General features: G+C 65.5%; 55 protein-coding genes, 2 tRNA genes and 1 pseudogene (2 of these 58 cut by a window edge). 34 read left to right on the top strand and 24 right to left on the bottom strand.

The genetic code is table 11. From position 1 onward, the window contains the following. Positions 1–571 carry the 5' end (the start) of a M20/M25/M40 family metallo-hydrolase gene (locus tag ACMGDH_RS13505; protein ID WP_436828478.1) on the bottom strand. The gene continues 1,043 nt to the left of window position 1, outside the view, so only the first 571 of its 1,614 coding nucleotides appear in the window; the start codon lies at positions 569–571; the stop codon falls past the left edge of the window. Between the two features lie 122 nt (positions 572–693). Between ACMGDH_RS13505 and ACMGDH_RS13500 the strand changes: the two genes are divergently transcribed. Then, positions 694–780, top strand: a tRNA-Tyr gene (locus ACMGDH_RS13500). 127 nt (positions 781–907) lie between these two features. Continuing rightward, positions 908–1,051 (top strand): annotated as a pseudogene (locus tag ACMGDH_RS13495) (GIY-YIG nuclease family protein); the annotation flags it as partial. A 1-nt stretch (position 1,052) separates the two neighbouring features. On the opposite strand, the gene rdgB reads toward ACMGDH_RS13495, so the two are convergent. Together rdgB and rph are read right to left on the bottom strand one after the other, a co-directional pair. Then, positions 1,053–1,697 (bottom strand): RdgB/HAM1 family non-canonical purine NTP pyrophosphatase, encoded by a 645-nt coding sequence (gene rdgB, locus ACMGDH_RS13490; RefSeq protein WP_436828477.1) that lies wholly within the window; start codon positions 1,695–1,697, stop codon positions 1,053–1,055. Further along, positions 1,694–2,407: a ribonuclease PH gene (gene rph / locus ACMGDH_RS13485; protein WP_436828476.1), complete on the bottom strand. Its 714-nt coding sequence runs from the start codon at positions 2,405–2,407 to the stop codon at positions 1,694–1,696. The genes rdgB and rph overlap by 4 nt, the downstream gene beginning before the upstream one ends. 88 nt (positions 2,408–2,495) lie before the next feature. On the opposite strand from rph, the gene ACMGDH_RS13480 reads away from it, so the two are divergent. The 3 genes from ACMGDH_RS13480 (at position 2,496) to grpE (ending at position 4,846) form a co-directional block, all read left to right on the top strand. Next, complete coding sequence (locus tag ACMGDH_RS13480) at positions 2,496–3,029, top strand: DUF6438 domain-containing protein (RefSeq protein ID WP_436828475.1); 534 nt, start codon at positions 2,496–2,498, stop codon at positions 3,027–3,029. Positions 3,030–3,213: 184 nt separating this feature from the next. Then, entirely contained in the window at positions 3,214–4,254 is a 1,041-nt protein-coding gene (gene hrcA, locus ACMGDH_RS13475) for a heat-inducible transcriptional repressor HrcA (RefSeq protein WP_436828474.1), read from the top strand. 22 nt (positions 4,255–4,276) lie between these two features. Further along, on the top strand, positions 4,277–4,846 hold the full coding sequence (grpE, locus tag ACMGDH_RS13470) for a nucleotide exchange factor GrpE (RefSeq protein WP_436828473.1): 570 nt from the start codon (positions 4,277–4,279) through the stop codon (positions 4,844–4,846). Between the two features lie 172 nt (positions 4,847–5,018). On the opposite strand, the gene ACMGDH_RS13465 is transcribed toward grpE, so the two are convergent. From ACMGDH_RS13465 to ACMGDH_RS13455, 3 genes are read right to left on the bottom strand one after another with little or no spacing between them, the layout of a single operon-like run. Continuing rightward, positions 5,019–6,530 carry a PepSY-associated TM helix domain-containing protein gene (locus tag ACMGDH_RS13465; protein WP_436828472.1) on the bottom strand — a complete coding sequence of 504 codons (1,512 nt, stop codon included), beginning with the start codon at positions 6,528–6,530 and terminating at the stop codon, positions 5,019–5,021. Continuing rightward, complete coding sequence (locus ACMGDH_RS13460) at positions 6,527–7,084, bottom strand: hypothetical protein (RefSeq protein WP_436828471.1); 558 nt, start codon at positions 7,082–7,084, stop codon at positions 6,527–6,529. The genes ACMGDH_RS13465 and ACMGDH_RS13460 overlap by 4 nt, the downstream gene beginning before the upstream one ends. Next, positions 7,084–9,201, bottom strand: a complete 2,118-nt coding sequence (locus tag ACMGDH_RS13455) for a TonB-dependent siderophore receptor (protein WP_436828470.1) — start codon at positions 9,199–9,201, stop codon at positions 7,084–7,086. Before ACMGDH_RS13455 ends, ACMGDH_RS13460 begins: the two co-directional genes overlap by 1 nt. Positions 9,202–9,334: 133 nt before the next feature. Between ACMGDH_RS13455 and ACMGDH_RS13450 the strand changes: the two genes are divergently transcribed. Together ACMGDH_RS13450 and ACMGDH_RS13445 are read left to right on the top strand one after the other, a co-directional pair. After that, positions 9,335–12,085, top strand: a complete 2,751-nt coding sequence (locus tag ACMGDH_RS13450) for a [protein-PII] uridylyltransferase (RefSeq protein WP_436828469.1) — start codon at positions 9,335–9,337, stop codon at positions 12,083–12,085. A gap of 13 nt (positions 12,086–12,098) precedes the next feature. Continuing rightward, a complete protein-coding gene (locus ACMGDH_RS13445; protein ID WP_436828468.1) occupies positions 12,099–12,482 on the top strand; it encodes a VOC family protein in 384 nt (127 codons plus the stop codon). Positions 12,483–12,511: 29 nt separating this feature from the next. Here the strand turns inward: ACMGDH_RS13445 and ACMGDH_RS13440 are convergent, their stop codons facing one another. The 4 genes from ACMGDH_RS13440 to thrS are packed head-to-tail and all read right to left on the bottom strand — an operon-like array spanning position 12,512 to position 16,420. Further along, complete coding sequence (locus tag ACMGDH_RS13440) at positions 12,512–13,384, bottom strand: glycoside hydrolase family 16 protein (RefSeq protein ID WP_436828467.1); 873 nt, start codon at positions 13,382–13,384, stop codon at positions 12,512–12,514. Beyond that, positions 13,381–13,914: a translation initiation factor IF-3 gene (gene infC, locus ACMGDH_RS13435; RefSeq protein WP_436828466.1), complete on the bottom strand. Its 534-nt coding sequence runs from the start codon at positions 13,912–13,914 to the stop codon at positions 13,381–13,383. The genes ACMGDH_RS13440 and infC overlap by 4 nt, the downstream gene beginning before the upstream one ends. 53 nt (positions 13,915–13,967) lie before the next feature. Next, positions 13,968–14,432 (bottom strand): acetyltransferase, encoded by a 465-nt coding sequence (locus ACMGDH_RS13430; RefSeq protein ID WP_436828465.1) that lies wholly within the window; start codon positions 14,430–14,432, stop codon positions 13,968–13,970. After that, positions 14,429–16,420, bottom strand: a complete 1,992-nt coding sequence (gene thrS, locus ACMGDH_RS13425) for a threonine--tRNA ligase (RefSeq protein WP_436828636.1) — start codon at positions 16,418–16,420, stop codon at positions 14,429–14,431. Before thrS ends, ACMGDH_RS13430 begins: the two co-directional genes overlap by 4 nt. Positions 16,421–16,782: 362 nt before the next feature. On the opposite strand from thrS, the gene ACMGDH_RS13420 reads away from it, so the two are divergent. Genes ACMGDH_RS13420 through ACMGDH_RS13405 form a run of 4 tightly spaced genes read left to right on the top strand, consistent with a single transcriptional unit; the run spans position 16,783 to position 18,079 of the window. Continuing rightward, positions 16,783–16,956 carry a hypothetical protein gene (locus ACMGDH_RS13420; protein ID WP_436828464.1) on the top strand — a complete coding sequence of 58 codons (174 nt, stop codon included), beginning with the start codon at positions 16,783–16,785 and terminating at the stop codon, positions 16,954–16,956. Between the two features lie 3 nt (positions 16,957–16,959). Beyond that, positions 16,960–17,223, top strand: coding sequence for a translation initiation factor IF-1 (gene infA, locus ACMGDH_RS13415; protein ID WP_436828463.1), 264 nt, complete (start codon positions 16,960–16,962; stop codon positions 17,221–17,223). After that, positions 17,220–17,516, top strand: a complete 297-nt coding sequence (locus tag ACMGDH_RS13410) for a hypothetical protein (RefSeq protein ID WP_436828462.1) — start codon at positions 17,220–17,222, stop codon at positions 17,514–17,516. Before infA ends, ACMGDH_RS13410 begins: the two co-directional genes overlap by 4 nt. Next, the gene (locus ACMGDH_RS13405) at positions 17,513–18,079 is read left to right on the top strand and encodes a hypothetical protein (RefSeq protein ID WP_436828461.1); all 567 of its coding nucleotides are present in this window, start codon (positions 17,513–17,515) and stop codon (positions 18,077–18,079) included. The genes ACMGDH_RS13410 and ACMGDH_RS13405 overlap by 4 nt, the downstream gene beginning before the upstream one ends. On the opposite strand, the gene ACMGDH_RS13400 is transcribed toward ACMGDH_RS13405, so the two are convergent. Then, complete coding sequence (locus ACMGDH_RS13400) at positions 18,048–18,866, bottom strand: LD-carboxypeptidase (protein ID WP_436828460.1); 819 nt, start codon at positions 18,864–18,866, stop codon at positions 18,048–18,050. The genes ACMGDH_RS13405 and ACMGDH_RS13400 overlap by 32 nt on opposite strands. Positions 18,867–18,959: 93 nt before the next feature. Between ACMGDH_RS13400 and ACMGDH_RS13395 the strand changes: the two genes are divergently transcribed. The 4 genes from ACMGDH_RS13395 to ACMGDH_RS13380 all read left to right on the top strand — a co-directional run bounded on the left by ACMGDH_RS13395 (position 18,960) and on the right by ACMGDH_RS13380 (position 22,258). After that, positions 18,960–20,357 (top strand): UDP-N-acetylmuramate--L-alanine ligase, encoded by a 1,398-nt coding sequence (locus tag ACMGDH_RS13395; protein ID WP_436828459.1) that lies wholly within the window; start codon positions 18,960–18,962, stop codon positions 20,355–20,357. 379 nt (positions 20,358–20,736) lie between these two features. Beyond that, positions 20,737–21,153, top strand: coding sequence for a hypothetical protein (locus ACMGDH_RS13390; RefSeq protein ID WP_436828458.1), 417 nt, complete (start codon positions 20,737–20,739; stop codon positions 21,151–21,153). After that, positions 21,150–21,359, top strand: coding sequence for a helix-turn-helix transcriptional regulator (locus ACMGDH_RS13385; RefSeq protein WP_436828457.1), 210 nt, complete (start codon positions 21,150–21,152; stop codon positions 21,357–21,359). The genes ACMGDH_RS13390 and ACMGDH_RS13385 overlap by 4 nt, the downstream gene beginning before the upstream one ends. Continuing rightward, complete coding sequence (locus ACMGDH_RS13380) at positions 21,356–22,258, top strand: alpha/beta fold hydrolase (RefSeq protein WP_436828456.1); 903 nt, start codon at positions 21,356–21,358, stop codon at positions 22,256–22,258. The genes ACMGDH_RS13385 and ACMGDH_RS13380 overlap by 4 nt, the downstream gene beginning before the upstream one ends. 62 nt (positions 22,259–22,320) lie before the next feature. Here ACMGDH_RS13380 and ACMGDH_RS13375 read toward each other — a convergent pair whose 3' ends face one another. Then, positions 22,321–23,268, bottom strand: coding sequence for a DUF2171 domain-containing protein (locus ACMGDH_RS13375; protein WP_436828455.1), 948 nt, complete (start codon positions 23,266–23,268; stop codon positions 22,321–22,323). 222 nt (positions 23,269–23,490) lie between these two features. Here ACMGDH_RS13375 and ACMGDH_RS13370 point away from each other — a divergent pair. Next, positions 23,491–23,566 (top strand) — tRNA-Ala (locus ACMGDH_RS13370). Positions 23,567–23,657: 91 nt separating this feature from the next. Beyond that, a complete protein-coding gene (locus tag ACMGDH_RS13365) occupies positions 23,658–25,172 on the top strand; it encodes a DUF6538 domain-containing protein (RefSeq protein WP_436828454.1) in 1,515 nt (504 codons plus the stop codon). Between the two features lie 53 nt (positions 25,173–25,225). On the opposite strand, the gene ACMGDH_RS13360 is transcribed toward ACMGDH_RS13365, so the two are convergent. Together ACMGDH_RS13360 and ACMGDH_RS13355 are read right to left on the bottom strand one after the other, a co-directional pair. Continuing rightward, entirely contained in the window at positions 25,226–26,641 is a 1,416-nt protein-coding gene (locus ACMGDH_RS13360) for a hypothetical protein (RefSeq protein ID WP_436828453.1), read from the bottom strand. Positions 26,642–26,716: 75 nt separating this feature from the next. Continuing rightward, positions 26,717–26,962 carry a helix-turn-helix domain-containing protein gene (locus ACMGDH_RS13355; protein ID WP_436828452.1) on the bottom strand — a complete coding sequence of 82 codons (246 nt, stop codon included), beginning with the start codon at positions 26,960–26,962 and terminating at the stop codon, positions 26,717–26,719. A 76-nt stretch (positions 26,963–27,038) separates the two neighbouring features. On the opposite strand from ACMGDH_RS13355, the gene ACMGDH_RS13350 reads away from it, so the two are divergent. Both ACMGDH_RS13350 and ACMGDH_RS13345 read left to right on the top strand, forming a co-directional pair. After that, entirely contained in the window at positions 27,039–27,323 is a 285-nt protein-coding gene (locus ACMGDH_RS13350; protein WP_436828451.1) for a hypothetical protein, read from the top strand. 107 nt (positions 27,324–27,430) lie between these two features. Further along, positions 27,431–27,940, top strand: a complete 510-nt coding sequence (locus ACMGDH_RS13345) for a hypothetical protein (protein ID WP_436828450.1) — start codon at positions 27,431–27,433, stop codon at positions 27,938–27,940. A 157-nt stretch (positions 27,941–28,097) separates the two neighbouring features. On the opposite strand, the gene ACMGDH_RS13340 is transcribed toward ACMGDH_RS13345, so the two are convergent. After that, positions 28,098–28,760, bottom strand: a complete 663-nt coding sequence (locus tag ACMGDH_RS13340; RefSeq protein ID WP_436828449.1) for a hypothetical protein — start codon at positions 28,758–28,760, stop codon at positions 28,098–28,100. 407 nt (positions 28,761–29,167) lie between these two features. Then, positions 29,168–29,755: a recombinase family protein gene (locus ACMGDH_RS13335; protein WP_436828448.1), complete on the bottom strand. Its 588-nt coding sequence runs from the start codon at positions 29,753–29,755 to the stop codon at positions 29,168–29,170. Positions 29,756–30,095: 340 nt separating this feature from the next. Between ACMGDH_RS13335 and ACMGDH_RS13330 the strand changes: the two genes are divergently transcribed. From ACMGDH_RS13330 to ACMGDH_RS13315, 4 genes are read left to right on the top strand one after another with little or no spacing between them, the layout of a single operon-like run. Continuing rightward, positions 30,096–31,595: a type I restriction-modification system subunit M gene (locus ACMGDH_RS13330; RefSeq protein ID WP_436828447.1), complete on the top strand. Its 1,500-nt coding sequence runs from the start codon at positions 30,096–30,098 to the stop codon at positions 31,593–31,595. Next, entirely contained in the window at positions 31,585–32,808 is a 1,224-nt protein-coding gene (locus ACMGDH_RS13325; RefSeq protein ID WP_436828446.1) for a restriction endonuclease subunit S, read from the top strand. Before ACMGDH_RS13330 ends, ACMGDH_RS13325 begins: the two co-directional genes overlap by 11 nt. After that, on the top strand, positions 32,805–35,849 hold the full coding sequence (locus tag ACMGDH_RS13320) for a type I restriction endonuclease subunit R (RefSeq protein WP_436828445.1): 3,045 nt from the start codon (positions 32,805–32,807) through the stop codon (positions 35,847–35,849). The genes ACMGDH_RS13325 and ACMGDH_RS13320 overlap by 4 nt, the downstream gene beginning before the upstream one ends. Continuing rightward, positions 35,849–36,589: a M48 family metallopeptidase gene (locus ACMGDH_RS13315; RefSeq protein WP_436828444.1), complete on the top strand. Its 741-nt coding sequence runs from the start codon at positions 35,849–35,851 to the stop codon at positions 36,587–36,589. The genes ACMGDH_RS13320 and ACMGDH_RS13315 overlap by 1 nt, the downstream gene beginning before the upstream one ends. Positions 36,590–36,982: 393 nt before the next feature. Here ACMGDH_RS13315 and ACMGDH_RS13310 read toward each other — a convergent pair whose 3' ends face one another. Both ACMGDH_RS13310 and ACMGDH_RS13305 read right to left on the bottom strand, forming a co-directional pair. Beyond that, on the bottom strand, positions 36,983–37,933 hold the full coding sequence (locus ACMGDH_RS13310; protein ID WP_436828443.1) for a DUF3011 domain-containing protein: 951 nt from the start codon (positions 37,931–37,933) through the stop codon (positions 36,983–36,985). A 329-nt stretch (positions 37,934–38,262) separates the two neighbouring features. Next, positions 38,263–38,658, bottom strand: coding sequence for a hypothetical protein (locus ACMGDH_RS13305; RefSeq protein WP_436828442.1), 396 nt, complete (start codon positions 38,656–38,658; stop codon positions 38,263–38,265). A gap of 142 nt (positions 38,659–38,800) precedes the next feature. On the opposite strand from ACMGDH_RS13305, the gene ACMGDH_RS13300 reads away from it, so the two are divergent. The 8 genes from ACMGDH_RS13300 to ACMGDH_RS13265 all read left to right on the top strand — a co-directional run bounded on the left by ACMGDH_RS13300 (position 38,801) and on the right by ACMGDH_RS13265 (position 48,293). Beyond that, entirely contained in the window at positions 38,801–39,517 is a 717-nt protein-coding gene (locus tag ACMGDH_RS13300) for a response regulator (RefSeq protein ID WP_436828441.1), read from the top strand. Continuing rightward, complete coding sequence (locus ACMGDH_RS13295; protein WP_436828440.1) at positions 39,514–40,848, top strand: ATP-binding protein; 1,335 nt, start codon at positions 39,514–39,516, stop codon at positions 40,846–40,848. Before ACMGDH_RS13300 ends, ACMGDH_RS13295 begins: the two co-directional genes overlap by 4 nt. Positions 40,849–41,039: 191 nt before the next feature. After that, positions 41,040–42,161, top strand: a complete 1,122-nt coding sequence (locus ACMGDH_RS13290) for a Gfo/Idh/MocA family protein (protein ID WP_436828439.1) — start codon at positions 41,040–41,042, stop codon at positions 42,159–42,161. Further along, a complete protein-coding gene (locus ACMGDH_RS13285) occupies positions 42,158–44,425 on the top strand; it encodes a glycoside hydrolase family 3 N-terminal domain-containing protein (RefSeq protein ID WP_436828438.1) in 2,268 nt (755 codons plus the stop codon). The genes ACMGDH_RS13290 and ACMGDH_RS13285 overlap by 4 nt, the downstream gene beginning before the upstream one ends. Further along, positions 44,422–45,768, top strand: a complete 1,347-nt coding sequence (locus ACMGDH_RS13280; RefSeq protein WP_436828437.1) for a GntT/GntP/DsdX family permease — start codon at positions 44,422–44,424, stop codon at positions 45,766–45,768. Before ACMGDH_RS13285 ends, ACMGDH_RS13280 begins: the two co-directional genes overlap by 4 nt. Positions 45,769–45,778: 10 nt before the next feature. Next, positions 45,779–46,789 carry an SMP-30/gluconolactonase/LRE family protein gene (locus ACMGDH_RS13275; protein ID WP_436828436.1) on the top strand — a complete coding sequence of 337 codons (1,011 nt, stop codon included), beginning with the start codon at positions 45,779–45,781 and terminating at the stop codon, positions 46,787–46,789. 29 nt (positions 46,790–46,818) lie between these two features. Further along, positions 46,819–47,565: an NUDIX hydrolase gene (locus tag ACMGDH_RS13270; protein WP_436828435.1), complete on the top strand. Its 747-nt coding sequence runs from the start codon at positions 46,819–46,821 to the stop codon at positions 47,563–47,565. Then, positions 47,562–48,293 carry an extensin-like domain-containing protein gene (locus tag ACMGDH_RS13265; RefSeq protein ID WP_436828434.1) on the top strand — a complete coding sequence of 244 codons (732 nt, stop codon included), beginning with the start codon at positions 47,562–47,564 and terminating at the stop codon, positions 48,291–48,293. Before ACMGDH_RS13270 ends, ACMGDH_RS13265 begins: the two co-directional genes overlap by 4 nt. A 33-nt stretch (positions 48,294–48,326) precedes the next feature. Here ACMGDH_RS13265 and ACMGDH_RS13260 read toward each other — a convergent pair whose 3' ends face one another. Then, a complete protein-coding gene (locus tag ACMGDH_RS13260) occupies positions 48,327–48,878 on the bottom strand; it encodes a hypothetical protein (protein ID WP_436828433.1) in 552 nt (183 codons plus the stop codon). A gap of 398 nt (positions 48,879–49,276) precedes the next feature. Here ACMGDH_RS13260 and ACMGDH_RS13255 point away from each other — a divergent pair, with 398 nt between their 5' ends. Together ACMGDH_RS13255 and ACMGDH_RS13250 are read left to right on the top strand one after the other, a co-directional pair. Next, positions 49,277–49,855 (top strand): CHAP domain-containing protein, encoded by a 579-nt coding sequence (locus ACMGDH_RS13255; RefSeq protein ID WP_436828432.1) that lies wholly within the window; start codon positions 49,277–49,279, stop codon positions 49,853–49,855. Positions 49,856–49,885: 30 nt separating this feature from the next. Continuing rightward, positions 49,886–50,368: a GNAT family N-acetyltransferase gene (locus ACMGDH_RS13250; RefSeq protein ID WP_436828431.1), complete on the top strand. Its 483-nt coding sequence runs from the start codon at positions 49,886–49,888 to the stop codon at positions 50,366–50,368. A 9-nt stretch (positions 50,369–50,377) separates the two neighbouring features. Here ACMGDH_RS13250 and msrB read toward each other — a convergent pair whose 3' ends face one another. From msrB to ACMGDH_RS13225, 5 genes are read right to left on the bottom strand one after another with little or no spacing between them, the layout of a single operon-like run. Continuing rightward, the gene (gene msrB / locus ACMGDH_RS13245) at positions 50,378–50,857 is read right to left on the bottom strand and encodes a peptide-methionine (R)-S-oxide reductase MsrB (RefSeq protein ID WP_436828430.1); all 480 of its coding nucleotides are present in this window, start codon (positions 50,855–50,857) and stop codon (positions 50,378–50,380) included. A gap of 16 nt (positions 50,858–50,873) precedes the next feature. After that, complete coding sequence (locus ACMGDH_RS13240; protein WP_436828429.1) at positions 50,874–51,368, bottom strand: MgtC/SapB family protein; 495 nt, start codon at positions 51,366–51,368, stop codon at positions 50,874–50,876. A 45-nt stretch (positions 51,369–51,413) separates the two neighbouring features. Then, complete coding sequence (locus ACMGDH_RS13235; protein ID WP_436828428.1) at positions 51,414–52,649, bottom strand: cytochrome P450; 1,236 nt, start codon at positions 52,647–52,649, stop codon at positions 51,414–51,416. A gap of 56 nt (positions 52,650–52,705) precedes the next feature. Next, positions 52,706–53,932, bottom strand: a complete 1,227-nt coding sequence (locus tag ACMGDH_RS13230) for an ABC transporter permease (protein ID WP_436828427.1) — start codon at positions 53,930–53,932, stop codon at positions 52,706–52,708. After that, a complete protein-coding gene (locus ACMGDH_RS13225; RefSeq protein WP_436828426.1) occupies positions 53,929–54,846 on the bottom strand; it encodes an ABC transporter ATP-binding protein in 918 nt (305 codons plus the stop codon). The genes ACMGDH_RS13230 and ACMGDH_RS13225 overlap by 4 nt, the downstream gene beginning before the upstream one ends. 40 nt (positions 54,847–54,886) lie before the next feature. Here ACMGDH_RS13225 and queG point away from each other — a divergent pair, with 40 nt between their 5' ends. After that, positions 54,887–55,254, top strand: partial view of a tRNA epoxyqueuosine(34) reductase QueG gene (gene queG / locus ACMGDH_RS13220; protein ID WP_436828425.1) — the beginning only. 688 nt of this gene lie beyond the right edge of the window; the window shows 368 of its 1,056 coding nt (coding positions 1–368); the start codon lies at positions 54,887–54,889; its stop codon lies off the right edge, out of view.

Below are 55,254 nucleotides of genomic sequence, written 5' to 3'. Positions count from 1 at the left end.
CGGTCGCCTCGGGATCGTATTTGGGCTGCTCATAGGTGTCGAACTTGGCGAGCTCCTCGTTGGTCCAGCGCTTGAACGGCGCCTCGCCGGGCTCGGAGCCTTCGTCGGGCAGGGTGACGAGCACGATCTTGCCGGAGAGCTTGCCGCGCCAGCGCGCGAAATGCTCTTCCTTGCTCATCGGCGCGACGGCGATGGGTGCGCTGATCCTGCCGGGCGTGGCCGGGGTCCAGGCGATCGGGATCGACGTGAGCTGGATCGGGCGCGGGCTCACCATCCGCGCGGTGGCGCGCTCGATCCACCAGCCGCGGCCGAAATCGAAGCCTTCCTTGCGGACGGCGGCGAGGCCCCATTTACGAAACTCGTTGGCCGTCCAGTCCTCGGCCTTGCGCATGCCCGGCGAATTGGTGAGCCGCGGGCCGATCCCGTCGGTGAGCTGCTGTGCGGTCTGCACCACCTGCGAGCGATTGAGCCCCTCGTCGAGGATGCGGGCGACTTCGGCCCGGTCGACGGTCTGGGCGGTGAGCGGGGAGGCGGCGACGGCAATGGCGGCGATTGCTGCAAGGGGACGCATGGGGCTCCTGCGGAAGGAAAAAGGTTGCGCGGACGCTATGCGGCGCGAGAGGTGCGCGCAAGGCGTTGACAGCACGTCCCGGGATCGGCATTGGACCGCCCTCGCTTCGCAAGCGGCCCCATGGACAGGTGGCCGAGTGGTTAAAGGCAGCAGACTGTAAATCTGCCCGGGTTTCCCGTACGCTGGTTCGAATCCAGCCCTGTCCACCAGCCTTCGCTCCTGGCGGAGCTACGGCTGGCAAGCCGTAGATTTAGCGAAGGAGGGCCGGTACCAAGCTTACTGCAGGTGCCGGAGCTTCCACCGCCATGAGCGACCTCAGTTGAGGCGCACAACGCTGGCCGCTCGACGCACACCGCCAAGTACAAGCCTTGGCAGGTGATTTCATTTCACTACTTCGACCAAGCCGAAACTGCGGCCGCATTCGAGCGCTATCTCAAGAGCGGATCGGGCCGTGCTTTTGCGAGCAAGCGTCTGCGATAGCTCAGAACACCGCCGCCACGAGCTGGCGGAAGGCATCCGCGCGGTGGCTCATCGCGTGCTTGGCTTCCGGATCCATCTCGCCGAAGGTCTGATCGTGGCCGAGCGGCAGGAACATCGGGTCGTAGCCGAAGCCGCGCTCGCCGCGGGGCGGCCAGACGAGCGTGCCGTCGACCCGGCCTTCGAACCATTCGACATGGCCGTCGGGCCAGGCGAGCGCGAGCGCGCAGACGAAATGCGCATCGCGCGGCGTCTCGGGTCCCTTGGCGGTGAGATTGTCCTCGACGAGGCGCATCGCGAAGCCGAAATCCTTCGTCTCCCCGGCCCAGCGGGCCGAAAAGATGCCGGGATCGCCGCCCAGCGCCTCGACGCACAACCCTGAATCGTCCGCGAGCGCGGGCAGGCCGGACAGGTCCGCCGCCTGAAGCGCCTTCAATTCGGCGTTGGCGACGAAGGTCGTGCCCGTCTCGTCGGGCTCGGGCAGGTCGAGCTCGGCCGCCGAGACCGGCTCGACGCCATAGGGGCCGAGCAGCGCGCGGATTTCGCGGACCTTGCCGGCATTGTGGCTGGCGATCACCAGCTTGCCGGGCTTCAGCTTGCGGATCGCCTGCGGGGCGTCGCCGCCGATGCCTTCGTTGGGATCTGTCATTGCACCGCCTTCAACTGGGCGGCGAAGATCTGGTTGCATCCGATGCGTGCGAGGCGGAGCAGGCGGAGCAGCCCTTCCTCGTCGTAACAGGCGCCTTCGGCAGTCGCCTGCGCCTCGGCGATCTTGCCATCGGAGAGCAGGACGAAGTTGCCGTCGGCATCGGCGGCCGAATCCTCGTCATAATCGAGGTCGAGCACCGGATTGCCCTGATAGATACCGCACGAAACCGCGGCGACCTGCTGCTGGATCGGGTCCTTTTCGAGCAGGCCGGCGGCGAGCAGCTTGTTGGTGGCGATGCGCAGCGCCACCCAGGCGCCCGAGATCGCGGCGGTGCGCGTGCCGCCGTCGGCCTGGATCACGTCGCAGTCGAGCGTGATCTGGCGCTCGCCGAGCAGCTTGAGATCGGTCACGGCGCGCAAGCTGCGGCCGATCAGCCGCTGGATCTCCTGGGTGCGGCCCGATTGCTTGCCCTTGGCGGCTTCGCGCTGGCCGCGGGTGTGCGTCGCGCGCGGGAGCATGCCGTATTCGGCAGTGACCCAGCCTTCGCCCTTGCCGCGCAGCCAGGGCGGAATCCGCTCCTCGATGCTGGCAGTGACCAGCACGCGCGTATCGCCGAAGCCGATCAGCACCGAACCCTCCGCATGGCGCGTGAAATTGGGCTCGATCGAGATGGCGCGCATCTCGTCGGGGGCGCGGCCGGATGGGCGCATGCTTCGATCTCCTGCAAGGTTTGGCACGGCCACGTAGACGCTGGCGCGCAAACGCGCCAGTATCGGCGCGCGATCTTTGGAGGGCAGGATGGCGAAGACGCACTGGATGGCGCTGGGGATTGCGGCGGTTGCGCTGGCGGGATGTATTCCCGCCTCGCGTACGGGCGTGGACACAAGCAGCCATCCAGCGGCCGCCGCCATAGCCCCAGAGAGTATCACCTATGAGACGGGGCCATGCTTCGGGCAATGTCCGGTCTATAAGGTCATGGTCACTTCCGATGGAAAGGGAATTTTCACTGGAGTCCGTAACACGGAGGTCATCGGCGAGCGCAAATTCACGGTGACAGTGGCGCAGTATCTGGCATTTCGGGATGTGCTCCTGCCCTTTCTTCCCGACTGGGCCCGCCGCGAATATCGGCCTGGCACGCCACTATGTGAGCAGGCCGCGACCGATATGCCGAGCGTTGCTGTCGATCGCTCGGTACAGATGCGGACATTGATGATGTCGCACCTCTATTTCTACTTCGGCTGCGACATGGAGAAAAACCGGCCGATGGCCGAGGCGCTGGGCAATGCGCCGAACGCGTTGCCCATCCAGAATCTGATCGGCGAGCATCCGTAACTCGTAGCAAAGCATCCCGTCACCCCGGCCTTGTGCCGGGGTCCACCGTGCCGCATCGATTGCCCTCTCACCTCTTGCCCATGACCCGACTCCCGGTGGACCCCGGAACAAGTCCGGGGTGACGGAGCAGGTGCAGCGGCGATAGGCCGTTGAGGCAGACGGGTTCTGTGCCTAAATCATTCCCATGAACACGCCCCCGGTCCATGAGCTTACCGATCGCGCGCGCGACGTGTTCCGGATCGTGGTCGAATCCTATCTCGACAATGGCGCCCCCGTGGGCTCGCGGACGATCTCGAAGATTTCCGGCCTCAACCTATCGCCCGCATCGATCCGCAACGTGATGCAGGACCTGGAGGAGCTGGGGCTGCTCGCGGCGCCGCACACCAGCGCGGGGCGGATGCCGACCGAAACCGGGCTCCGCCTGTTCGTCGACGGGATGATGCACGCGATGGAGCCCTCGGCCGAGGAGCGCGCCGCGATCGAGGCGCGCGCCGGCCAGACCGGGCCGGTCGAGGAAGCGCTGGCCAACACCACCGCGGCGCTCTCAGGCCTTTCGGCGTGCGCCGGGCTGGTGCTGGTGCCCAAGCACGAGCCGGTGCTGCGCCAGTTCAGCTTCGTCCCCCTGAACCATGATCGCGCGCTCGCAGTGCTGGTGGGCGAGGACGGATCGGTCCAGAACCGCGTCGTCCACATCCCCGGCGGGATCGATCCGGCATCGCTCCAGCAGGCGTCCAACTATGTGAGCGCGATGCTGCACGGCCTGACGCTGGCCGAGGCGCGCGCGCGGATCGAGCGCGACCTGAACCAGCAGCGCGCGGCTATCGATGCGGCGGCGGCGACCTTGGTCGAACGCGGGCTGGCGGTGTGGAGCGAGGACGGCGATCGTCCGGTGCTGATCGTGCGCGGCCAGGCGCGGCTGATCGACACGAGCGCCACCGAGGACCTCGACCGCGTCCGCCAGCTGCTCGACGAGCTCGAAGGCAAGGAGGAGATCGCGCGGCTGCTCGACAGCGCGCGCGAAGGCGAGGCGACGCGCATCTTCATCGGATCGGAGAACAAGCTCTTCGCGTTGTCCGGTTCGTCGGTGATCGCCAAGCCTGTGCGCGCGCTCGACGGGCGCGTGGTGGGCGTGGTGGGCGTGATCGGCCCTACCCGGTTGAACTATGCCCGCGTCGTGCCCATGGTGGATTTCACGGCGGCCACGCTGGCCCGATTGCTGGCCTGAGCCGAAAAACGAACAGGGAATTATGTCGAACGAAACGAACAGGAACGAAGCCGCGGACGTGACGGAAGCGGGAGAAGATCTGCGGCACGAGACGGCCGAGGGCGCGCCCGAGGTGGCCGAGCACGACCGCGTCGCCGAACTCGAGGCACAGCTTTCCGAGGCGAAGGCCGCGGTGCTCTATGCCCAGGCCGAGACGCAGAACGTCCGCCGCCGCGCCGAGAAGGAAGCAGCCGACGCGCGCACCTATGCCGCCACGGGTTTCGCGCGCGACATCCTCTCGGTGGCTGACAATCTCTCCCGCGCGCTGGCGGCGATCCCGGCCGAGCTGCGTGAGGACGAGAAGCTCAAGGGGCTGGTGACCGGGCTCGATGCGACCGGCCGCGAGCTCGAGTCGGTCTTCGCGCGCCACGGCATTTCGAAGATCGCCGCGACCGGCGAAGCGCTCGATCCCAACCGTCACCAGGCGATGATGGAGATTCCCACTGCCGACGCCGAGCCCGGCACGGTCGTGCAAGAGATCCAGACGGGATACATGATCAAGGATCGGCTGCTGCGTCCGGCGCTGGTCGGCGTGGCAAAGAAGCCGGACTGAGCGAACTAAATCCTCCCCCGCCAGGGGGAGGTGTCATGCGGAGCATGACGGAGGGGGCGGATGCCAGAACATAGCGGCGGGCTTCCTCCCCCTCCGTCGCCTTCGGCGCCACCTCCCCCTGGCGGGGGAGGATTGATTCAGGAAAAGCCGGGGCACCCAGCCCCGGCTTTTTTCATTCGGCAGGCAGTCCCGCCGCGACCGGGGCCTGCGCCGGTGCGTCCGGCCGTGCGCGGAGCAGGGCCGGCGCGTCGATCGCCAGGATCAGCAGTCCGCTCGCCGCGAGCGCGAGGTTGATCGCGACTGCATCGGGGAGGGGGCTAGCGGCGAGGACCGCATGCCCCATGGAAGTGAGAATCAACATCGCGCCGAGCCCGATCCGCAATGCACGCGGATCGATTCGGGCCGGCCAGATCATCGCGGCGACCGCGGCGACGCCGAGCCCTGCCCAGAAGGCGAGCGCCAGCGGCATTTCGTGCCCGCCGAGGGCGCGCAGCCAATAGGCCGCGACGAAGAGGATCGGCACGCCCCACACCGTCACGCTCCACAGCGCCTCCAGCCGTGGGCTCGCCGCGCCCCTGCGCCGCCGCTTCTGGAGCCAGATCGACATGCCGGTGCCAGTGACGACGCTCATAGCCAGCCCGATCGCGATATAGGCGAGCTCGACTGCCAGCCCTCCGAAGCTGCCGAAGTGCAGCCCATAGGTCGAAGCCGCGACCTGCCGGCCGACGCTGCCCTGCGACAGGCCGGTGATGCCGGTGAAGCTGCCCGCGGCGTCGAACATGTAATTCTCGCCATAGATCAGCCGGCGCGGGTGCGCGGCGATGATCTGGACGTGCTGGCTGCGCGTCAGCGGCTCGTGGACGACGACATAGGTCGGGCGCAGCTCGGGGAAGCGCGTCGCCATCGTCGCAAGCGCCGCGGCGACGTTCGGGGCCGGGGCAGGGCGTGGATCGGGCGTGGGTTCGGGCATGTCGCCGGTGAAGATCGGCGCATAGGTCCGCTCCAGGTCGCCCCCGTGATAGGCGTTCGAGATCAGCGTGAAGCCCACTGAGCCCAGCCCGATGAACGCCCCGGTGAGCGCGATCGCCAGCGCGAAGGGCAGCGTCCACACCCCCAGCCTGTTGTGCCAATCGGCCTGGGCGAGCTGGCGTCCGCCGCGCGCGCGCAGCCGGAAGGCGTCGCGGAAGATGCGCGGGTGCGCGACGATGCCGGTGATCGTCAGCGTGGCGAGCATGACGCCGAAGATGCCGACGACGATCAGCCCCAATATCTGCGGCAAGTGCAGATAGATGTGGAGGTTGGTGACGAACTCGGTCCAGGCATGCGCCTCGGGCGCCGCGATCGCGCCCTGGCCGTCGATATAGGCCGCGCCGGTATCGGTGGTGACGACGGTGCGGGGGAGCCCATCGGTGGGCATGTGGACATAGAGGTGCGTGGTCTTGGGCTTGCCCGCCTCGCTCGCGAGCACGGCTTCGAGTCCGCGCTGCACGGCGGCGGGCGCGATCGTGGGAGTCTCCACTGCCCGCGGCTCCTCCCAGCGCTGCCAGCGCTCGTGAACCACGACGAGCATCCCGGAGACGCACAGGATGTAGATCAGCGCTCCCGCGAGCAGCCCGATCGAGGCGTGTCCCGAGAGCGCACGTTGCACCAGCGTAGGGCCGGGAGCGGAAGCATCGGTCTTCATAGCGGCCACCATAGAATCGCGCCGAGCAAGGCGCAGACGAGCGCGGGTGCGATCATGCGGAGCGGGCCGCGGCGCGTGATCTGGATGCTGGCGAGGATCGTCCAGACGATCGGCTGCCCCAGGAGCGCAACCACGATCGTATCCGCTTCGGCCCAGCCGGCACGCCGCGCCGCCGCCTGCGCGCCAAAGGCGAACAGCTGCGCCGCGGCGAAGCCGACCGGCACCACCAGCGCGAACACTGCCAGCCGGCGCCAGAGGTCCGAAGCCTGGAAACGCCAGGTCTCGGTGGTGAGCGGTTCGCGCCCAGCGGCGGCGCGCCCTGCGGGCGCAGTCACGACCGCACGGGCGAGCAGCAGGCCGGCTATCAGCGTGGCGACGAGCCATGCCACGGCGATGCCCCACGCGCCCGCAACCGCGGCGGAGGCGATGGTTCCCAGGACGAGCGCGGCCCAGGCGGAGGCGGCGAGCACCGGCTTGCGCCGGCCCCAGCTCGCGCGAAGCATGCCGACGCCGGCTGCGGACAGGGCAATGCCCAGGGAGAGGAGCGGCTCCATCAGAAACGCCATCCCAGCGTGGCGCTGATCGTGCGAGGCGCGCCGTAGAAACCCTGCTCCCAATAAAGGCTGGTGATGTATTTCACGTCGGTGAGGTTGCGCAGATTCGCAGTCAAAGACCAGTGGTCGTCGAGCTCGAAGCGCGCCATCAGATCGACCAGCGCATATTGTTTCTGCTCGGTGATCACCGGCTCGCCCGCGATAACCAGCGGCTGCTCGCGCCAGGTGCGGCTCTGATACTGGACCGCGGCGCCGACCTTGAGCTGCTCGAGCGCAGGGGGCGAATAGACGATGTTGAGGCGCCCGGTGTTGCGCGGCACATAGTTGCGGACCTCGTCGCCTTCGGGGTCTTCGATCCGCATCAGCGTATACCCGCCGCTGACTTGCAAGCCGGGCGCGACCTGCCCGCCGATGTCTAGCTCGATGCCTTCGGATGTCGCGTCGATCTGGCGGTAGATCTGCTGGCCGATGCCGGTGTCGAAATAGGCGCTCTCGGCGATGTTGCGCGAGCGTGCGCGGAACAGCGCGGCGCTGGCGTTGAGCTTGCCGCCGAACCACTCGCCCTTGATGCCCGCTTCGAGGTTGTCCCCCTCGATCGGCGGGAGCACCTGCAAGTCCTCGCCGATTTCGTTCTGCGGATTGAAGATCGTCGCGAAGCTCGCATAGGCGCTGATCGAAGGCGTCAAGTCGACGGTCGCGCCTATGAACGGCAGCCCACGGGTCCAGCCATATTCGCGGGGCGCGCCATAGGATTGGCCGTGGCTGGTGATGTGGGTGATGTTGCCGCCGACCATCAGCTTGACGCCGTCGGCGGGATCGATGCGGAACAGGCCATAGGCGGTCTCGCGCTTCACCCTGAAATCCGCGCGCAGCTCGAAATCGGGGAAGTTCGGATAGGGGAAGCTTCCGTCGTACGCGCTGTTGCCCGGCAGCGGCAAACCGATCTGGTCGGTCGCGTAGGACGAATATTGCTGCACGTCGCTGACGCCGTAGTTGGCCCCGAGGACCAGCTGGTGGCTGCGCCCGAAGAGCTCGAACGGTCCGGACACATAGGCATCGACCGTCAGCTCGCGCGTCGGGCCCTGGAAAGCGCCGGGATAGCTGACCAGCAGGTCGCCCGCTGCGGGATCCGGATTGTAGACATAGAAGAGCTCCTCGTCCTCGGTGATCACGCGGCGCAGCACGCTGAGCTTGCCGGTCCAGCCGCTGCCGAAATCATGCGTCAGATCGCCGAAGATCTGCTGGTCGCGGATGTCCCAGCGCGACCATTCGGCCGATGTATTGGCGGAGCGCGGGAGGTTCGTCGAGTTGCCGGCGGAATCGTACAGCGGCAGCGCGCCCCACATGCCGCCGTCGGAATTGTTCTGCTGGTGCTGATAGCCCAGGCTGAGCACCGTCGCCGGGCCCAGGTCGGCCTCGATCACGCCATAGCCGATCACGCGCTCGACATGATAGCGATCGAGATAGCTGTCCTTGTCCTCATAGGCGCCGACGACCCGCATGCGGATCGCGCCGTTCGCGGTCAGCGGCACGCTGACATCGGCATCGCCGCGGATCTGGTCGAACGAGCCGTAGAGCAGGCTCGCCGAGGCGGCGAACTCGCGGCCGGGGCGCTTGCGGACGAAGTTGATCGTCGCCGAAGGGTTGCCGGTGGAGGATAGCAGGCCGGCGGCGCCGCGCAGCACTTCGACCCGGTCGTAGGTGGCGGTGTCGAGCGAGCCGTTCTGCAGGCCGAAGGCGAAGGGGAGACCGACGCCGTCGACCTGGAAATTGGTGATGTCGAAGCCGCGCGCCGAATAATAGGTGCGATCGGTCTCGGCTTGCTGGACGTTGATGCCCGTCGTGGTGGCCAGCAGGGTGTTCACGTCGCGCAGCGCGAAATCGTCGATCTGAGTGCGCGTGATCACGCTCACCGATTGGGGCGTCTCGCGAATGCTGAGCGGCAGCCGGCTCGACGTGCGGTTGGTGCCGGAGGTGTAGCTGTCGGTGCCTTCGCTCGCTTCTTCGCGAGTCCCGGTGACGACCACATCGTCGCGCTGCTGCGGAGCGTCTTCCGGATCGTTGAGACCCTCCGGGTTGCTGACTGCCGCGAGAAGAAGAAGCGAAATCGGAACCACTGCATACTCCCTTTGCGCGGTCCCTTAAGACCGAGCGAGTGATAATGCAAACGATTCGCATTAGTATGCATGTCGATAGAGAGGGTTCGAAGTACGCCTAGCGTTACGGAGCGTGGCCGCTTATCTCGGGGCCATGTCCACGCGCTTCGATTCCGTGCCGCATCGCCGGCAGATCATCGACCGCCGGGCGGTGGCGGAACGGCTCGCAGGCCTGAAGGCGGCGGACGCGGGCGCGCTGCGGCGCGCGGCGACCATCGAGCTCAAGTCGGTGCTCGATGCCGGCCGTGCCGAGATCGCACGCCGGCTGGCCGAGCATCCGTCGCGCGGGCACGAGACGGCGGCGGCGGGCGCGTTCCTGATCGATCAGCTGCTGCGGCTGCTGTGGGACTTCACGATCGAGCGGCTCCATCCCAATCACAATCCCACCGCGGCCGAGCGAATGGTGTTGATCGCCGTCGGTGGCTACGGCCGCGGCGAGATGGCGCCGCATTCGGACATCGACATCGGTTTCCTCACGCCGTGGAAGGTCACGAGCTGGTGCGAGCAGGTGATCGAATCGATCCTCTATTCGCTGTGGGACATGCAGCTGAAAGTGGGGCATTCGTCGCGCTCGCTCGACGAAATGGTGCGCCAGGCCAAGGCCGATGTGACGGTATGCACCGCGCTGATCGAGGCGCGCTACGTGTGGGGCGACACGGACCTTTACGAAGAGGCGGCGCGCCGCTTCAGGGCCGAGGTGCAAGGCGACAGCGCGCGCAGCTTCATCACCCAGAAGCTCGCCGAGCGCGAGGCGCGGCACAAAAGGATGGGCGACAGCCGCTATGTGGTCGAGCCCAATGTCAAGGAAGGCAAGGGCGGGCTACGCGACCTCCACACGCTCTTCTGGATCGGCAAGTTCGCCTATCACGTCCGTGAGCCTGCCGAGCTGGTGGGGGCGGGGCTGCTCACCACGCAGGAATATCGCCAGTTCCGACGGGCCGAGAATTTCCTTTGGGCGGTGCGCTGCCACCTCCACCTGATCACCGGCCGCGCTGAGGACCGGCTGACCTTCGACGTCCAGCGCGAGATCGCCGAGCGGATGCGCTATGCCGACCGGCCGGGCAAGTCGAAGGTCGAGCGTTTCATGCACTTCTACTTCCTTCAGGCGAAGGTAGTGGGTGACCTGACGGGCGTGTTCCTGGCGCACCTCGACGAGAAGTTCGCCGCCCGCGGTGCCCGCTTCGGCCTGCCCAAGCTGTTCCGTTCTCCCCGCAAGCTCAAAGGCTTCGTGCTCGAGCGCGGCCGCCTGGCGCTCCCACGCGACGACTTCTTCCGCGAAGATCCCGTCCGGCTGATCGAGATATTCCAGCTCGCCGACCTGCACGGCCTGGAGATCCACCCGCTCGCGATGCGCGCGGCTGCGCGCGACGCCAAGCTGGTGGACGATGTTCGCAGCGATCCGCGCGCCAACGCGCTGTTCCTGGAGGTGCTGACGAGCCCGCGGACGCCCGAGCTGGTGCTGCGCTGGATGAACGAGGCCGGCGTGTTCGGCCGCTTCGTTCCCGATTTCGGCCGCGTCGTCGCGCAGATGCAGTTCGACATGTATCATCATTATACGGTCGACGAGCATTCGATCCGCGCGATCGGGCTGCTGAACGAGATCGAGAAGGGCGAGCTCAAGGAAGACCATCCGCTCGCCACGGGTGTTTTCAAGCAGATCGCCTCGCGGCGCGCGCTCTATGTCGCCGTGCTGCTTCATGACATCGCCAAGGGCCGCGGCGGCGATCATTCGGTGCTGGGCGCGCAGGTGGCCGAGCGGCTGTGCCCGCGGCTTGGCCTGACGCCGGCCGAGACCGAGACGGTCGCCTGGCTGGTGCGCTGGCATTTGCTGATGTCCGCCACGGCGTTCAAGCGCGACCTGGCCGACTTCAAGACGATCCTCGATTTCGCCGGCCATGTCCAAAGCGCCGAGCGGCTGCGCATGCTGCTGGTGCTGACGATCGTCGACATCCGCGCGGTGGGCCCAGGCGTGTGGAACAGCTGGAAGCGCCAGCTGCTCGGCGATCTGTTCGACGCGGCCGAGGAAGTGCTGCGGCTGGGGCACAAGCAGAAGGGCCGCAACGAGCGGATCGCCGCCAAGCAGGCGGCGCTCGCAGAAATCCTGCGCTGGCCCGAGCCGCGGATGACGGTGCTGATGAAGCGGCTGCCGGAGCCCTATTGGATCGCCGAGCCGCTCGACGTGCTCGAGCGCAATGCCCGGCTGATCGACGCGGCGGGGGATTCGCAGCTGTCGATCGAGGCGCAGGTCTATCCCGAGCGCGGCGCGACGCTGGTGACGGTCTATGCCTCGGATCATCCAGGGCTATTCTACCGCATTGCGGGCGCGATCCATGTCGCCGGGGGCAACATCATCGATGCGCGGATCCACACGACGCGCGACGGCATGGCGCTCGACAATTTCCTGGTGCAGGACCCGCTTGGCCGCCCGTTCGACGAAGAGAATCGGCTGGTGCGGCTCAAGACCTGCATCGCGGATGCGCTCGCCAACCGCGCCAAGCTTCAGGATCGACTCAAGGCCCGGCCCGCGCCGCGGCTGCGCTCGGACGCCTTTGCGATCGAGCCCAACGTGTTCATCGACAACAACGCATCGAACCGCTTCACGGTGATCGAAGTTCACGCTCGCGACCGGCCGGCGCTGCTCTACCATCTGGCGAACGCGCTGTTCCAATCGAAGGTGACGATCCATTCGGCGCATGTCGCGACTTATGGTGAGCGCGCGGTGGACACCTTCTACCTGACCGATCTGATCGGTGATAAGATCGAGTCAGCGGCGCGATTGAAGACGATCGAGCGCCGTTTGCTCGACGCTGCGGCAGGAGAGGGCACGACCGCCCAGGCCGCCTGAAAAGGGGATGCGCATGCCGGTGATCGGATTGGGCGGGTTCTTCTTCCGCGCACAGGATCCCGAAGGGCTGACTGCCTGGTACCGCGAGACGCTGGGCGTGGGCGGCGGGTGCGGCACGGACGAACAGGGCCAGTCGAGCGACTGGTTCTGGTATCCGGAGCCGGGGCCAGTGGTGTTCGCGCCGTTCAAGGCGAGCACCGACTATTTCGCCGCGGACAAGCAGATGATGCTCAACTTCCGCGTCCGCGACCTCGACGGGTTGCTCGAGCAGCTCAATGCCCTGGGCATCGAGATCACCACCAAGCCCGAATGGGATACGCCCGAAACCGGCCGCTTCGCTCGCATCCACGATCCCGAGGGCAATCCGATCGAGCTTTGGGAGCCGCCGGCGGCTTAGAGTCGGTTTCAGCGAAGCTGAAACCGACTCTAGCGCTTCTGCCAGACCCGCACGTAATCGACTTCCATCCGAGAGGGGAAGGCGGCGGGGTCGATGCCCATCTGGCCGCCCCAGCCGCCGACGGCGACGTTGAGGATCAGATATTCGGGCGTGCCGAAGGGCCAGGTCTCGCGGTTGCCCTTCTTGTCGTTGTCGAAACGCATGTACGCACGGCCGTCGACGCCGATCAGGATGCGGTCCTCGTTCCAATCGAGCTGATAGTCGTGGAAGCCGGTGCAGGCGTCCGGCAGCATGACGTTCGACCCCTTCTGGGTCTTGGCGACATGGTTATAGGCCTTGGTGTGAACATTGCCGTGGACGCGGCCGGGGTCCCAGCCGACATGCTCCATGATGTCGATCTCGCCCATCATCGGCCAGCCGTCGCGGCCATCGGAGGCGAGCATCCAGATCGCCGGCCAGATGCCGCGCCCGCAGGCGAGCTTGGCGCGGACTTCGATGAAGCCGTATTTCCAGTCGGCCAGCCCTTGGGTGACGAGCTTGGCCGAGGCATAGTCCTGCCCGCCGAAATCGGGCTTGTCGGCAAGGCGCTCCTTGCGCGCCTCGATCACCAGCTTGCCGCCTTCGACCCGGGCGTTCTCGCGGCGGTCGGCGGCGTAATATTGGAGCTCGTTGTTGTACCAGCCTTCCTTGTTGCGGCTGGTGTCGTAGCGCCACTTCTTCGGATCGGGGGCGCCGGGTCTGTCGAACTCGTCGGACCAGACCAGCTTGAAATCCGCGGGCCGCGCGAGCTGTTCGCTGGTGCCGGCGGTGATCGGCGGATTGTGGACGGTCTGTGCGGCGGCACCCGCCGGCACAAGGGCGGCGAGGGCGGCCGCAGAGAGCAACCCCCGCCCCAGCCTCATTTGGGCGAGATCACCATCAGCATCTGACGGCCTTCCATGCGGGGATAGCTTTCGATCTTCGCGATCTCCGCGGTATCGTCCTGCACGCGCTTGAGCAGGTTCATGCCGAGCTGACCGTGCGAAAGCTCGCGGCCGCGGAAGCGCAGGGTGATCTTCACCTTGTCGCCCTCGCCCAGGAATTTGTGGATCGCCTTCATCTTCGTATCATAATCATGATCGTCGATGTTCGGACGCATCTTGATCTCCTTGATCTCCTGCGTCTTCTGGGTCTTCCGGGCCTGATTGGCCTTCTTCTGCGCCTCGTACTTGAATTTGCCGACGTCGAGGAACTTGGCGACGGGCGGATCGGCGTTGGGCGACACTTCGACGAGGTCGAGCCCGAGTTCGCGCGCCTGGTCCATCGCCTCGCGCGTGTACATCACGCCGAGATTCTCGCCTTCATGGTCGATGACGCGGACCTTGGGCGACTGAATGAATTCATTGAACCGCGGACCATTCATCGGCGGTGGCGCCAGGGGGCGCCGGGTCATGGGAGGACGTATAAGACTAGCTCCTGTTGTGGTTGTGCCTTCGAATATAGGCTTCAGCGCGAAGATTTGGAAGCGGCAGAGGTTCCGGCGTAGCGCAAATGGACGAGCGGGTAGGGCCGGCCGTCCGGATCGGTGTCCGATCGGCCGGTTCGAACGAAGCCGCGCGCCTCGTAGAAAGGCAGCGCATTGTCCGCCTGCTCGCTGGCATCGACCCGCGCGCCCGGCGCGAGGGAGAGCGCATGCTCGACGAGGCGCGTGCCGATTCCCCGGCCATGGACCGCCGGGTCGACGAAGAGCGCGTCGATCATGTCGCCGTCCATGACCAGAAAGCCATGCGGCACGTCCGCATCATCGGTCGCGAGCCAGAGCTCGGCATTGGGCAGGAACCGTTCCGACACCAGCACATCGATCTCGGCGCGATGCTCGGGGGTCAGGAAGCCGTGCGTCGCATCGACCGCCGCGCGCCAGATCTCCAGCGCGCGGGGCAGATCGGCGGAAGTGCCGCGCCGGATCCTCACTTGAGGTCGGGCGGAGTCGCCTCGGCCGCCAGCTTCGCCACTGCCTCCTCGAGGCTCAACATCTGCTGCCCCTGCGAGCCCAGCACACGGAGTGCGACGGTGCCTTCGTCGGCCTCGCGCTTGCCCACCACGAGCAGGTTCGGGACCTTGGCGACCGAATGCTCGCGGACCTTGTAGTTGATCTTCTCGTTGCGAAGATCGGTCTCGACGCGGATGCCGGCGGCACGCAGCTTGTCGGTGACCTGCTTCGCATAATCGTCGGCGTCCGAGACGATCGTCGCCACCACTGCCTGGGTCGGCGCGAGCCACGCGGGCAGCTTGCCGGCGAAATGCTCGATCAGGATGCCGATGAAGCGCTCGTAGCTGCCGAAGATCGCGCGGTGGAGCATCACCGGACGGTGCCGCTCGCCGTCCTCGCCTACATAGCTTGCGTCGAGCCGCTCGGGCAGCACGCGGTCCGACTGGATCGTGCCGACCTGCCACGTCCGGCCGATCGCGTCGGTGAGGTGCCACTCCAGCTTGGGCGCATAGAAGGCGCCTTCGCCGGGGAGTTCTTCCCAACCATATTCCTCGGTCGCCATGCCTGCACGGACCACGGCGTCGCGCAGCTCCGCCTCGGCCTGGTCCCACATCTCCTCGGTGCCGAAGCGATTGTCGGGGCGCAGCGCGAGCTTGATCGAGTATTTGAACCCGAAATCTTTGTAGATGCGGTCGGCGAGCTTGCAGAAGGCCTGCACCTCGTCGACGATCTGATCCTCGCGGCAGAAGATGTGCGCGTCGTCCTGCGTGAACTGGCGGACCCGCATCAGCCCGTGGAGCGCGCCGTGCGGCTCGTTGCGGTGGCAGCAGCCGTTTTCGTACAGGCGCAGCGGCAGATCGCGGTACGACTTGATCCCCTGGCGGAAGATCAGCACGTGCGCCGGGCAGTTCATCGGCTTTAGCGCCATCCACTCGGCGGCATCGGAGACGATCGGACCCTCGTCGTCGACATTGGGCACTTCGTCGGGGATGACGAACATGTTCTCGCGATACTTGCCCCAGTGGCCGGACTGTTCCCACTGGCGCGCGTCCATCACCTGCGGGGTCTTGACCTCGGCATAGCCCGCGGCGTCGATCGCGCGGCGCATATAGGCCTCCAGCGCGCGCCAGATGACGAAGCCATTCGGGTGCCAAAAGACCGAGCCGTGCGCTTCCTGCTGGAGATGGAACAGGTCCATCTCCTGCCCCAGCTTGCGGTGATCGCGCTTGGCAGCTTCCTCCAGCCGGTGAAGATGCTCGTCGAGCTGCTTCTTGTTGAGCCAGCCGGTGCCGTAGATGCGGCTGAGCATCGCGTTCTTCTGGTCGCCGCGCCAATAGGCGCCCGAGACGCGCGTCAGCTTGAACGCGTTGGGATCGACCTTGCCGGTCGAGGCGAGGTGCGGGCCGCGGCACATGTCGAGCCAGGCGTCGTCGCCCTTGCCGGCGCGGTACACCGTCAGCTCTTCGTCCTCCGGAAGCTCGGCTGCCCATTCGGCCTTGAAGGTCTCGCCCTGCGCCTTCCAGCGCTGGATGAGCTGCTCGCGGGTCCAGACCTCGCGGATCAGCGGCTCGTCGCGCGCGATGATCTTGCGCATCTCGGCTTCGATCGCCGGCAGGTCCTCCTCGGTGAAGGGCCGGTCCTTGGGCGCGAAATCGTAATAGAAGCCGTCGTCGGTCGCCGGGCCGAAGGTGATCTGCGTGCCGGGAAAGAGGTTCTGCACCGCCTCTGCAAGGATGTGCGCATAGTCGTGACGGACGAGCTCGAGTGCGTCCTTCTCGTCCTTCGAGGTAACCAGCGCGAGGTTCGCGTCGCCTTCGAACGGGCGCATGATGTCCCGCACCTCGCCGTCGACGCGCGCGGCCATCGCGGCCTTGGCGAGACCCGGACCGATCGCCGCGGCGATGTCCGCCGGGGTAGTCCCCGGGGCTACCTCACGGACGGAACCGTCGGGCAGCGTTATGCGGAACATCTCGGACACGGGTGTGGACTTTCAACAAAGGGTTGATTCTGGGAGCGCGGCTTATGCCCGCGCCTCCGCAATATAGGCAAGCCGGGTCGCGATTGCCCCTCGTCTATAAGTGAAGGGAGTCGCGCTTTATCTTTTCACTTTGATCCAGCCCGCCCAGCCCCGCAACGGAGGCTGCCGCCGCATGGTCTTGCAGATGAAATCCAACATTGGAAGCGGCTTCTGCCCGCCTATTTGCCCGGACGAGGGTTCCCTTTCGGGCGTCGGGCCCCCATATCGGAGCAATCGCTGGCAGAATACCCGTCCGTAGGCGCCAGCGGCTGAGAGACTCGTGCTCCCGCTTACAGTTGCAGGGAGCAGACCTCATGGACCTCAACTATCTTCTATCCCGACAGCAGATATCGCTGATGCGCGCCGACGCGGCGGCCAGCCCCGAAGCGCGCGTGGCGCACCGCAGCCTTGCCCAATGCTATGCGGACCGCATTCGGACCGTACAGGCGGGCATCGGCCTGCCGCGCCTCGCGCTAGCGGAGGGCTGAGGCTTGGCGAAGGAAGCACTGCTCACTTTCGACGGCATGATCGAGGAACTGCTCCCGGACGGGCGCTTCCGCGTCCGGCTGGAAAACGATCACCGGATCATCGTCTATACCGCGGGCAAGATGCGCAAGTACCGCATCCGGACGCTGGTGGGCGATCGGGTCCAGGTGGAAATGTCACCCTATGACATGGACAAGGGCCGGCTGGTCTACCGTGAGCGCGTGGCCGGCATGGCTCCGGGTGCGCGCAGAGGAGGAAACAGGCGATGAGCGACGAGCAACCCGCCGATGCGACCGAGCAGGCGCAGGATCGACCGCAGCGCAAGCTGTTCCGCAACAAGTTCAACGTGCCGCGGCTGTCGCCCGAAAGCGCCGAGCGGCAGGGGCGCGTGACGCTGCTCGCCTGGCAGATGCTGGGCGGACGCGACGGCGCGATGGCCTTCCTCAACAATCATGATGATACCCTTGGCGGGCGCCCGCTCGACCTCGCCGTTGCCAGCGCGGCGGGATGCGAGGCCGTGGAGCAGGCCATTGCCGCACGATCGACCTCAGCCGAGGGGTGAGCGGAGGCCTGACGCGGGCGCATGCCACGCTCGATCGTGGCGCACGCTTTCTTAGCGCAGGGCTCAGGCCGCAGCAGGACGCGGCACCAGCGGCGATCGCGGGCCGATATCGGGCGAAGGTGATCGGCAACGGGCTGCGCGAGCTCGACCGTTTCCTCAACCTGCTGCTGGACGAGGCGTCGCTCCGCATCGGCTTTCCCGCCCGGCCCGGGCAGCGCAACACCGCCAACAAGCTCCGCCAGTTCCGCATTGCGACGGGTGTCGATCGCGAGGGGGACCTGGAGCGGCTCCACGCGCTCGGCCGCTCGCGCGACTGCCTGTTCTACAGCGGTGGAATCGTCACGCGCGGCGACTTTCGCAGCGGGCCGAGCATGACCGCCGGCTGGAGCGGACCGGATCTTGCGAAAGGGCTGCGGCGCTTCGGCGTGGGCGAGGAACTGGAAGTGACCGCGGCCGATTTGGCTGGAATCTGCGCCTTCTACGAGGCGCTCGCGGCCGAAGTCGTGGCCGGTTCGGCCATGCCGCGCACGCTCACGCCACGCCGAAAGGCACCACCCGGTTGAGCTTGACGTGGCCCACCTCGGCGCGGCCGAGATAGGGCACACCCATGTCGCGGCACCAGCGCGTGACGATCTGCTCGTCGGTCTCGCCGAAATCCACATCATTGACGGGTACATCCGAGACGGCGCCGAGGCGGATGCCGGCGATGCCCTTGAGCTGAGCCGCGTGCGCGACCTGGAACATCATCCGGTCGACCCGGTAGAGCGCTTCGGACACTTCCTCGATGATGAGGACATGATCGGTGAGGTCGGGCAGCCATTTGGTGCCGATCAGCGCGCTCAGGATCGAGAGGTTGAAGGCGACGGCGGGGCGCCCGTCGGCAAGGCTCGGCTCGAGCGCGCGCCGGTCCCGGTCGATCAGCCAGCCGAGCGCCCAGCCCACATCTTCGCCCGTATCCTCGCGGCCGAGCCCGCTCGCCATCGAGGCATGGACCGGATGGCCGATCCGCCGCGCGTAGAGCGCACCGAGCAGGAAGCCCATGTCCGAGAAGCCCATATAGGTCTTGCGGTGCGCGGCGGGGCCGAGCTGGGGCATCACCTGATCGAGGATGCGGTTCGAGCCATAGCCGCCGCGCGCGAACCAGATCGCGTCGAAGGCGGGATCGTTGGCGAATTCGAGAAAGGCGGCGGCGCGAACCTCGTCCGAGCCCGCGAAATGGCCGGCGACCTCGTAACATTGCGAGTGGAAGACGATGTCGTGCTGGGGATAGGTGAGCGCCATGAACGCGGCCATGCGCAGCGAGGATTCCTTGCTGACCGACCGGCCCGGTGCCACGACTCCGATGCGCATCCACTAACCCCCGACACTATGCGGCGCGAAACCTGCGCGAGCGAACGGGCAATGCCTTGCCCCACCCGCGGAATCCGCCGATAGCGCGCAGCGATGCACCACGGCAAACCTTACTTCTTCGTAGGCATAGGCGGATCGGGCATGATGCCGCTCGCGATGATCCTGGCAGGGCAGGGCGCCACCGTCGCCGGATCGGACCGCAGCCTGGATCAGGCCAAGCTGCCTGCGAAGTTCGACTATCTTGCGCGCCGCGGCGTCGCGTTGTTTCCGCAGGACGGCAGCGGGATAATTTCGCCCGAGCAGATCGTGGTCGCATCGGCCGCAGTCGAGGCGAGCGTGCCCGATATCGTCGCGGCCGAAGCCGTGGGCGCCGAGCGGATGACGCGCGCCGAGCTGCTGGCGAAACTGTTCAACGCCGCGCCGCTCTCGATAGGAGTGGCGGGGACCAGCGGCAAATCGACCGTCACCGGGATGATTGGCTGGATGCTCCACGCGTGCGGTCGCGATCCCACGGTGATGAACGGCGCGGTGATGAAGAATTTCGCCACGCCCGACGCGCCCTTCGCCAGCGCGCTGGTGGGCGAGGGCGAGGCGTTCGTGAGCGAAGTCGACGAGAGCGACGGCTCGATCGCGCTCTATTGGCCCAGGGTGGCGGTGCTCAACAACGTCAGCCTCGATCACAAGTCGATGGAGGAGCTGCGCGACCTGTTCGGCGGGTTCATCGCCAAGGCGGGAACTGCGGTGGTCAATCGCGACAATGGCGAAGGCGCGGCGCTGGCGATGGCGCTGCCGCCGGAGCGGCTGCTGACCTTTGCGATTGAGGGCGAAGCGGATCTGGTCGCGCGCGACCTGGAGGAACAGCGTTTCGGCGTATCGTTCGATCTGAGCGAGAAGGGCGCGGCTCCGGTGCGGGTGACGTTGCAGGTGCCGGGGCGGCACAATGTCTCCAATGCGCTTGCGGCGATCGGCGCGGTACGGGCCGCGGGCGTGCCGCTGGGAGAGGCAGTGCGCGCGATCGAGGGATTCGCAGGGCTCAAGCGGCGCTTCGAGCTGGTGGGGGAGGCGGGCGGCGTCGCCGTGATCGACGATTTCGGGCACAACCCCGACAAGATCGCCGCGACGCTCGACACGCTGCACGCCTTTCCCGGGCGGCTGCTGCTGCTGTTCCAGCCGCACGGATACGGCCCGCTCAAGGTGATGCGGCACGAGCTGGTGGCGATGTTCGCCGGCAAGCTCGGCGCGGACGATCTGCTGGTGCTCCCGGATCCGGTCTATCACGGCGGCACGGTGGCACGTGAGGTGACGAGCGCAGATATCGTGGCCGATGTGGCCGCCACCGGGCATCATGCACTCCACATTCCCGATCGGGCTTCCGCGGCGGCGCATCTGGTGGCGGAGGCGCGCGCCGGCGACCGGATCGTGGTGATGGGCGCACGCGACGACACGCTGAGCCTGCTCGCTGCTGACATGGTGGGACAGTTGGCACGCTGAACGCGCGCGATTTGCATGGACACATAGCAGCAACGTGGCATGATCGCCGTCCCCGGAGGGGCCTTGTCCGGGAACAGGAGGCGAGCATGCATGTCCTGCAGCTGTTGGGGTGCGTACGCGGCAAGCATCTGCGCAGCCGACGCAAAGCCTGGTATGACGGTAGTAGCTGGCGGTCTCGCTGCGTGGGATGCGGTACGCCGATGATCCGCAACGCGGGCACCTGGCAGCTCGACCCCGATCCCATCAGCCCACCCGAACAATCCTGACCCGAACCCCGACGACGCGGCTGCCGGGCTCGCTTTCGGAATGACAAGCTAAGTTGACATCCTTGCGCCTGATGATGTAAAGTCCGCTTGTCTTATTCGAAAGGAAGCTTGACATGGCGCGCAGCAATCCGGCGCAACGGCGTTATATCCGACGCTTCATGCCGCTCATGGCGGGATACATCCTTATCCTATTTGCGGCGAACAGGGTCGCGGACACACGGCATGTCGACGGCGCGGCGCTCGCACTGCTTTCGCTCCTGCCGACACTGCCGCTGCTCGGCGTGATCCTGGTGATGGGCCTCTACCTGCGCGAAGAGGCGGACGAATATCTTCGCAACCGACTGGTCGTTGCTATGTTGGGAGGCACCGGCCTGCTGCTCGCGGCCGCCACCATATGGGGTTTCCTCGAGAACAGCGGCTTGGTGGGGCATCCGCCGACCTTTTTGGCCTTTCCTTTCTGGTGCGGCGCCATGGGCATAGCCCATTGCGTGATGGCGCTGCGCGACCGGCTCGCCGGAGGCGGACGATGAACAACCGTTTGCGCGTGCTGCGCGCCGAGCGTGCCTGGAGCCAGCAGGATCTGGCCGAACGGCTCGAGGTCTCGCGCCAGAGCGTCAACGCGATCGAGACGGGGCGCTACGATCCGTCGCTGCCGCTCGCCTTCAAGATCGCCGACGTGTTCGGCCTCGCGATCGAAGAGATATTCCTCAACCCGTCCAAGGAGAAGGCGCAATGATCCGCCGCCTGCTGTTCGCGCTGGCCGCTACTGCCGGCATCCCCGCCATCCTGGGCCCGCAGCCGGCGCGAGCCGCACAGGCGCCCGCATCGCGCAGCCAGATGGAGCATATTTCGGTCGAGGTGATCGGGAAGGGCACGCCGGTGATCCTGATTCCCGGCCTCTCTTCTCCGCGCGAGGTGTGGGCGGGCGTCGTGCCCGATCTCGCCGGCAAGCACCGCGTCTATCTGGTGCAGGTCAACGGCTTCGGCGGCGACCAACCGCGTGCCAATCTGAAGCCGGGAGTGATCGAGGGCGTCGTGGAGGACATCCACCGGCTGATCATGGCGGAGAAGATCGAGAAGGCAGCGGTGGTCGGCCATTCGATGGGCGGCCTCGCCGGGCTGATGCTTGCCAAGGCGCATCCGGAGGATGTGGGCCGGCTGATGGTCGTGGATGCCCTGCCCTATGTGGGCGTGATCTTCGCACCGGGTGCGACGGTGGCGGCGATCGAGCCGACCGCGGCCGCGATGCGCGACCAGATGGCGGGCGCGTTCGGCAAGCCCGGCAACCCTGCGAGCGCAGCCGGCATCGCCGCGACTCAGGCGATAACCTCAGGCGCGCAGGCACAGGTCGCCAAGTGGATCCTTGCCGCCGACCCGCGCGTCTCGGCCCAGGCCTTCTATGAGGACGCGACTATCGATCTTCGCCCCGATATGGCGGCGATCGCCACGCCGATAACGCTCGTCTATCCGTGGAGTGCGCGGCTGCCCAAGGTCCGGGCCGAGCCCTTCTATCGCGGCGAATATTCCAAGGCGCCCAACGTCCGCTTCATCGACGTGGGCGATAGCGGGCATTTCGTGATGCTCGACCAGCCGGCGGAGTTCGCCAAAGCCCTGACGGCGTTTCTCGCGAACTGAAAGAAGAGGGCCCGGGAACGACCCCGGGCCCAGTTCCGCCACCATCTGCTTATTGCTCCGGCTCAATAGGTGCCGGAGAAACTCCGGTTGAGATTGTGTTCGCTCGACCAGTCCTGCCGATCCCGATCGCCGGTCTCGTTGCGGGCTTCGCCGAAAAAGGCGCCCGAGCGCTCCTCGTCGCGCCAATGCGCCTTGGCCTCGTCGGCGGTCTTGCGGAGCTTCACCTTGTCGTCGACCGAATCGATCCAGCGCGAAGGGATCGAGTGGTGGTGGCCGCCGGCATCGGTATCGCTCTTGGTGAGGATGATCCGGTCGCCACGGACCTTGTCGACCGTGCCGACATGGCTTCCGTCCGAACCCAGCACCTCCATATGCTCGGTCACGCGGCGCAGGCAATCGCGCTGGGATCGGCGGTCGGTGCGCCAGGTTTCGAATTCGTTATGGAAGCGCTGCGCGTTCTCGCGGCGGTATTCGTCATAGTCGCGGTCGAGCTCGGCAATGCGCTGGCGTCGCCAGCTGGTATAATGATCGTCGCGGCCACCGGCATCGCGCCAGCGCTCCTGCCGGCCCATGCGTTCGTCGTAGCGCTGATCCCGCTCGCGGCGGCGCTCGGCCTCCTCGTCGCCGAACCACGAGCGGACCTCGTCGCCAGCGCGTTCCAGGAAGCCGCGATCCTCGTCGTAGCGGCTGCCGTAGCCGCGGTCGCTGCTGCGTTGATACCGGTCGCGGTCCCAGGCGCCGCGATCCCAGTCGCGGCCGCGATACTCGTTACGTGGATAATCGCTGCTGGGATAGTCGCTGCGCGCGCGCCAGTCGTCGCGATAGTTGCGCCCGCGCCGGCCGTAGCCGTAGCGGCCGCGGTCCGGGCCAAGCTCGCCGGCGGCGGCGTACTCGCGCGCGCTCGAATAAGTGTAGTCGCGGCCCGACCCGTAATCCTCGGTAAAGTCGGGCGCGTTGCCGCCACGATAATAATCGTCGCCCTGGCCCCAGCGCGTGGTGCGGTCGTCCATCATCCTCTCTCCTGATCGTGTGGTATCTGGCGAGCGAGCGCACGAAAACGGCGCTCCCGCCTCACGCGGGATTCAGCGAGCGAAGGGGGAAGAGAGTTCCGAAAATTCGTCGCATTTGCGGCACTTCCGGCGCGGCCGCGGACAGGACGGGACCGACGAGTCAAGCCGGTTGCATCGCGCATCGCGTGTCGCTAAGGGGTGCGCCACCCGGGGACGGGCGGCGGGGCTGTAGCTCAGATGGGAGAGCGCTGCAATCGCACTGCAGAGGTCAGGGGTTCGATTCCCCTCAGCTCCACCAGCCGCCTCAAGCGTTTGAAAAAGCGCTAAAACCACGGAAAACCTAGGCTTTTTACAAGCGACTGTTACATTTGTAATAGGACGCGGGAGCCATGTGTACGTACCTCACCAAGCGCGGATCGACCTACTATTTCCGCCGTGTCATCCCCGCCGAATTGCGCCCTGCATTGGGCGGCAAAGCGGAGTTCATGCTGTCGCTCCGGACCAAGGATCGCGAGCAGGCTAAGCGGCTCATCCCTGACAAGACCAAGGAGACCGACCGGCTTCTAGACGAGGCAGGGCGGCGCGGTGCTCCAATCGAAATCTCCCGGCCAACTGGCGGGCCGCCTATCAGCGAGTTCCAGATCGAGCAGGGCGAGTGGGCGGCTCAGGATGAGGCAGAGCGCCAAGCCAGATGGGAAGCCCGCGAACCATTGCGGAGACGGCTTCTCGCTGCCTTTGAGCGATCCACCATGGAAATCTCCCGAGAGGAAGCCGCGATGCGCGACCTACTGCGGGACGTGCAGTTCGAATTGACCGTCGAGCAGGAGCGCCGCCTTGCGAGGCGCGTGGAGCGTGCTGAGGACCGCCGAGGCATCCGCGCACCAGAGCGGGCAGAAGATGCTTCCCTGGTGCCCGAGAACGCCACACAGGGCATCATGCTGGATGCCAAGATCATTGATCTATGGGCAGCGGAGCGGAAGCCCGCATCCAAGACGATCCAAATGCACCGCTCGGATGCCCGTTGGTTGTTGGATCGTATCGGCCGGAAGCCCGTCGATCAGATCACCCGAGGCGACATTTTGGCCTTCAAGGCGAAGCTGATCGAGGAAGGCCAGACCGCGACCAACATCAAGAACAAGCTAAGCCGGGTGCGCACGCTGCTGCAATATGCGGCGGACAATGGCCATGCGGCAGCCAACGTAGCGGCAGGGGTATCGATCAAAGACCCCGATGCAGGGAAGAAGAAGCGTCTGCCGCTGAGCCTCGCTGCGCTCAACGCGATCTTCGCCAGTCCGGTGTTTGCCCATGGAGAGCGGCCCGCGCAGGGGCGGGGCGAAGCTGCTTATTGGATGCCGCTGCTCGCGATCTTCACCGGGGCGCGGCTGGAGGAGCTAGGACAGCTTCGCCCTGATGACGTGTCGGAGCAGTCATACCCCGACCCAGAAGGGCAGACCCAGATCGCTTGGTTCATTCGGATCACGGCCGAAGCGGGGAAGCTCAAGAACGTCGCGAGTGAGCGACTGGTGCCGGTGCATCCCGAGTTAGAGCGGCTGGGTTTCCTCGATTACGCCAAGGCGATGCAGAAGCAGAGAGTGGAGCGTCTATTCCCCGCGTTGACCAAAGGCCCACACGGGAACTTCACTCACCGTTGGGGCCAGTGGTTTGGCGTGTACCTGCGGAAAGATTGTGGCGTGACCGATAGACGCATGACCTTCCACTCCTTCCGTCATGCGTTCATTGACTATGCCCGCCGGCCAGACATCCCCGAGGCTGTGCAGCGCAGGCTGGTTGGCCATGGGGGGCAGGACGTGCACGATGACTATGGCGAGGGGTACGGCCTGCATTGGCTAGTCGAGGGCGTTAAGCTCTACAAAGTTCCGGGACTTTGCCTGCCTCCTGCCTAGTGGGCATCTACTTTCGGCTCAATAACTCTAAACGCTACGCTAAGGCGGAGCGGTCAAGTCCGTAGCGCCAACTCCGGCGCGTCGGGGTCGAGGCTTGGCGGTTCGCGTAGAGTTTCTTCTGCTTCAGTGTAGAGTTGATCGGGATCGGTAAGCAGAAGCGTACGCGAGATTAGGGGAGGGAGATCATCCCTCGTCACGACTACAACTCCAGATTTGCGAGCATCTTCGAGTTCGCCGCGGACTTCCTCACGGGTCTTGGTCGTGACCATCACCGGTAACACGCGTAGGTGTTGGTTGTTGGAAAGCTGCAACCCTTTCCTAACGGCCTCTGAGCGTTGGACAAGGAGCGCGAGCTTGTGTTCCGCTTTCAAGACACCGGTCGTGCACTCAATAACGGCAAAATGACCCCTCGGCGTCGTAACCAACAGGTCGGGCGCTTCTGACATGCGAGCGTTCGCTCCGAGATGCGCTGGGCTGAACCCCAGTATCCAAAGCAACCAAGACACACTGAACTCCAGATCACGTGCCTGCTTTCCGGAGTTTTCGAGAAATGACTGCAGCGTTTGTAAACCCGGATCGCTAAGTTCGAACGCGGCTCGGCGAGGGTTTTGGCTATGGGAAGGGTCGTGGAACCACCAGTGGTGGTAGGTGGTCCCGCTGTAGGAGGCAAACGCCTGCATTACCGCTGCGGCGGGCACGTCCAATTCAGTGTAGCCAACCTCTCGCGCGGTGTCCGATGTCCAGTGCAGGTCGTTTCCGGGGATGCGACCGCGCGCGATCACTTTCCCTGCGGACAGGATGCGGTAGCCTAGGCTGGCTTTCGCATGATCCAGTCCCGGTGCCAGGCTTATGCCAAACCGCGCTTTCTCTCCCTCGACTGCAGATGCGGCGTCGATGGCGGCAACTTCGAACGCCATTATCTCAAAAAGCGAGGCAGGGTCTGGCAGTGTGGGTATCCCTAGAGTTCCCAATAGGTCGGCCATACCGTCGAAAGGTTGTTCGGTAGCCCGCAACTCCCAGTCAAAGGGAGTATGAGAATGGTACCCGTACTGGTCGCTGCCACGGATTTGCAGCAGGCTGACGCGTATTTGCCGTTCGACACCATCTGGATGGAGTGGAAGATAGGACGCAGCATATCCGCCGCCAAACTGTTGAGGAAATAGCAGCCGTTCCCCTCCTGCGACTAGCGCTCCGCTTAGAACGTCCTGCACCCGCTGTCGGGCCTCACTGGGTCCTCCCGCCAGTAGCTCGGCTCCGGCAATTATGTTGTCAGTGCGAACTTGGAATGGTTTCACTCCGACACCGGAGAAGTTGTAATTGATCCGGCCTCGGAACAGGTGCCAACTTTCGTCCCTGCGGAACGCTAAATAGCTCAGCGTCGGCTTCATATGAGGCTCGAAAGCACTGATCGCATCGAAGAACGCCGCTGCCTCAGGCGGTGGTGCTAGCTTGCTCTCATCTTCAGCCATTGCCTCTCCACCTCGACAATCCCGAAGCCCCGCACCTTTCTGGCGTGCGGCTCCCCCGACTAGCCACAGCCTATGCTATAGTCCGGCCTCGCGTAACAGGTCTGCTGCTGAGCCGTTGAGTGCGGCCGCGATCCTAAGCACGTTTAGAAGCGTGACGTTCCGCTCGCCGCGCTCGATCTTTCCCATGTGAGAGCGATCGATACCCGACGCATCCGCGAGGGCTTCCTGAGAGAGCCCGCGCGCCTTCCTCGCCGTGCGCACAGCTTCACCCAGCCGCTTAAGCTGGCCATCGGTATCCTGCTGTCCAGAGACGCGCGCCACGCACCAGCGGTCGCCTCACGCGCTCACACGTTCCACGGTATTTACGACCCAAAACATTCGTGCGAGGGATGTCGCCATGATCCTACTTTCTCTCGCCTTCGCAATTGCCCAGCAAGACCAAGAAGCATCCATGGAGGCGTGGAAAGCCTGCGCGGTTTCCGCCTCTGCTCGATTGTTGGAAGACGGTGCTGAGTGGAAGACTGCCGCCTACGGGGCACTCGACCAGTGCAAGAAGTACGAGGACGCCTTCGCGCGGCTATCCGGTGTCACGAAGGTGGATGTCGAAGTCGCAAAGGCTCGCGTGGCGATGGCGATGCGGTCGGCGGACGCCAATCGAAGCTACCGCGGCGACGCGCGCTAGCAGTGGCGGCAGGCTACCTACGGCTTAGCATCAAACGGTATTGGCCAACCCGCCCACTCTAGCGCTGCGCGGAGTTGTGGAAACTCAGCGAGGGCGCTGCATACTCCGTGGTAGTTGAGCTTGGCCAAATCAGGCTCTCGGTACCCATCGGGGAAGATTATTTCCAAGCGACCGGTCGGCCATCGTTTGGCGACAAGCCCCTCGAACTCTCCCTCCAAATGTTCGCCCGCCTGCTCGCGCCGCTTGCGCTCAAGCAGATCAAGGTGCCCGTCCATACTGCGCTGCGCCTTTGGCGAGGCCCCGGCCTTCATTCGCTCAAAGTTCTCCTCGCCTCGGTCGAGGTGGCAGGCGTAGCAGGACCGATCCCGCACGCGCTTCTTGAAGTTCCCGCATCTGCCGCAGGGGCGCTCCAGATCGATGTAGAACGCGATCCCGTCGAGGAAGGCGGCGAACCTCTGGCGGTTCGCCACGCGCGCTCTGAGGGCCTCCAGAAAGGCAGTATCGGCATGGCACAGTCGCCGTTGCTGCGCGTCCAACTTGTCGGCGCGGGGTTGCCGGTGGTGAAGTGTGAAGTACGGATTAGATTGTGGGCCGACGCGCCGGGTCATGCGAGTTGAGATGCTCCAGATGAATAATTCGCCCCATGGGTGAACCCCGCCCCTGGTGGGCAGGCGATTGGCGAGATACGGGGTTGGATGCGGCGGGCGACCACCGCGATTTGTGCACATCGTGCAATACAGAGAACTCTGTGGGTCCTCCTGCATGATGCCTCGTTCAAGAGTGTGCCAGCAGCACATTCCGCAGAGCATCGATTGAAACAGCCGAGCCATTCCCGCGAACGCGCCTCCTGCCAGCGGCCGTTTGGTCCTGCTGTGCGACAAGATCGCCGATGGTCACAGTGCCATTGTCGTGGAATGTGATTTCGCCCCGGAAGGTCCAGCCGGTCCCGCTTTGGCGAAAGCGCAGCCTTAGCCGCTTCCGGATTTCCGTCAGGCTCCTGCACTTGGATATGTCGGTGGCGTTCCCGAGCTCATAGCATAGTGATTGCAGCCTCGTTATCAGGACGGGGTCATTGAAACGCCGCTTGATGCGGTGTTCAGAAATGGGCCGACTGTACCAGTTAGACGCCAGCGCGGCGACCTGTGCAGCGCTAAGCTCTAGGCTCTCAGGCCGTTGCAGCCAGTATCTCACCACGTCGCGTTCTACCGTCTCAACCAAGGTGTTGGGGTCAAATACGTAGAGCTTGCCCATCCCGCCCAATTTCTTGCCAGCGAGGTTGGGAAATGCCTGCTGTGCCTCGGCCGCAAACATCGCGATCCGCTGCCGCAGTTCAGCTAGTTCAGTCGCACTGTTCGTAAGCGCGTACGACTGGTTGGGTAGTGTGTCAGGCAGAGCGTCAACAATGCTGGCGCACTCGTTGCCTAAGTCGAAGGCCATGCAATCAGGCCCGGATTTCCTGTGGCTGGCCCTTCAGATACTCGAGCCTGCCCTTTAAGTTTTTCAAACAGTTCTCCCTTCTGAGATGTCAAAATCGGCGGATACATGCAGTCATGCACCCGTCTCGTAGTTGTTACGATGTTATGGAGTGCCAGCGACACGGTACTCTAACCGCCGCTGGCTTATATCGCGCAGCCCTCTGGCCACCGTGCTGCCTCCAACCGCCCCACCGGGCTGTCTGCTTGGCTGACGGCGCGCATGGCTCCGTGCAGTCGCCCCAAGCAGCGAGGCTATTTTTCACCACCCCTGGCACCAGACGGGAGGTTCTGCCTCCGCCGTGGCGACGCACCAGCAAGCGATCGGCGGCGCAACTACGAACGGCTCCGCACCATGTCAAGCCGGGGTGGTCAACGCTCGGCGCAATACCGCTTCACGGTCGCCGCGCTCACCTTGAAATGCTTGGCCGTGGTGCTGATGCTCGCGCTATTCGCCTTGCGCCACGCGGCTATCTCGTCACCGCCCTTCACCGGCTTCCGGCCCAAGCCGTGCTTGCCCTTGTGCGTTTTGCCGGTTTCCGCCAGCGCCTTCCGGGCCGCTGCCCTGCCGCTTTCCGTGCGTTCCCGGATGCGGCTGCGCTCCATGTCGGCAACCTGCGCCAGCACGGCTAAGATAATTTCACCAACGCCCTTGGCGATGGGACCGATGCCGCGCACGTCAACCGTCACGCCCCGGTTAATTAGATCGCGCACGGTTGCCTGTACGTCCAAGGCATCGCGTCCAAGGCGATCTATCGCATTGACGCACACGGTATCGCCGCTGCGCACTTGCTCCAGTAGCTTTGAGAACTGCGGGCGGCTGGCGGCCATGGTCGCGCCGCTAATCCCTTCGTCGGCAAACTCACGGTCGAACGGTTTGCCGCCCTGCATCGCGGCCCGCTGAGCTTCGATGCTCTGGTCGCCGGTGGATACGCGGTAATAGGCAATGCGGTGCGACATGTGGGCTCCTTGGCTCAAAAGATAGGGTGGCGTATGTGATTGGCTCATAAGGTGGCCAATAACGCCCGTCAATCTATCCTGTGAGCCTAGCTGTTAGCTTATAACTTTTGATCTATATGTGTTTGGCGGAACCCGGCCGAGGGGGAAATGGCGTGCGCAATTGTCAGAGTTGCCATCGCGCATGGCCGGATCGAACTCAAGTCGTCGAGTGCGGAGCCGACGGAGGGGGCATCGGGCAACGACCCTGCAAGTTGCAACCAGCGTTGATCGCGGAGGAGCACCTCCCTAGAACGCCTCCGCCCCGCCTCATTAGGTGCTTGGGTTAGAGCGACGGGGTACAATGGCGAAGCTTAGCCAGGCGGAACTGGAACGGCATCTTTGGGGCGCGGCGGACATTCTGCGTGGAACGGTCGATGCCGGGGATTACAAGCAATATATCTTCGGGCTCCTGTTCTATAAGCGGCTGTGTGACGTATGGGATGAGGAGTTCGAGGCATTGCTCGCCGAGACCGGCGACCGCGAGGAAGCGGCGGAGCCGGATGAGCACCGCTTTCATATTCCGGCAGAGCATCGCTGGGACGAGGTGCGCAAGCACGCCACACATATCGGTCAGCGGCTAAACAACGCACTTTCGAACATCGAAGATCACAACCTACGGCTGCGCGGCGTGTTCGGCGATGTGGACTTCGCCAATCAGGATCGCTTCTCCGACGCCCTGCTCGAAAAGCTTCTCGCGCATTTCGAGAAGCACCGGCTGCGCAACGCCGATGTGTCTGCGGACATGCTCGGCGACGCCTATCTCTACCTCATCAAGATGTTCGCGGAGGGTGCGGGCAAGAAGGGCGGCGAGTTCTATACGCCGCGCTCCATCGTTCGGCTCATGGTGGAAATCGTCGAGCCGCGCCCCGGCATGTCTATCTATGATCCGACCTGCGGCTCGGCGGGTATGTTGCTGGAGGCGGTCCAGTTTCTGAAGGACCGAGGCGAGAACGCGCGCAGCCTCTCGCTCTATGGGCAGGAGAAAAACTTCGCGACTTGGGGTATCGCCGAGATCAACCTGTTCCTGCACGACGTGGACGATGCCTTCATCGCCAAGGGCGACGTGATCCTTTCCCCAAAGCGCTATGACACCAAGGCGAAAGAGTTCGTCGAAGGCGTCGGTGCTTATGATCGCGTGCTCGCCAACCCGCCCTTCTCCGAGAAGGTGTGGGGCTATGACGTATGGCAGAACGGCGACCCGTTCGGGCGCGACGAATATGGCTGCCCGCCCAAGGGCTACGGCGATCTTGCCTTTGTTCAGCACATGCTCGCTAGCCTCAAGGATGACGGGGTGCTCGCGGTGGTGGTGCCGCATGGCGTGTTGTTCCGTGGTGGCGCCGAGGGACGTATCCGGCAGGCCATGCTGGAGGCCGACGTGATTGAGGCGGTGGTGGGGCTGGCCCCTAACCTATTCTATGGAGCAGGCATCCCTGCCGCGCTGCTGATCTGCCGCAAGAGGAAGCCCGCCGATCGGCGCGACAAGGTGCTGATCGTCAACGGCGACGCTACTTACACGCCCGGCAAGGCGCAGAACTTCCTAACCGACGATCACATCCGCACACTGGTCGATGCCGTCCACGGCTTTGCCGACATCGACAAGCTGGCCCGCGTGGTGTCGCGGGAAGAGATTGCCGTCAACGCTTACAACCTCAACATCAGCCGCTATGTCCAGACCGGCGCGGATGCCGAGGCAGTCGATGTCGCGGCGGAAGTCGCCAAGCTGCGAGACCTGATCGCCGAGCGCAACGAGGCGGAAGCCGTGATGTTCGGCCATCTGCGGAGGCTCGGCTATGTGGAGTGAGTTGCCGAAGGGGTGGTCGCGAACAACTCTAGGCGAAATCACTACCGTAAAAGCGAGGATCGGCTGGAGGGGGCTGTCGGCAAGCGAATATACCGAAGATGGTCCTTTTCTGATCGCTGGGAAGCATATCCGGTCAGGTGTGATTGATTGGGCCGCGTGTGACCATCTTTCCACCTATCGCTACGATGAGTCGCCCGAAATACAGATGCAGGCGGGCGACGTGATTTTCTCGAAAGATGGGTCAATAGGTAATCCCGCGCTGATCGAAAATCTGCCTGGCCCGGCAACGATCAACGGCACCATGATGATGATCCGTTCGCATACTGAGCATCTTGAGCCAAGCTATCTTTACCAAGTAGTATGCGGCGCAGACTTCCACCGAATGGTTCGCGAGAAGCTGTCTGGCAGCTCAATCCCGCACATCTTTCAGAGGGACATCGTTCACTTTCCGGTGACCCTCCCGCCGCTCGACGAGCAGCGGCGGATCGCCGAGGTGCTGCGGTCGGTGGATGAAGCGATTGCGGCTAACTCTGCCTTGCTTGATGGTGTCAAAGCGACGAAGCAGGGCACAATGGAGGCTGTTCTGTCAGGCGGCTTCGCTGAAGTCCGCTTGGAAACCTTGCTTGCCGACACGCGCTATCCGATGCGTAGCGGTCCATTCGGCAGCGCGCTGTTGAAGTCTGAACTGCAACCCGAGGGCATCCCGTTCTTGGGTATCGACAACGTGCATGTCGAGCGGTTCGTGCCAGTCTATAGGCGCTTCGTCTCCGATGACAAATACCGCGAGCTTGCGCGCTATACCGTCTATCCGGGCGATGTGATGGTCACGATAATGGGTACGGTCGGGCGTTGTTGCGTTGTCCCGCCCGATGTCGGTACGGCGATCTCGTCGAAGCATGTCTGGACGCTCACTCTTGATCAAGATCGATACTCACCGGCCTTGTTGGCGTGGCAGTTCAATCACTCGCCCGCCGTGCTGGGACAGCTTCAAGGATCGGCACAGGGCGGCATTATGAGGGCGATCAGTTCCGGCACGTTGCGCGACCTGCTGGTGCCCTTGCCTTCGCCTGACGAGGTGCAGACGATCGAAGGCTTGCTGTTGTCGTTCAATAATCAGATTGCCGCCCTTGAGGCCGAACTGGAAGCCGCCAAGGCCTTGAAGGCCGCCCTTATGTCTGACCTTCTTTCCGGTCGCGTGCGGGTGCCCGAATGAGCGAGTATCGCCTTGCCGAGAAGCCCGCGCTCGATGCGCTGGTCGCCATGGGCTGGCAGGCGCTGTCGCCCGCCTCGGCTCAAGCGATGCGGGTGGAAGAGAACCGGGTCATCCTGAAACCCGTGCTGATCGCGGCGCTGCGCGACCTCAACGGCATTGGTGAGGCCGACGCCGAGGCGATCTACAATGACCTCGCTACCCTATCCGAAAACGAAGACTGGCAGCGCAAGCTGCGCGGCGGCTATTCCCGCCGCCTGATCGCCGAGAACCGTGATAGCCCGGTCACGTTGATCGACTTCAAGTATCCCAGCCGCAACCAGTTCCACGTCACCCGTCAGTTCCGCGTCGCCGCCCAGCGCCCGCGCGTGGCCGATCTGGTGCTGTTCGTGAACGGCATCCCGCTGGTGGTGATCGAGGCCAAGTCGCCACTGAAAGGCACCGCGACGGGCGACGAAGCCTACGAACAGATCAGGCAGTATGAGCGAGACATCCCGCGTCTCTTCTATCCCAACGCCTTCAACATCATCACCGACGGGATGAAGACCGAATATGGCGCGGTTGGTGCTAAAACCCAGTTCTACGCCCCCTGGCGTGATGCGTGGCCGCGCGCTGCCGCCGACTTCACGGATGATTTGTCGAGAGACTTGTGGTGCCTGTGCGAGCCGTCACGTCTGCTTGATCTGCTTGCGCATTTCATGGTGTTCGAGGTGGACCCGGAAACGGGCCGCAAGATCAAGAAGGTCTGCCGCTATCAGCAGTTCCGCGCGGTCAACAAGGCGGTGCAACGGGTTGCAACGGGCGAGCACCGCAACGGGCTGATCTGGCACACGCAGGGCAGCGGCAAGAGCCTGACGATGGTGTTCCTCGCGCTCAAGCTGAAAACCCATCTGACGCTTGACGCGCCGACGCTGGCGAACCCGAACATTTTGGTGCTGACCGACCGGATCGACCTGGACAACCAGATCAGCAGTACGTTCGTTGCCTGCGGCCTGCCCAACCCGACGCAGTGCGGATCGGTGGCGGCGCTGCGTGATGCGGTGAGCCGGGGCGGTAACGGGCAAATCCTCCTCTCCACCATCTTCAAGTTTGCCGGATCGCGGGAGCCGATCCCCAATTCCGCCAACTGGATCGTGCTGGTCGATGAGTGCCACCGCACGCAGGAAAAGGATCTGGGTGCATATCTGCAAGCCACGCTGCCCGACGCGCACTTCTACGGCTTCACCGGCACCCCGATCAAATCGACGGACAAGGACACCTACGCCCGGTTTAGCGTCGCGGGTGAAGGCTATCTCGATAAATACGGCATCGACGACGCGGTGCGCGATGGCGCGACTGTCCCGATCCTCTACGAAGGCCGCAAGACCGCTTGGGCGATCAACGAGGCCGAGATCGACATCCTATTCGATCGTTGGTTCGTCGATCTGCCCGATGAGAAGCGGGAGGCGTTGAAGCGCAAGGGGCTTACCGTCGCCACGCTGGCCAAGCATCCAGAGCGCATCCGCCTGATCGCCTTAGACATCTGGGAGCACTTCAAGCAGGTGTGCCAGCCGGATGGCTTCAAAGCGCAGATTGTCGCGGTCGATCGCGAAGCAGTGATCCTCTATCGCGCCGCACTGTCCGCCGCCATCGCCGCCGATCTGGAGCGGGGAGGGACGGACGCCGATGCTGCTGCCGCGCAAGCGGACGCTATGATCGCCTGTGTCTATTCGTCCAGTCAGGAGGACAACAAGCCCTCCGAGATAGCCGAGGTGCAGGCACTGCGCGACGAGCTGGAGGCCTATTATCTGGACGCGGAGGGCGAGAAAGACGCCAAGCGGCTGTTCAAGGAAGCGGGAAAAGACCCGCAGTTCCTGATTGTCTGCGACAAGCTGCTGACCGGGTTCGACGCGCCCATCGAGCACGTCATGTATCTCGACAAGCCGCTCAAGGAGCACAATCTGCTCCAGGCCATCGCGCGGACCAACCGCACCTGTTCGATCAAGCTGGCGAACGGTGCGGAGATCGAGAAACCCAATGGCCGGATAGTCGATTACATTGGCGTCACCAATCATCTCGACGACGCGTTGAAGTCCTACCGCGCCGATGATGTCGAAAACGCAATGCGCGACATCGCGGTGCTGCGGAACGATCTCAAGGAAGCCCATGCCCGCTACCGTGCGCAGAAGCGCGCAATGGGGCTGGAAGGCATGGACGAGAAGGCCGCTGCCTATGCGGCAGCCGCGATTGCCGCCGATGGCCGGGAGGACGAGTGGTTCGACCTCCAGCGGCTCACCCGCATATTCATCAAGGTCTATGGTGACTTGTCACCCGATCCTGCGATCCTGGACTTCACCGGCGAAGTGAAATGGGCGGCTGCGTTCTTGCGCCTTGCCACGCAGGCCATCGCCAAGGACGAAAGCCTCGATCACCGCAGCTATACCGGCAAGATCAGGGACATGCTTGAAACGCACGTCCATGTGACCGGGCTGTCCACCACCATCCGCCTGCGCAACATCACCGATCCGAACTTCGCGGACGATTTCGAGACCGAGGAGCGGTCGGACGAGGAGTTGCAGGAAGCGTTCGTGCGCAAGTCCGCCGAGCTGCGCCGGGTGACCCGCGAACTGGTGGACAAGAACCCGGCGCAATATGGCCGCTTCTCCGAACGGGTTCTGGAGATCATCCGCCGGTTCGAGGCCGGGCAGATCGCCGCCGCCGATGGCTTGGCGGATTTCGAGGGGCTGACCGGCGACATTCAGGCGGAGCAAGGCGCACACTCCGAATTGGGCATGGACGAGAACGCTTTCTCCATCCTGCGCATCATGGAGACGATCGCGCCCGCCACCGAGCACGACACCTTGCAAGCCGCTGCGATGGCGATTGGCGCAGTCTATGCTGAAGCCGCCGCGACCCAGCCCGCCTTCGCGCACATGGAGGCGTATCTGCGCAGCTTGCGGCAACAGGTGCGGCGCATCCTGACTGAGCATGGCATCGGCGAGACCAAAATCATCCGCGAGAAGGTCGAGGAGTTCGCGATCCACGCCTATGGTGGCGGGGCCTGATGCCGGTTCTCCAGATCGGTCGGGCTGAGATCGCCTATGAACTGCGGCGCAGCGCTACGGCTGCAGAGCGTCGCATCACGGTGACGCCGAACCATGTCGAGGTAATGGCGCTTACCACCGACGGTGATGACGAAATCGCCGGGTTTCTAGACCGCAAGCGGCAATGGCTGTTCAACACCATGCGAGACATGGAGCGCATCGCCGCCAGCCGCCACGCCGTGCCCCGGTTCATGACCGGCTCGAAAATACCCTATCGTGGCCGCAACATGCCCCTGACTGTGCGGCGTAGCGATGGTGAGCGGATGGAAGTCACCTACCGTAATGGCTTCATCGTCGATCTGCCTTGCTGGGCTGGTGTGGATACCGATGACCTAGTGGCCCGTGAACTTAAGCTATGGTTGAAGCAACGGGCGCGGCGCGATGTTAGGGCGATGGCTTCCGAGCTTGCCGCACGCGCCGCCCTCATGCCAAGGTCCGTTCGCGTTGCCGATTTCGCGAATGGGTGGGGTTCTTGCGGTCCAGAGGGCAATGTCCTCGTGAACTGGCAGTTGATCTTCGCGCCAAAGAAGGTGTTGGAATACGTCGTCGCCCATGAGTTTTCTCATCTTAGACACCGCTCGCACGGGCCAGAGTTCTGGGCCTTCCTCGGCACGCTTTATCCCGGATGGGAACAGGCCGCGGCATGGCTGGATAGGCACCAATCTGCCTTGTCCGGCGACTTTCTGACGGGAGTGGTTTGAGGGTTTTCCTGTAGCAAGCCGCTTGCTGATCGTGTGGCTTCTGTTACATTTGCGTGTGCCAAGCGGTAACAGGCGCTCAGAAAAATCCCTTATTTTCCAGTGGTTAGGCAATGGCGGGGACATTCCCCTCAGCTCCACCAACCGCCGTGAAGTTTCGTCTCTTGGCCATAAATGGGCCATAAGATCTGCGGCAGTTTCAAGCGGTCTCTGGCGGACCCCTTGAGGACATGTCCTCAAAGTCGTTGCCTTCATTTGGACAACGTGGGCAAGCGGACAGCGCCGGACCGGCTGTTCGGTCTGAAGCGCCGCAGGGCCACCTCTTCGTTTGCCAATCCTTTCACCAACCCGCACCTCCGCCGTCTTAACTACCAATCTTGTGCGGACGCGATGGGCTCAACTCGTGAAATCGAGCTGGACCACCCTGGATGGCGTTGCGCGACAATAGATTGGAACTGCCCGCTCGCCATCGGGATAGGTCGCCGTCAACTCGGCTCCAAAGCGCCATCCCCCATTCCCGGGTTCGATGCTCGTCAGCCGATCATAGCGCAGCCGCGTGCCACCCGTCGCGCCGATCTGACGCGCGGCTTCGAACAGGCAGGTCTGCATTGAAGGCCTTGCACCCGCCTGAAGAGACGAAAGATCGGCTGAGACCGCCGCGGGCGGCCCGGGCGGGTAGCTCGGCGGCGTGCCCGGCGTGCTCGTTCCAGTGGCCACGTTAGGCTTTTTGTTCCGGCTAGCAAGCAATGCGACCAAGCCGGCGGCAACCACTACGCCGCCGATGATCAGCCCGGTGCTCGGGCCCTTGTCCGCGTCAGGGCGATCGTGGCCCCAATCATTGCCATATCCATAGGCAAAGGTGCCCCGGCAGTTACGGGATACCCAGATCGAACGGCGATCATACCCCCAGCTTCGCCCTTGCGTGCACGTGCCGCCGCTACGCGTGAGGAGCACGACACGGTTCTCGGTCCGGGCGTTGCATCGCTTGGTGCGGTTGTTGCGCGATTCACAGCTGATCCGTCCGGCATAGCCGCGGTTCTGCCCATAGCCGGGGTTGGGCCTGGGCGGCTGGATCTCCGGGCGCCCAGGTATGGGCCGGGGCAACGGTACAGGGCGATCGGGAATAGGGCTTGGCAACGGGACAGGTCGGACCTCTGGGGCCGGTCGGGTCTGCGCCATCAGAGGTGTGATGCTCTGCCCGATCATTGCCGTCGACAGAATGAATATCCCGAACGTGCGTCTCATGCGCATTTCCCTCCCCGGCGACCGGTCTCTTGATCGTTTCGAGGTCAATGTACGTTGAATAACGCGGCCCTGCAGCATGAATCGACCAAAGATGAATTTCATGCTTCGGTAGCGTGTCGGCTAGGCGCTCGAGCAGCGCCATTTTTCCTTTTTATAACGTCATGAAGATATTCATGTGCTGCCGTTGGAATTTGGGCGAATAGCTACCATTCCACCACGGGGCGCGGCGTCATTTACGCGATCTGCTTGAGTAACGATCCGGATGCATCACCCGTCGACGACAAAGGACGGGATGTCTATCTGCTTCGCACGGTCGAACCCTAAGCCGACCGACGCGTCCAACTAATGAAAGGAGACGCCGTGAGCACCTCCGTTGCGAACGGCTTCACCAGCCGCCCGATTTTCCTGAGTTCGAATCTTCCGAAACCCCCTCACGAGGGTGCGGCGTCGGTGCGTTCGTGCTCGCGCGCCTGACCCGCGACGAGCCGCGGGGCCGCGGCGCCGGCCAGCGCGGGACGCACCGCGTCGCGCTCGCCTTCGGGCACCGGTGCGGTTGGATCCGGGCGGAACGCCTCCGGGGCTCGATCGTCGAACCCGGGATGCTCGTCGCCCATCAGGTCGCTGGGAGGATGTTCGCCGGAGCCGAACGAACCATCGCCCGCGCCGCGCCGCCGACCGAGGAGGACAGCGCCTATCGCTGCAGCGATCGCGCCGAGCGAAAGGGTGCCGAGCGCCACTGCCTTGCCGTCGAGCCGCCGGCCCTTGTTCGCGGCCTTGGCGGTCGAGCGGCTGGAGCGCTTGCGGGTGCGCGTATTGCTGGCTGCCATCGTCTGTTCCCCGGAAGGCTAGGTGGTTTCCGGTTCAACGGGCGGAGGCAAGCGGTGTTCCGGGCTGTTGGTGGGAGAAACCGTTGGGGCGCGGAAACATACGGGCAGCAAATGGCGGGCATGTCTGGCATATTAGGAACAGATGTTGACCCCGACCCAGAGCGATTCGGCGACGCTGCTCGTCGTTGACGACGACCATGACATCCGCGTGCTGCTCGCCAACAGCCTTGGCGCGCGCGGCTATCATGTCGAGACTGCCGCGAGCGCGCAGGAGATGGACGAGGTGCTCGCGCGCACCAACGTCGATCTCGTCATCCTCGACGTGATGATGCCCGGGGAGGACGGGCTTTCGGCATGCCGCCGCATCGCGCGGCCCGGCGGCCCCGAGATCGTCATGCTCAGCGCGCTCGGTGAGGAACAGGACCGCATCCTGGGGCTGGAGGTCGGCGCCAGCCATTATCTCCCCAAGCCGTGCAGCCCGCGCGAGATACTGGCGACGGTCCGCGCCGCGCTGCGCAAGCGCGGAGCGCAGGCGCCGAGTTCGGGCGACGTCTATACGTTCGACGGCTGGCGGATCGACCTGGGCAGCCATGAGCTGTTCGACCCGCAGGGCGTGCTCGTGGGGCTGACCGACGGCGAGTTCGCAGTGCTGCGCGTCTTCATCGAGCGGCCCCGGCGCGTGCTTTCGCGCGAGGCGCTGCTCGCCGCCGCCCGCGGACCCGATTCGGACGCCTATGACCGCGCGATCGACGTGCAGGTGAGCCGGCTGCGCCGCAAGCTGCGCGCGAGCGGCGACGAGATCATCCGCACCGTGCGCAACGAAGGCTATCTGTTCGTGCCGCGAGTCGTGCGCGCATGAAGCTACCCGCGGGGGCGGCGCGTGCGCCGCTGTTCGTGCGGGTGTTCGTGCTGATGCTCGTATGCGTGGCGGTGATCCAGTTCATGAACCTGGCGCTGCTGATCGCAGCCCAGGCGCCCTCCGCCAAGCTCTACACCGTCGGCCAGATCGCCGACGCCATGGCGCAGGGGCACGACCCCCATGACGTCTTCACCGTCAGGAAGCGCGACTCGGTCCATCCCGCGCCCTGGACACCGCGCGCCGAGCGTATCGAGCTTGCGATCGCGACCGCGATGGGAGTCGCGCCCGACCGCGTCGAGATCAGCTTCCCGACGCCGTTCCTGCAGCCCGAGCAGCACTATGACCGTGCGAGCGTACCCCGCCCATTTCCGCCGGTGAACCGCGAAGCGGCGCGCGACGTGGTGGTGATGGGTGATTTCTCGGCGGCGCTCCGGCTTGCCGACGGCAGCTGGATCAAGGTCAAGTCGACGAACAGCTTCGAGCCGTGGCGCTGGTTCGTGCTGATATGGCTGGTGGTGTCGGTGATCGCGGTCGCGCCGTTCGCCTGGATGCTCGCACGGCGCTTCGGCCGGCCGATCCGGGCATTTGCCGAAGCGGCCGAGCGGCTGGGGCGCGATCCCAAGGCGGCGCCGCTCGATATCGGCGGACCCGGCGAGATCGCCGAAGCCGCGGCGGCTTTCAACCAGATGCAGGCGCGGCTCAATCGATATGTGGACGATCGCACCACCGTGATCGCCGCGATCGCGCACGATCTGCGCACGCCGCTGATGCGGCTGAGCCTGCGGCTGGAGAACGTCCCCGATTCGGTACGCGCGGCGTGCGAGGCGGATGTAGGCGAGATGCAGGCGATGATTTCGGCCGCGGTATCCTATGTCCGCGACACCAGCCGGCTCGAGGTGCGGCGCGCGCTCGACCTTCGCTCGCTCGCCGAGAATGTCGTCGACGAAGCCAGCGACCGCGGCAAGGCAGTGACGCTGCTGCCGGGCGAGCCGCTGGTGATCGAGGGGCACCCGGTGGCACTCAAGACCCTGCTCGACAATTTGATCGGCAATGCGATCAAATATGCGCGCGGCGCGGAAGTGTCGCTCTACCGGCGCGACGGGTTTGCAGTGATCGAAGTGGCCGACCGCGGGCCCGGGATGCCGCCCGAGGATCTGGAGCGCGCCTTCGAGCCCTTCTTCCGCGGCGAGCGTTCGCGCAATCGCAAGACCGGCGGTTTCGGGCTGGGATTGGCGAGCGCGCGGGCAGTGGCGCGCGCGCACGGCGGAGACGTGACGCTGGAGAACCGCCCCGAAGGCGGGCTGCTCGCACGGGTGGTGCTGCCGCTATAGGGCGGATCGCACAGGTGTCATCTTCGACTTTAGGCGTAGCTTCCGCTGGGGAACGCGTTCGTGCATAGTCGCGCACTGCCACCGGTGCGCTGGTCTTTGCAGTGCTTCGGATTGGAGCGGGCGGCGGCGCAGGGGCAACCCTCGCGCGACGGCGGTCCGCCTCGGGTTGCATCGTTGAGAGGGAGCGCCTGATGGATTGGGATGAGCGGACTCGCCGCGAGGTTCTACGCGGCATCGGTGCAGGTGTGGTGGCGAGCGCGATGCTGCCGAGTGCGGCCTGCGCGCAAGGGGAACCCCGGCGCAAGCTCGGCTACGCGATCGTCGGATTGGGCAGCTACGCCACCCGCCAGATCATGCCGCGGCTCAAGGATTGCGAGTTCGCCAAGCTGGCGGCGCTGGTAAGCGGGACGCCCGAGAAGCTCGAGCGCTACGGCGCGGAATACGGCATCCCCAAGACGCACCGCTACAGCTACGCAAATTACGACAGCATTCGCGACAATCCGGACATCGACATCGTCTATGTCGTGCTGCCCAATTCGATGCATGCCGAATATTCGATCCGGGCGAGCCAGGCGGGCAAGCATGTGCTGTGCGAGAAGCCGATGGCGATCTCCGCCGCCGAGTGCGAAGCGATGATCGCTGCGGCGAAGAAGGCGGGCAAGAAGCTGATGATCGGCTATCGCAGCCGCTTCCAGACGCACAACATCCAGGCGATCGAGCTGGTGCGGAGCGGTTTCATTGGTCAGCCCAAGCTGATCACCGCCGAGCATGGCTTCAACATCCAGCCCAACCAGTGGCGGCTCGACCGGCCGCTCTCGGGCGGCGGATCGCTGATGGACATCGGCATCTACAGCCTCAACGCCGCGCGCTATCTTTCGGGCGAGGAGCCGATCGAGATCAGCGCGATGGAATCGACCGACAAGAGCGATCCGCGCTTCAAGACGGCCGAGGACCGGATCGACTGGCAGATGCGCTTCCCGTCCGGACTGATCGCCAATTGCGTGTCGAGCTACAGCTCGGGGCACAATGCCTATCGCGTGACCGGCACCAAGGGCTGGGTGGGTCTGGAGCCCGCCACTTCCTATGAAGGCCAGAAGATGTGGGTGCGCACGAACGGCCAGACCAGCGAGCGCACGCCGCCGACGCTGCCCAAGAACCAGTTCGTGGGGCAGCTCGACCATTTCGCCGAATGCGCGATGACCGGGCGTGAGCCGATCGTCAACGGCGAGGAGGGGCTTCGGGACATGCAGGTGATCGAGGCGATCTACCGTTCGGCGCGAGAAGGGCGTGTGATCCGGCTGACCCGCGCGTGAAGCTCGATCGGCGGCAAGTGCTGACGGCGGGGGCGCTGCTCGCCGCGCATGGCTGGGTGCCCATGGCGAGGGCGGCGGGCCGGAGCGATCACAGCCAGCGGATCAAGGCGCTGATCGGCAAGATGACGCTCCGCGAGAAGCTGGGACAGATGACTCAGCTTCCCGGCGGTCGGCAGAAGGCGCTCAACTCGCGGCTGGACAAGGCGATGCTCGATCGCGTGCGGCGCGGCGAGATCGGATCGATGCTCCACGTCGCGGGCGCCGCGACGCTCAGACGGGTCCAGCGCATCGCGGTGGAGGAATCGCGGCTCGGCATTCCGCTGCTCTTCGCGATGGATGTTATCCACGGATATCGCACGATCTTTCCTGTGCCGCTCGCGCTTGCGGCGAGCTGGGATGTTGCGCTGGCCGAGGAGGCCGCACGTGTCGCAGCGGAGGAGAGCTGGGCCGCGGGGCTGCACTGGACCTTCACGCCGATGGTCGACGTCGCACGCGACTCGCGCTGGGGCCGGGTGGTCGAAGGCGCGGGGGAGGACCCTTATCTCGTGTCGCGCATGGCCGAAGCGCAGGTGCGCGGCTTCCAGACCGACAATCTGGCAGACGGCGTTCGGGTGATGGCGTGCGCCAAGCATTTCGCCGGCTATGGCGCAGCAGTCGGCGGGCGCGATTATGACAGCGCTGACCTGTCCGAGCGGACGCTTCACGAAGTCTATCTGCCGCCCTTCGCCGCTGCGCAGCGGGCGGGCGTCGGCAGCATGATGACGGCGTTCAACGACCTTGGCGGCGTGCCGATGACTGCGAACGCCGGGCTGGTGCGCGGATTGCTGCGCGAAAGCTGGAGCTATCAGGGGCTCGTCGTCAGCGACTGGAATGCGATTCGGGAGCTGATCAACCATGGAGTCGCGGCGGATGGCGTCGAGGCCGCGGCGCTGGCGCTGCGCGCGGGGGTCGACATGGACATGGCGAGCGGAACCTATGCCGATCACCTGGGCAGGGCCGTCGAGCGCGATTCCGGGCTGCTGCCGCTGGTCGATCAGGCGGTCGAACGGGTCCTCGCGGCCAAGGCGGCGCTCGGGCTGTTCGACAAACCCTATGGCTTTGGCGGGAAAGGCGACGATATCACGCCGGAGCGCCGGGCTGCGGCGCGCCGGGCGGCGCAGCGCTCGATCGTGCTGCTGCGGAACGACGGCAATCTGCTGCCGCTGGCCCCTGACAAGCGGTTGACGCTGATTGGCGCGCTGGCCGACGATGATTCCTCGCCGCTCGGATCGTGGCGCGGGCGCGGCGATGCCAAGGACAGCGTCACGCTGCGCAAGGCGCTGCCCCAGGCCGAGTTCGTGCCGGGCGTCCACCCGCGCAATAGCGACCGCTCGGGCATCGCGGCGGCTGTGGAGGCCGCTCGCCGCGCCGACGTGGTGCTGCTCGTGCTGGGCGAGGACTATGACTATACCGGCGAGGCGCGCAGCTATGCGTCGATCGAGCTTCCCGGGCCGCAACAGGTGCTGATCGACGCGCTCAAGACGACGGGCAAGCCGATCGTCGCGATCCTGATGAACGGCCGGCCGCTGGCGCTCGAATATGCGCTGCAGGGCATTCCGGCGGTGCTCGAGACCTGGTTCCTGGGAATCGAAAGCGGCCCGGCGATCGCGGATGTGCTGACCGGCGCGGTTTCGCCCGGAGGCAAGCTGCCGATCGGCATTCCGCGGATCACCGGGCAGCTGCCGCTCCCCTATGCGCAATATCCCTCCGGCCGCCCGGCGAACCGGGATCTGAAGGTGGACAGTTCGCGCTATCACGATGTCGGCATCGGCCCGCTGTTCGCCTTCGGGCACGGGCTGAGCTATTCGCGGTTCGACTATGCCGGGCTCGCGCTGAGCCCATCCGAGATCGCCGCGGACGGCACGGCCGAAGTGGCCTTCACCGTCGCCAACGCGGGGAAAACGACGGCGGACGAGGTCGTCCAGCTGTACATCCGCGCGCCGGTGTTCGGGATATCGCGTCCGGTGAAGGAGCTACGCGGCTTCGCGCGGATCGCGCTTGGGCCGGGCGAGCGCCGCCGCGTGACCTTTACGCTGAGCCCGGCGCAATTCGCCTGCTGGAGCCCGCAGGGCTGGACCTATCCGGGTGGCCATGTGGAGCTGATGGTCGGCGGCTCTTCGGAAGACATTCGCCTGCGCGGGACGCTCCGCGTGCACGGCGCCTATAGCGGATCGGGACGCGAAACGCCCGCCGCCTCCATCGAAACACAAGTGAGGGCCGCATGATCGCAGAACCTTGGCACACGCTGGCGATCGTCGCCGCCAGCATCGCGGCGGTGATCGTGCTGGTGCTGCGCTTCAAGCTCCAGGCGTTTCTCGCGCTGCTGATCGTGGCGCTCGGCACGGGCCTCGCGTTCGGGGCCGATCCGCAGGCGGTGCTCGGGGCAGTGCGCAAGGGGACGGGCGAAGCGCTCGGTTTCGTCGCCGTGGTGATCGGGCTGGGCGCGATGCTCGGCGGGCTGCTGGAGGCCAGCGGAGGCGTGAACGCGATTGCACACCGGCTGCTTGATCTGTTCGGCGAGCGGCGCATGCCATGGGCGCTCACAGCAATCGGCGTGATCGTGGGCATCCCGCTGTTCTTCGACGTCGCCTTCATCATCCTCGCGCCCCTGCTCACCACGCTCGCGATGCGGGCCGAGCGCCGCGTGACCTATTTCGCGCTGCCGCTGCTTGCGGGGCTGATGGCGATGCACGCGCTGCTGCCGCCGCATCCGGGGCCGGTGGCGGTCGCCGAGCTGATCGGCGCCGATTACGGCCGGCTGGCGTTCTACGGGCTCGTCTGCGGCATTCCCGCGGCGATACTGGCCGGGCCGGTGTTCGCGCGGATGTTCCACTCGGCGCCCGGCTTCGGAGATATCGGGCCGCCGCCGATGTTCGACGAAGATGCCCCCCAGACCGCGCCGATCGGCTTCGCGCCTGCGCTCGTCGCCATGCTCGTGCCGCTGGGCCTGATCCTGCTCGCGGCGGTAGCCGGGCAGTGGCTGGGGAATGGACCCGCAAAGACGGCGCTGCTCTTTATCGGCCACCCGTTCACCGCGCTGATCCTCGCGTGCATCTTCGTCTTCCTGTGGCTCCGCCTGAAGGTGGGGGCGCCGCTCGCGACGATCGGCAACATCATGACCAAGGCGCTCGAGCCCGCGGGGCTGATGGTGCTCGTGGTGGGCGCGGGCGCGGCGTACAAGGAAGTGCTGATCCAGTCCGGCGCGGGCCAGCAGGTGACTGCCGCAGTCGCCTCGGCACAGCTGTCGGTGATCGTCTTCGCCTTCCTGCTCGCCGCCTTCGTGCGTATCGCGCAGGGATCGGCGACCGTGGCGATGGTGACCGCGGCCGGCCTGGCATCGCCGCTGATCGCGAGCGCCGGCCTGTCGCCCAACAAGATCGCGCTGGTGACGGTGGCGATCGGGGCTGGCGCAACGGTGGTGAGCCATGTCAACGACACCGGCTTCTGGCTGGTGAAGCAATATCTGGGGCTCACCGAGGCGCAGACCTTCCGGAGCTGGACGATCAGCGCCACGATCGCGGGGCTGGCGACCTTCGCAATGGCGCTGATCCTCTGGCCCTTCGTATGAGGAGAATGCAATGATCGATCGTGTGACGCGGCGTGCGTGCCTGGGCGCGATGGCGGCGCTGCCGATCGCCACGGCGGCAAGGGGGGAGACGATGGGAAGCATCAGGCGCGTCGATTCGGAGCTCGATTCGATACTCGACGCGAACGCGCCGATCGAAGTGCTGGCGAGCGGGTACAAATGGTCCGAGGGGCCGGTGTGGGTGAAGGACGGCGGCTATCTGCTCTTCTCCGACGTGCCGGGGAACGTCGTCCACCACTGGAAGGAAGGCGAGGGCGCGAAGCCTTTCCTCTCCCCCTCGGGGTTGGCGGGGAAGGTGCCGCCGACGATCCGCGAGCCCGGCGCGAACGGCCTGACGCTCGACGCGCAGGGACGGCTGGTGATGGCGGACAGCGGCACGCGCGCGATTGCCCGCGTCGACCTCGCCACCAAGAAGAAGACGATCGTGGTCGATCGCTATCAGGGGAAGCGCTTCAACAGCTGCAACGACCTGATCTTCTCGCGCACCGGCGCGCTCTATTTCACCGATCCGCCCTATGGGCTCGAAGGCGGCGACGAATCGCCGATCAAGGAGCTGCCGCACAACGGCGTCTATCGGCTCGGGGCAGACGGCAAGCTGGCGCTGATAGACGGCAGCCTCTCGCGCCCCAACGGCATCGGCCTCTCGCCCGACGAGAAGACGCTCTACATCGCGATGTCCGACGAGAAGCGCCCGCAGGTGCTGGCATATGACCTGGGCGACGACGGCATGGCGCGAGGCGTGCGCGTGTTCCGCGACATGGGGCGCGAGCTCGCCGAGAAGCTGCCGGGCATGCCCGACGGGCTGAAGGTGAGCGCGACGGGCCATGTCTTCGCGACCGGCCCCGGCGGAGTGCACGTGATCGCACCCGATGGGCGGCTGCTCGGCATCATCATGCCGGGCAAGGCGACTGCCAATTGCGCGTTCGGCGAGGACGGGCGCACGCTGTTCATGACCGCGCACGACAGGCTGACGCGCATCCGGCTCAAGATCTCGGGGTGGTGAGCGGCGCTCGGCGCCCCTAGATCGGGAGCATGTCCGAGCCCGAAGCAATTCCCGCGGCAACCGTGATCGTGATGCGCGATGCTGCGTCCCGCGCACCCGAGCTGCTGATGGTAGAGCGGGCGCGCGCGATGTCGTTCGCGGGCGGAGCGCTGGTCTTTCCTGGCGGGCGCGTCGACCCCGGCGACCGGCTGCTGGCCGAACTGCTGGAGGGCGATCCCGACGAACTCGCCGCGCGCATCGCTGCAGTGCGCGAGACGCTGGAGGAGGCGGGCGTCGCGGTGGGGCTCGACGTGGCGCCCGGGGGAATCGCGGACCTGCGCCGCCGGCTCTATGCAGGCGAGCCGATCGGCGCGCTGCTTGCCGAATATGGCGCGACGCTGGCGCTCGATCGGCTGGTGCCCTTCGCGCGCTGGCTGCCCGAAGGCGTGCGCCACAAGATCTTCGACACGCGCTTCTATCTCGCCCGCGCACCCGAAGGCGCGGAGCCGGTAGTGGACGGCAACGAGAATGTGCGGGTCTTCTGGGCCAGCGCACGCGCGGTGCTCGATGCGGCCGATGCGGGCGACGCGACGATCATCTTCCCCACGCGCCGCAACCTGGAGCGGCTCGCACTGTTCTCCAGCTTCGAGGACGCGGCTGCGGACGCCGTCGCGCATCCGCTCCGCACGATCACGCCCTGGATCGAGACCCGCGACGATGGCGAGCATCTCTGCATTCCCGACGACCTGGGATATCCGGTGACCGCGGAGCGGCTCGACCGGGCGATCCGCGCGTGAAGACGGTCCGCCGGGCGATCAGCGCGGCGTTGCTCTTCGCAGTGCTGCTGGGCGCGGCCTTTGCGCTCTATGCCGTGGTGCGCAACCGGCCGCAGGACCTGCCGTGGACACGGCTGGACCTTGGCCAGCCGATCGGTGCCTTCACCGGGCGCAAGCTGGCGGGATTGACCGACGATTTCGCCGAATGCCGCGCGCTGCTCCGAGCCGCGGGGGTACGCTATACGGTGCTCGCGCCCGTGCAGCAGGGCGAGCGCTGCGGCTATGCGGACGCAGTACGGTTCGCCCCGGGCGGCGCACGCCGGATCGGCTTCAGCCCGGAGCGGTTGGGCGTCGCCTGCCCGGTCGCCGCAGCGCTGGCGGTATGGGAATGGGACGTGGTGCAGCCCGCGGCGCAGAAGCATTTCGGCGCACAGGTGACGCGCGTCGAGCATCTGGGGAGCTATTCGTGCCGCCGCATGTATGGGCGCAGCGAAGGCGACTGGAGCGAGCATGCCACCGCCGACGCACTCGATGTCGCCGGCTTCAGGCTATCGGACGGAACGCGGATCCGCGTGCTCGGGGACTGGGACGATGGGGGCGTCAAGAGTGCGTTCCTGCGCGAGGTGCGCGACGGAGCGTGCAAGCTGTTCTCGACCACGCTTTCGCCGGACTACAACGCGGCGCATCGCGATCACCTGCACCTCGATCAGGCCGAGCGGGGGGAAATGGGGTGGCGGGCGTGCCGTTGAGAATCCCCTCCCGCGGACGGGAGGGGCAGCAGGTCAGTTGGGCAGCGCCGCGCCGTCGACCTTCTCCACCCATTGCGGGAAGAAGGCAGGTTGGCGGTTCGACCAGCCCGATGCCGTAGCCGCGGCTTCGCTGATCGACTGGAGCAGCTTGCGGCGCAGATCCGGGTGCAGGTTCGGCAGCGCCGCGGCGGCGCAGAAGGCCGCAGGCAGCCACGGCCGGACCTCGGCGCCTATCAACCGCTCGTAGAGGAAGCGATAGGCCGAGAAGCTGGTGAGCCGCCCCTGGGCGAGATCGAACGCCGACACGGTGATCAGCGGTGCCATGAACGGCTCGACCGATCCGAGGTCGCTCTCGTCGGGCAGCAGCGCGCGGATCTCCGGCAGCCGATCATACATGTGCGCATGGGCGCGGATGCTGGCCGCCTCCACCACGTCGCGCGACCAGCGGGCAAGCGCGTCCTCACGTTCCAGCCCGATATCGAGCGCCCGCCGCACATAGCGCTGCGTCGCTGCGCTGAACCCCGCAAATTCCTTCATTTCGGCTAGCGTCATCGCGCCTTCGGCCGGCTTCATCTTCGATGCCATCAACGTCACTCCCACCCGCTCAACCCCTCGGCGGGATCATGCGACGGAATGATTGACGCGCCGCTGAATTCGCCGTTGGGCCCCGTTCATTATAGGAACCCAGAAGGTTTTGCGGCGCAACATGGCTTGCGACGAACCGAGTCCACGGTTGTGGAAAAGGTTTCAGACCGATGCAGTTGCGCAACAATGCTCCGAACGCCGTCGATTCGCCGGCCCGCGCCGGCGCACAGTAGCGCGTGACCGCAGAGATCTAGGTGTTTTCCCCTAAGGGGCACACGGTTCCATCGGCCCATCGGTTCGTCGCAACGGTTCATCGGATCGGTGAGTCGCAAGGCTGTACCTGCGTTCTATGTTGGGCTTAGCAACACTCAACACACTGGTTTCGGCCGGGGGGTCGCATGAATTTCCGTGGTTTCGCAGCGCGATTCGCGCTGACTGCAGCGCTTTGCCTGGCGACTGCCATGCCTGCCCAGGCGAAGGGCACCTTCTGGCAGTGCGCCCGCTATGCGCGCGAAATCTCCGAAGTGAAGATTCGCGGCAACGCCTGGACCTGGTGGCAGCAGGCCGAAGGCCGCTATGCCCGCGGCAACACCCCCAAGGCCGGTTCGGTGATGTCGTTCAAGAAGACGTCGCGCAATCCGTTCGGCCATGTCGCGATGGTCTCCGAGGTGGTGAGCGACCGCGAAGTGCTGCTCACACACGCCAACTGGTCGCGTCCGGGCGGCGTCGAGCGCGACGTGCGCGCAGTGGACGTTTCGCCCGAGGGCGACTGGAGCGAAGTCCGGGTGTGGTATGCGCCCGTCGGCGGACTCGGCACCTCGACCTACCCGGTCAACGGCTTCATCTATGCCGACGGCGCGCCGGAAGCCGAGCCGGAAACCGAGTGGCAGGCGCCGCAGATGGTGCAGGCCGATCCCGCCAAGCCGGTGGTCGTCGCTTCGCTCGCGATCAGCCCGGTCCTCCTCCGCGCCAACTGAGCCGGCGTTTCCCTCAGCAGATCGGCGGCCATGCTGATCCGACCGGCGCTCCCCAGCGACCGTCTCGCCATCTGGCGTATCCTCGAGCCGGTGATCCGCGCGGGCGAGACCTATAGTCTCGATCGCGACATGGGTGAGGATGCGGCGCTGGCCTATTGGCTGGGGGCAGATAGGGAAACCTTCGTCGCCGAAGAGGACGGCGTGGTCCTGGGCACTTATTATATCCGCCCCAACCAGGCCGGCGGCGGCGCACACGTCTGCAACTGCGGCTATATGACCAGCGCCGACGCGACCGGCCGCGGCGTGGCGCGCCGGATGTGCCTCCATTCGCTCGATCATGCCCGGGCGCGTAGCTATCACACGATGCAGTTCAATTTCGTGGTGAGCACCAACGAACGGGCGGTGCGGCTGTGGGAATCACTGGGCTTCGACGTCGTCGGACGCTTGCCGCGCGCCTTCGACCACCCGCGGCACGGCTATGTCGATGCGCTGGTGATGTTCCAGACGCTCTAACGGCGATGATCAGGCTGGCCGGAAGGCCAGCGCGACTCCGTTGATGCAGTAGCGCTTGCCGGTCGGACGCGGGCCGTCGTCGAACACATGGCCCAGATGCCCGCCACAGCGGCGGCACAGCACTTCGGTGCGCTTCATCCCCAAGCTTCTATCGTCACGGGTCGTCACGGCCTTGCTCAGCGGCGCAGTGAAGCTCGGCCAGCCGGTGCCGCTGTCGAACTTGGTCCGCGAGGAGAAGAGCGGCAGCCCGCATCCGGCGCAGGCGAAGGTGCCCGCGCGGTGCTCCTTGTTGAGCGGGCTGGTGAAGGCGAACTCGGTCGCGCCCTTGCGCAGCACGCGATAGGCTTCCGGGCTCAGCCGTTTCCTCCAATCGGCGTCGCTGAGACTGAACTCGAAACGCTGCGCGGCCTCCGCGCTCCCGCTGCCGCATGCAGCGGTGAGCGCGCTGAGCCCGGCGGCGCTCAGCAAGGTTCGGCGATCGATCTGCATCGTCGCCGATGTGGGGTCAGTGCGCGTCGTTTTCCAATCCCTCGTGCCGCTCTTCCGTGGCTGGCTCCGAGTCTATCCGGCGCTTGAGCGGTGACAGCATCCACAAAGTGACGATCGTCACCAGCGACAGGATCAGTGCCACATCGTAGCTGCCCAGGCCCACCGCGACGCCCATCGCCCCGGTTGCCCAGAGGCTCGCCGCGGTGGCCGTTCCCTTGACCGACTCCTTCATGCGCAGGATCGCGCCGCCGCCGACGAAGCCCATGCCGGTGATGATGCCTTCCACGATCCGCGCCATCGCCTCGGGTGAGCCGACCGTCAGCGACTCCGCCGCCTGGACGATCCCGCAACTCGCCACCGCGACGAGCGGGAAGGTGCGCAGCCCCGCGCTCCGCTCGGCGCGCTCGCGGTTCCAGCCGATCGGCAACGCGAGCAAATAGGCGCTGAGCAAGGCCGCCAGATGCGGGAGCGGCTCGAACGCGTTCGCCTGGAAGATGTCGGGAAGCACCATCGTGCTTCGATCCTGCACGATCCGGTGCGGCGATGCCAGCGGCGCTCAGTAGCGACTGAGCTCCACCGGCATCTTGCGATAGCCATGGACGAAGCAGGCGGCGACGCGATCGGGCTCGCGCAGCACATTGGCGCGCAGCCGGCGCTTTGCCATTTCCTCTAGCAACACGCTGATCTGCAGCTCGGCGAGGCGCGCACCGACGCAGCGATGGATGCCGTGGCCGAAGGCGAGGTGGCGGCGCGCATTCTCACGGTCGACGATGATCCGGTCGGGATCGGGGAAGATGGTCTCGTCGCGGTTGGCCGAGAGATACCAGAGCACCAGCTTGTCGCCTCCGCGGATCTGCTGCCCTTCGAGCTCGGCGTCCTGCGTCGCGGTGCGGCGCATATGGGCGAGCGGAGTCTGCCAGCGGATGATTTCCTGCACGGCATTGGGGATCAGCCCCGGATTCGCTTCGAGCTTGGCGCGCTCGTCGGGGAATTGCCCGAGCCCCCAGGCATAAGCGCTCATCGAATTGCGGGTAGTGTCGTTTCCGCCGACGATCAGCAGGATCAGATTCCCGAGGAACTCATACTGGTCCATCTCGGCCATCGCGTCCGAATGGATCATCATCGAGATCAGGTCGGGCGTGGGCTCCTTGCCCATCTTCGCCTTCCACAGCTCGCCGAAATAAGCCGCGCATTCGAACAGGATCTTGCGGCGCTCCTCCTTGCGGACCGGATCCTTGGCGATCTCGATGTCGCCGGCCCAATCGGACCAATAGGTGAGCAGCCGGCGATCGGCCCAAGGAAAGTCGAACAGAATCGCGAGCATCTGCGTGGTGAGCTCGATCGACACGCTGTCGACCCAGTCGAACTCCTGCCCCACCGGAAGCGAGTCGAGGATTTCTGCCGTGCGCGTCCGGATATTCTCCGTGAGACGTACCATTTCGGAGGGCGTGAAGGCCGGCGCGACAGTGCGGCGCTGGCCGGTGTGCTTGGGCCGGTCCATCGCAATGAACATCGGCATCTTGATGTCTCCGTCCTGGAGATCGGCGATGGTGATCCCGCCTGCCTGGGAGGAATAGATGTCGGGAAGCGATTCGGCCTGGACGATGGGCTTGTAGGTGGAGACCGACCAATAGGGGCCGAAGTCGCTGTGCTCGCACCGATAGACCGGCGCCTCGGCACGCAGCCGGCGGAAAGGCGCGTGCCAGACATCGTCGCGGTAAAGTTCGGGCCGGCTCACGTCGAGCGGATCGACCAGCTTCTCCGACGGATCACGCGCCGCAACGGTTGCCATATTGCCTCTCCTTTGGTGCGGAGGAGAGCATAACTGACAATAATGTCAACAGCGCCTCAGCGCCCGAACATGGCCTTCAACCGGAATTTGGGGCCGCCCGACTGGAGCACGCCGCGGCGGAACAGCCGCGCGCCGACGGTGACGGTGATCGCGACCCACAAGGCCTGCCAGGCGAGGGCGGCGAAATGGGGCCAGAGTTCGGGCTCGCTCGCCGCACGCGCGCCCATTGCGAAGGGCGAGCTGAACGGGAAGATCTCCGCCACGCGCGCCAGCCAGCTTTCGGGCGCGCTGGCTGCAGCGATGGCGAGGCCGAGCATGCCCATCTGGAAGATGGTGATCGGCAGCGACAGCATCTGGATCTCGCGCGGGGTAGCCGCCTGCGCACCGATGCCGAGGAACACGGCGCCGAGCAGCATATAGGCCATGGTGAAATAGGCGAAGAAGAGCAGCGGGAAGGCCGCGCCGGTCGCTGGGGCGATCTCGGCCAGGCCGGCGGCGACGTTCGCCGGCACCAGTTGGCCGATCTGGGTGAAGACGCTGCCCCAGAACAGCAGGAACAGCAGCGCGACGCCGAACATGCCGACCAGCTTGCCGAGGAATACCGACTCGAGCGGCGTGGCGGCGGCGAGCACTTCGATCACCTTGTTCGATCGTTCCTCCGCCATCGTCCCGACCACCTGGCTCGACAGCATCAGGCTGAGCAGGAACAGGCCGAAGACAGTGAAAAAGGCGGCCTGGCCCTTCCCGCTGGTCGAGATCGCCTCGCGCCGCACCGACTGGATCTCGGCGCGCACCAGCCGCTCGGAGGATCCGAGCCGCGCGCTGCGGCCTGCCTGTTCGGCGAGCTGCTCGAGATAGTTGGCGTGGCGGAGGTTGGGCGGCGCATAGAGGATGTCGGGCCGGTCGAGCGGACCATAGAGCGCGGCAGTCACGTCGAAGTCCTCGCTTTCGAAGAGCGCGCGCGCCTGGAGCTCGGGATCGTCGCCGGGACGCTCGAAGAACAGCGCAGGCGGGGCTTCGTCCAGGCGGAACAGCCGGCGAAGCTCATCGTCGGCCCGGGCCAGGGCCTGGCGGTCCGCGTCGGGGACGATCGCCACGATGCGCACCTTGCCGCCGGTGGACTTGGCCATGCTTACTGCGCCCACGCTGCCGACAGCGGCGAAGCCGAACATGAACACCGGCGCCAGCAGGAAGAGCAGGAAGGTGGGCGTGAACACCGTAGCCACGAAATCGCGGCGGGCGATCGTCAGCGTCTGGCGCAGCGTGCGTCCGAAATTATTCATGCCGCCTGCTCCAGCGCCTGTTCGCCCACGATCTTGACGAAGGCGTCGTGGAGCCCCGGCCGTTCGATCGAGAGGCCCGAAATGCCGTAGCCGGCGTCGATCAGCTTGACGAGCAGTGCCTCGATCCCCTCCGGCGGCACGGTGAAGCGCCAGCTGCCGTTCTCGCGCTCGGCGTCCGGCGGGAGCAGCGCACCGGCGGTCTCGGTGTGGTGATGCGGCGTGTAATGGGCGCGCAGCGGCAGGGTGGCGCGGGCGTCATCGACGGTGCCTTCGAAGCGCACCTTGCCGCCGGCGATGATCGACAGCCGGTCGCACAGCCGCTCGGCGTGGGCCATGACGTGGGTGGAGAAAAGGATCGTCGCGCCGCGGTCGCGCTGGGTGCGGATCAGCTTCTCGAGCCGCTCCTGGTTGACCGGATCGAGCCCCGAGAAGGGCTCGTCGAGCACGAGCAGGTCGGGCTCGTGGACCACGGCGCCGAGCAGCTGGACGAGCTGGGCCATGCCCTTGGAGAGCTTGCGGATCTTGTCGTCGGCGGCATGGCCGAGCCCGGCCTGGTCGAGCAACTCCACGGCGCGCTTGCGCCCGGTGGCCCAAGGCAGCCCGCGCAGCGCGCCCATGAAGGCGATCGCTTCCTTCGCCTTCATCCCGGGATAGAGGCCGCGCTCCTCGGGGAGGTAGCCGACGCGGTCGCTGGCCTCACGCGGACGATCGTGGCCGAGCAGCATCCGCTCGCCTTCGTCGGGTTCGATGATGCCGAGCAGCATGCGCAGCGTGGTGGTCTTGCCCGCGCCATTGGGCCCCAGCACGCCGTAGATCAGCCCCTGGGGCACGGCGATGCTCACCCCATCGACTGCGCGGCGATCGCCGAAACGCTTGACGAGGCTCGTGGCGCTGACCGCCAGTTGGCTGCTCAAATCCGTGCCCTCCCTGATCGACTTGTGGTAGCGGGCGGGGATGATCCAAGGCAAGCCATTGGAGACGCGGATAAAGGACAAGGCAGCGGAAATCGGTTTCGCCGCCTGCGGGATCGCGCGCGCCGATGCCGCACCCGCCGCCGCTGCCCGGCTTCGCGAATGGCTGGCCGAGGGGCGCCACGGATCGATGATCTGGATGGAGGAGCGCGCGCATCACCGCGAGAGCCCCGCCGCGCTGTGGCCCGAAGTGCGATCGGTGATCGCGCTGGGGATGAGCTATGCGCCTGCCGCCGATCCGCTGGCGATGGCGGAGGAGAAGGAGGTCGGGAGGATCTCCGTCTATGCCCAGGGCGCCGACTATCACGACCTGATCAAGCGCAAGCTCAAGGAACTGGCGCGGTGGCTGGT

The organism is Sphingomonas radicis (genome assembly GCF_051400635.1).
In the GTDB taxonomy this organism is placed as follows: domain Bacteria; phylum Pseudomonadota; class Alphaproteobacteria; order Sphingomonadales; family Sphingomonadaceae; genus Sphingomonas.
This window is presented reverse-complemented; position numbering and strand designations above follow the sequence as displayed.

Coding starts and splice junctions, on each gene's coding strand:
- rdgB (WP_436828477.1), bottom strand. CDS start 1,697: ATGACAGATCCCAACGAAGGCATCGGCGGCGACGCCCCGCAGGCGATC.
- rph (WP_436828476.1), bottom strand. CDS start 2,407: ATGCGCCCATCCGGCCGCGCCCCCGACGAGATGCGCGCCATCTCGATC.
- ACMGDH_RS13480 (WP_436828475.1), top strand. CDS start 2,496: ATGGCGAAGACGCACTGGATGGCGCTGGGGATTGCGGCGGTTGCGCTG.
- hrcA (WP_436828474.1), top strand. CDS start 3,214: ATGAACACGCCCCCGGTCCATGAGCTTACCGATCGCGCGCGCGACGTG.
- grpE (WP_436828473.1), top strand. CDS start 4,277: ATGTCGAACGAAACGAACAGGAACGAAGCCGCGGACGTGACGGAAGCG.
- ACMGDH_RS13465 (WP_436828472.1), bottom strand. CDS start 6,530: ATGAAGACCGATGCTTCCGCTCCCGGCCCTACGCTGGTGCAACGTGCG.
- ACMGDH_RS13460 (WP_436828471.1), bottom strand. CDS start 7,084: ATGGAGCCGCTCCTCTCCCTGGGCATTGCCCTGTCCGCAGCCGGCGTC.
- ACMGDH_RS13450 (WP_436828469.1), top strand. CDS start 9,335: ATGTCCACGCGCTTCGATTCCGTGCCGCATCGCCGGCAGATCATCGAC.
- ACMGDH_RS13445 (WP_436828468.1), top strand. CDS start 12,099: ATGCCGGTGATCGGATTGGGCGGGTTCTTCTTCCGCGCACAGGATCCC.
- ACMGDH_RS13440 (WP_436828467.1), bottom strand. CDS start 13,384: ATGAGGCTGGGGCGGGGGTTGCTCTCTGCGGCCGCCCTCGCCGCCCTT.
- infC (WP_436828466.1), bottom strand. CDS start 13,914: ATGACCCGGCGCCCCCTGGCGCCACCGCCGATGAATGGTCCGCGGTTC.
- thrS (WP_436828636.1), bottom strand. CDS start 16,420: ATGTTCCGCATAACGCTGCCCGACGGTTCCGTCCGTGAGGTAGCCCCG.
- ACMGDH_RS13420 (WP_436828464.1), top strand. CDS start 16,783: ATGGACCTCAACTATCTTCTATCCCGACAGCAGATATCGCTGATGCGC.
- ACMGDH_RS13410 (WP_436828462.1), top strand. CDS start 17,220: ATGAGCGACGAGCAACCCGCCGATGCGACCGAGCAGGCGCAGGATCGA.
- ACMGDH_RS13400 (WP_436828460.1), bottom strand. CDS start 18,866: ATGCGCATCGGAGTCGTGGCACCGGGCCGGTCGGTCAGCAAGGAATCC.
- ACMGDH_RS13395 (WP_436828459.1), top strand. CDS start 18,960: ATGCACCACGGCAAACCTTACTTCTTCGTAGGCATAGGCGGATCGGGC.
- ACMGDH_RS13390 (WP_436828458.1), top strand. CDS start 20,737: ATGGCGCGCAGCAATCCGGCGCAACGGCGTTATATCCGACGCTTCATG.
- ACMGDH_RS13385 (WP_436828457.1), top strand. CDS start 21,150: ATGAACAACCGTTTGCGCGTGCTGCGCGCCGAGCGTGCCTGGAGCCAG.
- ACMGDH_RS13380 (WP_436828456.1), top strand. CDS start 21,356: ATGATCCGCCGCCTGCTGTTCGCGCTGGCCGCTACTGCCGGCATCCCC.
- ACMGDH_RS13375 (WP_436828455.1), bottom strand. CDS start 23,268: ATGGACGACCGCACCACGCGCTGGGGCCAGGGCGACGATTATTATCGT.
- ACMGDH_RS13365 (WP_436828454.1), top strand. CDS start 23,658: ATGTGTACGTACCTCACCAAGCGCGGATCGACCTACTATTTCCGCCGT.
- ACMGDH_RS13360 (WP_436828453.1), bottom strand. CDS start 26,641: ATGGCTGAAGATGAGAGCAAGCTAGCACCACCGCCTGAGGCAGCGGCG.
- ACMGDH_RS13350 (WP_436828451.1), top strand. CDS start 27,039: ATGATCCTACTTTCTCTCGCCTTCGCAATTGCCCAGCAAGACCAAGAA.
- ACMGDH_RS13340 (WP_436828449.1), bottom strand. CDS start 28,760: ATGGCCTTCGACTTAGGCAACGAGTGCGCCAGCATTGTTGACGCTCTG.
- ACMGDH_RS13335 (WP_436828448.1), bottom strand. CDS start 29,755: ATGTCGCACCGCATTGCCTATTACCGCGTATCCACCGGCGACCAGAGC.
- ACMGDH_RS13330 (WP_436828447.1), top strand. CDS start 30,096: ATGGCGAAGCTTAGCCAGGCGGAACTGGAACGGCATCTTTGGGGCGCG.
- ACMGDH_RS13325 (WP_436828446.1), top strand. CDS start 31,585: ATGTGGAGTGAGTTGCCGAAGGGGTGGTCGCGAACAACTCTAGGCGAA.
- ACMGDH_RS13320 (WP_436828445.1), top strand. CDS start 32,805: ATGAGCGAGTATCGCCTTGCCGAGAAGCCCGCGCTCGATGCGCTGGTC.
- ACMGDH_RS13315 (WP_436828444.1), top strand. CDS start 35,849: ATGCCGGTTCTCCAGATCGGTCGGGCTGAGATCGCCTATGAACTGCGG.
- ACMGDH_RS13310 (WP_436828443.1), bottom strand. CDS start 37,933: ATGAAATTCATCTTTGGTCGATTCATGCTGCAGGGCCGCGTTATTCAA.
- ACMGDH_RS13305 (WP_436828442.1), bottom strand. CDS start 38,658: ATGGCAGCCAGCAATACGCGCACCCGCAAGCGCTCCAGCCGCTCGACC.
- ACMGDH_RS13300 (WP_436828441.1), top strand. CDS start 38,801: ATGTTGACCCCGACCCAGAGCGATTCGGCGACGCTGCTCGTCGTTGAC.
- ACMGDH_RS13295 (WP_436828440.1), top strand. CDS start 39,514: ATGAAGCTACCCGCGGGGGCGGCGCGTGCGCCGCTGTTCGTGCGGGTG.
- ACMGDH_RS13290 (WP_436828439.1), top strand. CDS start 41,040: ATGGATTGGGATGAGCGGACTCGCCGCGAGGTTCTACGCGGCATCGGT.
- ACMGDH_RS13280 (WP_436828437.1), top strand. CDS start 44,422: ATGATCGCAGAACCTTGGCACACGCTGGCGATCGTCGCCGCCAGCATC.
- ACMGDH_RS13275 (WP_436828436.1), top strand. CDS start 45,779: ATGATCGATCGTGTGACGCGGCGTGCGTGCCTGGGCGCGATGGCGGCG.
- ACMGDH_RS13270 (WP_436828435.1), top strand. CDS start 46,819: ATGTCCGAGCCCGAAGCAATTCCCGCGGCAACCGTGATCGTGATGCGC.
- ACMGDH_RS13260 (WP_436828433.1), bottom strand. CDS start 48,878: ATGGCATCGAAGATGAAGCCGGCCGAAGGCGCGATGACGCTAGCCGAA.
- ACMGDH_RS13255 (WP_436828432.1), top strand. CDS start 49,277: ATGAATTTCCGTGGTTTCGCAGCGCGATTCGCGCTGACTGCAGCGCTT.
- ACMGDH_RS13250 (WP_436828431.1), top strand. CDS start 49,886: ATGCTGATCCGACCGGCGCTCCCCAGCGACCGTCTCGCCATCTGGCGT.
- msrB (WP_436828430.1), bottom strand. CDS start 50,857: ATGCAGATCGATCGCCGAACCTTGCTGAGCGCCGCCGGGCTCAGCGCG.
- ACMGDH_RS13240 (WP_436828429.1), bottom strand. CDS start 51,368: ATGGTGCTTCCCGACATCTTCCAGGCGAACGCGTTCGAGCCGCTCCCG.
- ACMGDH_RS13235 (WP_436828428.1), bottom strand. CDS start 52,649: ATGGCAACCGTTGCGGCGCGTGATCCGTCGGAGAAGCTGGTCGATCCG.
- ACMGDH_RS13230 (WP_436828427.1), bottom strand. CDS start 53,932: ATGAATAATTTCGGACGCACGCTGCGCCAGACGCTGACGATCGCCCGC.